This is a genomic window from Mucilaginibacter sp. JRF (genome assembly GCF_015223065.1).
Lineage (GTDB): Bacteria > Bacteroidota > Bacteroidia > Sphingobacteriales > Sphingobacteriaceae > Mucilaginibacter.
The window spans coordinates 634,385-692,055 of the sequence record NZ_JADFBY010000001.1 but is presented as its reverse complement, the minus strand read 5'-3'; the positions used below and the strand labels follow the sequence as shown (position 1 = coordinate 692,055).

51 protein-coding genes and 3 pseudogenes (2 of these 54 running past the window's edge) are annotated in these 57,671 nt (G+C 45.5%); 30 read left to right on the top strand and 24 right to left on the bottom strand.

The window, feature by feature from the left end; translation table 11 throughout:
- Positions 1 to 142, bottom strand: the 5' portion of a protein-coding gene (locus IM792_RS02735) for a hypothetical protein (protein WP_228084904.1). The gene continues 920 nt to the left of window position 1, outside the view; only the first 142 of its 1,062 coding nucleotides appear in the window; it begins with the start codon at positions 140 to 142; the stop codon falls past the left edge of the window.
- A 300-nt stretch (positions 143 to 442) separates the two neighbouring features.
- Here IM792_RS02735 and IM792_RS02730 point away from each other — a divergent pair, with 300 nt between their 5' ends.
- Together IM792_RS02730 and IM792_RS02725 are read left to right on the top strand one after the other, a co-directional pair.
- Positions 443 to 979, top strand: a complete 537-nt coding sequence (locus tag IM792_RS02730; protein WP_194100129.1) for a ferritin-like domain-containing protein — start codon at positions 443 to 445, stop codon at positions 977 to 979.
- 2 nt (positions 980 to 981) lie between these two features.
- The gene (locus IM792_RS02725) at positions 982 to 3,138 is read left to right on the top strand and encodes a catalase (protein ID WP_194100128.1); all 2,157 of its coding nucleotides are present in this window, start codon (positions 982 to 984) and stop codon (positions 3,136 to 3,138) included.
- A 25-nt stretch (positions 3,139 to 3,163) separates the two neighbouring features.
- Here the strand turns inward: IM792_RS02725 and IM792_RS02720 are convergent, their stop codons facing one another.
- Positions 3,164 to 3,646: an ankyrin repeat domain-containing protein gene (locus IM792_RS02720; protein WP_228084903.1), complete on the bottom strand. Its 483-nt coding sequence runs from the start codon at positions 3,644 to 3,646 to the stop codon at positions 3,164 to 3,166.
- A 259-nt stretch (positions 3,647 to 3,905) separates the two neighbouring features.
- On the opposite strand from IM792_RS02720, the gene IM792_RS02715 reads away from it, so the two are divergent.
- The 4 genes from IM792_RS02715 to IM792_RS02705 all read left to right on the top strand — a co-directional run bounded on the left by IM792_RS02715 (position 3,906) and on the right by IM792_RS02705 (position 5,440).
- Positions 3,906 to 4,232, top strand: a complete 327-nt coding sequence (locus IM792_RS02715) for a hypothetical protein (protein WP_194100127.1) — start codon at positions 3,906 to 3,908, stop codon at positions 4,230 to 4,232.
- A 181-nt stretch (positions 4,233 to 4,413) separates the two neighbouring features.
- Positions 4,414 to 4,797: a hypothetical protein gene (locus IM792_RS02710; protein ID WP_194100126.1), complete on the top strand. Its 384-nt coding sequence runs from the start codon at positions 4,414 to 4,416 to the stop codon at positions 4,795 to 4,797.
- 11 nt (positions 4,798 to 4,808) lie between these two features.
- A complete protein-coding gene (locus IM792_RS21370) occupies positions 4,809 to 4,940 on the top strand; it encodes a hypothetical protein (RefSeq protein WP_255521431.1) in 132 nt (43 codons plus the stop codon).
- 317 nt (positions 4,941 to 5,257) lie between these two features.
- Entirely contained in the window at positions 5,258 to 5,440 is a 183-nt protein-coding gene (locus tag IM792_RS02705; protein WP_194100125.1) for a helix-turn-helix transcriptional regulator, read from the top strand.
- Positions 5,441 to 5,456: 16 nt separating this feature from the next.
- On the opposite strand, the gene IM792_RS02700 is transcribed toward IM792_RS02705, so the two are convergent.
- On the bottom strand, positions 5,457 to 5,645 hold the full coding sequence (locus tag IM792_RS02700; protein WP_194100124.1) for a hypothetical protein: 189 nt from the start codon (positions 5,643 to 5,645) through the stop codon (positions 5,457 to 5,459).
- 187 nt (positions 5,646 to 5,832) lie between these two features.
- Between IM792_RS02700 and IM792_RS02695 the strand changes: the two genes are divergently transcribed.
- From IM792_RS02695 to IM792_RS02680, 4 genes are read left to right on the top strand one after another with little or no spacing between them, the layout of a single operon-like run.
- A complete protein-coding gene (locus IM792_RS02695; protein ID WP_194100123.1) occupies positions 5,833 to 6,087 on the top strand; it encodes a hypothetical protein in 255 nt (84 codons plus the stop codon).
- 7 nt (positions 6,088 to 6,094) lie between these two features.
- Positions 6,095 to 6,814 (top strand): Error-prone repair protein ImuA, encoded by a 720-nt coding sequence (locus IM792_RS02690; protein ID WP_194100122.1) that lies wholly within the window; start codon positions 6,095 to 6,097, stop codon positions 6,812 to 6,814.
- A gap of 3 nt (positions 6,815 to 6,817) precedes the next feature.
- Positions 6,818 to 8,314, top strand: a complete 1,497-nt coding sequence (locus IM792_RS02685; RefSeq protein ID WP_194100121.1) for a DNA polymerase Y family protein — start codon at positions 6,818 to 6,820, stop codon at positions 8,312 to 8,314.
- A 26-nt stretch (positions 8,315 to 8,340) separates the two neighbouring features.
- The gene (locus IM792_RS02680) at positions 8,341 to 11,535 is read left to right on the top strand and encodes an error-prone DNA polymerase (RefSeq protein ID WP_347343787.1); all 3,195 of its coding nucleotides are present in this window, start codon (positions 8,341 to 8,343) and stop codon (positions 11,533 to 11,535) included.
- Between the two features lie 204 nt (positions 11,536 to 11,739).
- Here the strand turns inward: IM792_RS02680 and IM792_RS02675 are convergent, their stop codons facing one another.
- The 6 genes and pseudogenes from IM792_RS02675 to IM792_RS02650 form a co-directional block, all read right to left on the bottom strand.
- A complete protein-coding gene (locus tag IM792_RS02675) occupies positions 11,740 to 11,898 on the bottom strand; it encodes a DUF2256 domain-containing protein (protein WP_194100120.1) in 159 nt (52 codons plus the stop codon).
- Complete coding sequence (locus IM792_RS02670) at positions 11,885 to 12,253, bottom strand: DUF4385 family protein (RefSeq protein ID WP_347343786.1); 369 nt, start codon at positions 12,251 to 12,253, stop codon at positions 11,885 to 11,887. Before IM792_RS02670 ends, IM792_RS02675 begins: the two co-directional genes overlap by 14 nt.
- Before the next feature lie 110 nt (positions 12,254 to 12,363).
- Positions 12,364 to 12,749: pseudogene (locus tag IM792_RS02665) on the bottom strand (TraR/DksA C4-type zinc finger protein).
- Between the two features lie 72 nt (positions 12,750 to 12,821).
- Positions 12,822 to 13,367, bottom strand: a complete 546-nt coding sequence (locus tag IM792_RS02660) for a YceI family protein (protein ID WP_194100118.1) — start codon at positions 13,365 to 13,367, stop codon at positions 12,822 to 12,824.
- Positions 13,360 to 13,962 (bottom strand): intradiol ring-cleavage dioxygenase, encoded by a 603-nt coding sequence (locus IM792_RS02655; protein ID WP_194100117.1) that lies wholly within the window; start codon positions 13,960 to 13,962, stop codon positions 13,360 to 13,362. Before IM792_RS02655 ends, IM792_RS02660 begins: the two co-directional genes overlap by 8 nt.
- A 9-nt stretch (positions 13,963 to 13,971) precedes the next feature.
- Complete coding sequence (locus IM792_RS02650; protein WP_194100116.1) at positions 13,972 to 14,817, bottom strand: LytTR family DNA-binding domain-containing protein; 846 nt, start codon at positions 14,815 to 14,817, stop codon at positions 13,972 to 13,974.
- Between the two features lie 637 nt (positions 14,818 to 15,454).
- Between IM792_RS02650 and IM792_RS02645 the strand changes: the two genes are divergently transcribed.
- The gene (locus tag IM792_RS02645) at positions 15,455 to 16,051 is read left to right on the top strand and encodes a Crp/Fnr family transcriptional regulator (RefSeq protein ID WP_194100115.1); all 597 of its coding nucleotides are present in this window, start codon (positions 15,455 to 15,457) and stop codon (positions 16,049 to 16,051) included.
- Between the two features lie 49 nt (positions 16,052 to 16,100).
- Here IM792_RS02645 and IM792_RS02640 read toward each other — a convergent pair whose 3' ends face one another.
- Complete coding sequence (locus IM792_RS02640) at positions 16,101 to 17,528, bottom strand: amidase (protein WP_194100114.1); 1,428 nt, start codon at positions 17,526 to 17,528, stop codon at positions 16,101 to 16,103.
- A 278-nt stretch (positions 17,529 to 17,806) separates the two neighbouring features.
- Between IM792_RS02640 and IM792_RS02635 the strand changes: the two genes are divergently transcribed.
- The 6 genes and pseudogenes from IM792_RS02635 to IM792_RS21230 all read left to right on the top strand — a co-directional run bounded on the left by IM792_RS02635 (position 17,807) and on the right by IM792_RS21230 (position 22,057).
- A complete protein-coding gene (locus tag IM792_RS02635) occupies positions 17,807 to 18,670 on the top strand; it encodes a helix-turn-helix domain-containing protein (RefSeq protein ID WP_194100113.1) in 864 nt (287 codons plus the stop codon).
- Between the two features lie 83 nt (positions 18,671 to 18,753).
- Positions 18,754 to 19,614 (top strand): NAD(P)-dependent oxidoreductase, encoded by an 861-nt coding sequence (locus IM792_RS02630; RefSeq protein ID WP_194100112.1) that lies wholly within the window; start codon positions 18,754 to 18,756, stop codon positions 19,612 to 19,614.
- Between the two features lie 290 nt (positions 19,615 to 19,904).
- Positions 19,905 to 20,168, top strand: coding sequence for a nuclear transport factor 2 family protein (locus IM792_RS02625; protein WP_194100784.1), 264 nt, complete (start codon positions 19,905 to 19,907; stop codon positions 20,166 to 20,168).
- A gap of 50 nt (positions 20,169 to 20,218) precedes the next feature.
- On the top strand, positions 20,219 to 20,665 hold the full coding sequence (locus IM792_RS02620) for a hypothetical protein (protein ID WP_194100111.1): 447 nt from the start codon (positions 20,219 to 20,221) through the stop codon (positions 20,663 to 20,665).
- A gap of 114 nt (positions 20,666 to 20,779) precedes the next feature.
- Positions 20,780 to 21,346: pseudogene (locus IM792_RS21235) on the top strand (RagB/SusD family nutrient uptake outer membrane protein); the annotation flags it as partial.
- A 15-nt stretch (positions 21,347 to 21,361) separates the two neighbouring features.
- Positions 21,362 to 22,057, top strand: a complete 696-nt coding sequence (locus IM792_RS21230) for a RagB/SusD family nutrient uptake outer membrane protein (protein WP_347343796.1) — start codon at positions 21,362 to 21,364, stop codon at positions 22,055 to 22,057.
- Positions 22,058 to 22,377: 320 nt separating this feature from the next.
- Here IM792_RS21230 and IM792_RS02605 read toward each other — a convergent pair whose 3' ends face one another.
- The 3 genes from IM792_RS02605 to IM792_RS02595 form a co-directional block, all read right to left on the bottom strand.
- A complete protein-coding gene (locus tag IM792_RS02605) occupies positions 22,378 to 23,118 on the bottom strand; it encodes an SDR family oxidoreductase (protein ID WP_194100108.1) in 741 nt (246 codons plus the stop codon).
- Between the two features lie 33 nt (positions 23,119 to 23,151).
- On the bottom strand, positions 23,152 to 23,901 hold the full coding sequence (locus tag IM792_RS02600; protein WP_194100107.1) for an SDR family oxidoreductase: 750 nt from the start codon (positions 23,899 to 23,901) through the stop codon (positions 23,152 to 23,154).
- 197 nt (positions 23,902 to 24,098) lie between these two features.
- Positions 24,099 to 24,992 (bottom strand): response regulator transcription factor, encoded by an 894-nt coding sequence (locus IM792_RS02595; protein ID WP_194100106.1) that lies wholly within the window; start codon positions 24,990 to 24,992, stop codon positions 24,099 to 24,101.
- A gap of 329 nt (positions 24,993 to 25,321) precedes the next feature.
- Between IM792_RS02595 and IM792_RS02590 the strand changes: the two genes are divergently transcribed.
- The 4 genes from IM792_RS02590 to IM792_RS02575 all read left to right on the top strand — a co-directional run bounded on the left by IM792_RS02590 (position 25,322) and on the right by IM792_RS02575 (position 28,260).
- Complete coding sequence (locus IM792_RS02590; protein WP_228084902.1) at positions 25,322 to 26,137, top strand: AraC family transcriptional regulator; 816 nt, start codon at positions 25,322 to 25,324, stop codon at positions 26,135 to 26,137.
- A gap of 93 nt (positions 26,138 to 26,230) precedes the next feature.
- Positions 26,231 to 26,722 carry a DinB family protein gene (locus IM792_RS02585; RefSeq protein ID WP_194100104.1) on the top strand — a complete coding sequence of 164 codons (492 nt, stop codon included), beginning with the start codon at positions 26,231 to 26,233 and terminating at the stop codon, positions 26,720 to 26,722.
- Positions 26,723 to 26,854: 132 nt separating this feature from the next.
- On the top strand, positions 26,855 to 27,754 hold the full coding sequence (locus IM792_RS02580; protein ID WP_194100103.1) for a helix-turn-helix domain-containing protein: 900 nt from the start codon (positions 26,855 to 26,857) through the stop codon (positions 27,752 to 27,754).
- 83 nt (positions 27,755 to 27,837) lie between these two features.
- On the top strand, positions 27,838 to 28,260 hold the full coding sequence (locus IM792_RS02575; RefSeq protein ID WP_194100102.1) for a nuclear transport factor 2 family protein: 423 nt from the start codon (positions 27,838 to 27,840) through the stop codon (positions 28,258 to 28,260).
- A 145-nt stretch (positions 28,261 to 28,405) separates the two neighbouring features.
- Here IM792_RS02575 and IM792_RS02570 read toward each other — a convergent pair whose 3' ends face one another.
- The 3 genes and pseudogenes from IM792_RS02570 to IM792_RS02560 form a co-directional block, all read right to left on the bottom strand.
- Positions 28,406 to 28,873: a nuclear transport factor 2 family protein gene (locus tag IM792_RS02570; protein WP_194100101.1), complete on the bottom strand. Its 468-nt coding sequence runs from the start codon at positions 28,871 to 28,873 to the stop codon at positions 28,406 to 28,408.
- A gap of 72 nt (positions 28,874 to 28,945) precedes the next feature.
- A pseudogene (locus IM792_RS02565) lies at positions 28,946 to 29,188 on the bottom strand (Atu4866 domain-containing protein).
- 45 nt (positions 29,189 to 29,233) lie between these two features.
- The gene (locus IM792_RS02560; protein WP_194100100.1) at positions 29,234 to 30,133 is read right to left on the bottom strand and encodes an SDR family NAD(P)-dependent oxidoreductase; all 900 of its coding nucleotides are present in this window, start codon (positions 30,131 to 30,133) and stop codon (positions 29,234 to 29,236) included.
- A 251-nt stretch (positions 30,134 to 30,384) separates the two neighbouring features.
- On the opposite strand from IM792_RS02560, the gene IM792_RS02555 reads away from it, so the two are divergent.
- Together IM792_RS02555 and IM792_RS02550 are read left to right on the top strand one after the other, a co-directional pair.
- On the top strand, positions 30,385 to 32,802 hold the full coding sequence (locus IM792_RS02555; RefSeq protein ID WP_194100099.1) for a TonB-dependent receptor: 2,418 nt from the start codon (positions 30,385 to 30,387) through the stop codon (positions 32,800 to 32,802).
- Positions 32,803 to 32,825: 23 nt separating this feature from the next.
- Positions 32,826 to 33,410, top strand: a complete 585-nt coding sequence (locus IM792_RS02550) for a Crp/Fnr family transcriptional regulator (protein ID WP_194100098.1) — start codon at positions 32,826 to 32,828, stop codon at positions 33,408 to 33,410.
- A 72-nt stretch (positions 33,411 to 33,482) separates the two neighbouring features.
- Here IM792_RS02550 and IM792_RS02545 read toward each other — a convergent pair whose 3' ends face one another.
- Positions 33,483 to 34,370, bottom strand: coding sequence for a helix-turn-helix transcriptional regulator (locus IM792_RS02545; RefSeq protein ID WP_194100097.1), 888 nt, complete (start codon positions 34,368 to 34,370; stop codon positions 33,483 to 33,485).
- A gap of 21 nt (positions 34,371 to 34,391) precedes the next feature.
- Positions 34,392 to 35,093, bottom strand: a complete 702-nt coding sequence (locus IM792_RS02540; protein WP_194100096.1) for an SDR family oxidoreductase — start codon at positions 35,091 to 35,093, stop codon at positions 34,392 to 34,394.
- 261 nt (positions 35,094 to 35,354) lie between these two features.
- Between IM792_RS02540 and IM792_RS02535 the strand changes: the two genes are divergently transcribed.
- The 7 genes from IM792_RS02535 (at position 35,355) to IM792_RS02505 (ending at position 46,047) form a co-directional block, all read left to right on the top strand.
- Entirely contained in the window at positions 35,355 to 36,407 is a 1,053-nt protein-coding gene (locus IM792_RS02535; RefSeq protein ID WP_194100095.1) for an aldo/keto reductase, read from the top strand.
- A gap of 163 nt (positions 36,408 to 36,570) precedes the next feature.
- On the top strand, positions 36,571 to 37,575 hold the full coding sequence (locus IM792_RS02530) for a hypothetical protein (protein WP_194100094.1): 1,005 nt from the start codon (positions 36,571 to 36,573) through the stop codon (positions 37,573 to 37,575).
- Positions 37,576 to 37,720: 145 nt separating this feature from the next.
- Positions 37,721 to 39,634: a M1 family metallopeptidase gene (locus IM792_RS02525; protein ID WP_194100093.1), complete on the top strand. Its 1,914-nt coding sequence runs from the start codon at positions 37,721 to 37,723 to the stop codon at positions 39,632 to 39,634.
- Between the two features lie 348 nt (positions 39,635 to 39,982).
- Positions 39,983 to 40,981, top strand: coding sequence for a glycoside hydrolase (locus IM792_RS02520; RefSeq protein WP_194100092.1), 999 nt, complete (start codon positions 39,983 to 39,985; stop codon positions 40,979 to 40,981).
- 27 nt (positions 40,982 to 41,008) lie between these two features.
- Positions 41,009 to 43,117: a glycoside hydrolase family 2 TIM barrel-domain containing protein gene (locus tag IM792_RS02515; protein WP_194100091.1), complete on the top strand. Its 2,109-nt coding sequence runs from the start codon at positions 41,009 to 41,011 to the stop codon at positions 43,115 to 43,117.
- Positions 43,042 to 43,731, top strand: a complete 690-nt coding sequence (locus IM792_RS02510; protein ID WP_194100090.1) for a hypothetical protein — start codon at positions 43,042 to 43,044, stop codon at positions 43,729 to 43,731. The genes IM792_RS02515 and IM792_RS02510 overlap by 76 nt, the downstream gene beginning before the upstream one ends.
- Positions 43,732 to 44,796: 1,065 nt before the next feature.
- Positions 44,797 to 46,047, top strand: coding sequence for a DUF2264 domain-containing protein (locus tag IM792_RS02505; protein ID WP_228084901.1), 1,251 nt, complete (start codon positions 44,797 to 44,799; stop codon positions 46,045 to 46,047).
- 297 nt (positions 46,048 to 46,344) lie between these two features.
- On the opposite strand, the gene galA is transcribed toward IM792_RS02505, so the two are convergent.
- The 6 genes in view from galA to IM792_RS02475 are tightly spaced (at most 11 nt apart) and all read right to left on the bottom strand, a layout consistent with a single transcriptional unit that may run on beyond the window.
- On the bottom strand, positions 46,345 to 48,759 hold the full coding sequence (gene galA / locus IM792_RS02500; RefSeq protein WP_194100089.1) for a beta-galactosidase GalA: 2,415 nt from the start codon (positions 48,757 to 48,759) through the stop codon (positions 46,345 to 46,347).
- Positions 48,760 to 48,769: 10 nt separating this feature from the next.
- Positions 48,770 to 51,313, bottom strand: coding sequence for a cellulase family glycosylhydrolase (locus IM792_RS02495; protein ID WP_194100088.1), 2,544 nt, complete (start codon positions 51,311 to 51,313; stop codon positions 48,770 to 48,772).
- A gap of 3 nt (positions 51,314 to 51,316) precedes the next feature.
- Complete coding sequence (locus tag IM792_RS02490) at positions 51,317 to 52,357, bottom strand: glycosyl hydrolase 53 family protein (protein ID WP_228084900.1); 1,041 nt, start codon at positions 52,355 to 52,357, stop codon at positions 51,317 to 51,319.
- 7 nt (positions 52,358 to 52,364) lie between these two features.
- Positions 52,365 to 53,438 (bottom strand): SusE domain-containing protein, encoded by a 1,074-nt coding sequence (locus IM792_RS02485; protein ID WP_194100087.1) that lies wholly within the window; start codon positions 53,436 to 53,438, stop codon positions 52,365 to 52,367.
- Positions 53,439 to 53,449: 11 nt separating this feature from the next.
- Positions 53,450 to 55,036 carry a RagB/SusD family nutrient uptake outer membrane protein gene (locus IM792_RS02480; protein ID WP_194100086.1) on the bottom strand — a complete coding sequence of 529 codons (1,587 nt, stop codon included), beginning with the start codon at positions 55,034 to 55,036 and terminating at the stop codon, positions 53,450 to 53,452.
- Between the two features lie 8 nt (positions 55,037 to 55,044).
- Positions 55,045 to 57,671, bottom strand: the 3' portion of a protein-coding gene (locus IM792_RS02475) for a TonB-dependent receptor (protein WP_194100085.1). It continues 340 nt past the right edge of the window; only the last 2,627 of its 2,967 coding nucleotides appear in the window; the start codon falls outside the window, past its right edge — the gene reads right to left on this strand; its stop codon occupies positions 55,045 to 55,047.

Below are 57,671 nucleotides of genomic sequence, written 5' to 3'. Positions count from 1 at the left end.
CCTGTTCAACGCTCCGCCCTAAGTGTGACGCGATGGCTTGGTTTTTCAGCAATTCCTGCATTGGGTGATGGGTGCTCAAAAAGAAATCACGCAATGCATCATCAGCAAGGTATTTAACTACAGGTTGCTTAAATAGCAGCAAGGTGTTATTCTCCCCTTCGGTAACCCATCTACACAAAAATTTATAAACATTGCGTTCAAACCTACGGTTAGCCTTTATAGCAAGTTTAAGGGCTCGAGAACAATGGTCCATTAATTAATGCATGGGGAAATAATGCACGGTAAGCTACGAAGATTATTGACATGAGCATAGTGGTTAAATAAATAAAATTCAGTTAGTATGATTATATATTGTCGTACTCCAAACATTGTATAACCCGCTGGGTTGTAAAGATATATTTAATTATATATTAAATATATAAATTAAAAATCAACAATATCTATGAAAAAAGAGACTGGAACTGAACCGAAATTCAATGCCTTGGAAACGCCCGAAGATGATAATGCCATACTGGAATTATTCAAGGACGGCATCATGGACATTTATTGGGCCGAAAATCACCTGGTAAAAAATCTCCCAAAGATGATCGCAGCTGCGACCTCCAAAGACCTAAAAAAGGCTATTGAAAATCACCTTGAAGAAACGAAAACCCATGTAGCAAGACTGGAAGATATCTTCGGTTTGCTGAATGAAAAAGTTTTGGCGAAAAAGTGTGATGCGATGGAAGGTTTAACTAAAGAAGGGGAAGGAATAATTGAAAGCACTGAGGCAGGCACTGATGCACGGGATATAGGAATAATCCTGGCCTCACAAAAAGTGGAGCATTATGAAATTGCTACCTATGGAGGATTGGCTGCGTTGGCAACTCACTTAGGCCTCGTCGACGTAGCCGGATTGCTTAACAATACCCTGACAGAGGAGAATACTGCAGACAAAAAATTGACTGATGTAACCAAAACGATAATTAAAAAAGCATAACCATGGTCAAAAAAAATATCAAACCCGCTATTGAGCCTAACAACTTAAAAAGCGAACAATTGGGCCAGTTCAGAGATGATGCCAGCGGACAATTGATGACCACAAACACCGGCACAAGGATAAATGATGATCAAAACTCACTGAAAGCGGGCGACCGGGGCCCTTCGTTGCTTGAGGATTTTATCCTGCGCGAAAAAATAACACATTTCGATCATGAGCGCATTCCGGAACGGGTGGTACATGCCCGCGGCTCGGGCGCGCATGGGGTTTTTAAGTTGTATGAAAGCCAATCTGCGGTTACCAAGGCATTGTTTTTAAATGATACGAAAACGGAAACACCCGTGTTTGTACGTTTCTCTACCGTGGCCGGTTCCAAGGGCTCAACCGATCTTGCCAGGGATGTACGTGGTTTTGCTGTACGTTTTTATACGCAGGAAGGTAATTTTGATCTTGTTGGCAATAACATGCCTGTATTTTTTATTCAGGATGCTATAAAATTCCCTGACCTGATCCACGCGGTTAAGCCGGAACCGGATAACGAAATACCGCAGGCAGCATCAGCGCATGATACTTTCTGGGACTTTATTTCATTGATGCCTGAATCCGCTCACATGATCATGTGGGCTATGAGCGACAGGGCATTACCCCGCAGCTACCGTATGATGGAAGGTTTCGGCGTGCATACTTTCCGGTTTGTAAATGCAGACGGCGTAGCCAGTTTTGTGAAGTTCCATTGGAAGCCATTACTCGGTGTACACGCCGTTGCTTGGGATGAGGCGCAAAACATATCAGGTAAAGATCCGGATTTCCACCGTCGCGATCTATGGGACGCTATCGAAAGTGGCGCTTTCCCTGAATGGGAACTGGGCGTACAGATCATACCAGAAGCTGATGAGTTCAAATTTGAATTTGACCTGTTGGATTCAACCAAGTTAGTACCTGAAGAATTGGTACCAGTACAACGTATCGGTAAAATGACGTTAAACAGAAATCCGGATAATTTCTTTGCCGAAACAGAACAGGTCGCTTTTCATTTAGGCCACATCGTACCCGGTATTGACTTTACTAATGACCCATTGCTACAGGGCCGCTTATTCTCTTACACAGATACCCAGCTATTGCGTTTAGGCGGTCCGAACTTCCAGGAAATTCCGATAAACAGACCCGTTGTACCTGTTTATAATAACCAGCGCGACGGGCATATGCGACAGGCGATCAATAGCGGCAAAACGAGTTATCACCCTAATAGTCTTAACGGAAATTCGCCGGATCAGGCTAAAGCGAGTGAAGGTGGTTTTGTAAGTTACAACGAGCGTATCGACGCCAGCAAGATAAGGGCAAGAAGCAAAAGCTTTTTGGATCATTTCAGCCAGGCCAGGTTGTTTTTCAACAGCCAGTCGGACCCTGAAAAAAATCACATTGCTGATGCATTAAGCTTTGAATTGGGTAAGGTTAAAACCATAGCCATTCGCGAGCGAATGCTAGGCATATTATCGCTGATTGATAAAAGCCTTGCTGCAGAAGTGGCCTATGCTTTGGGCTTACACATACCTATACCGGAACTCCCCATCAATAAAAGTATTCCCGCTGATGCGCTAGTTGAGGACTATGAATCGGTACAGGTTGAAAGTACCTTAACCCAATCAGATGCATTAAGCATGGCCGGTACGATAAAAGATAGCATCCGGACCCGTAAAGTGGCTATACTCGCAGCGGATGGCGTGGATGAAAAATCTTTAGGGATCATGAAGAAGGCAATAGAAGCCCAAGGCGGCACGGTTAACATTATCGCTCCGAGGCTAGGCTTTGTTACGTCGGTGAACGATCAGCAAATACAGGTTGACGAAAGCTTTTTAACGGCCGCTTCAGTGTTATTCGATGCGGTTTACGTGCCCGCAGGGGCCAACAGTGTTGCATCGATAGAAGCAGAAGCCGACGCCGTCCATTTTTTAAATGAGGCATTTAAACACTGCAAGCCTATTGCAGCAGACACGGGTGCGATGCAAGTATTGGAAAGCACCTATTTTAGCAAGAAGATAGAAAATGATGAAGGTGTTATCGTCGGCATAAGTCCGACTGAACTTGCGACTGAATTTATAGCGGCAATCAAGAAGCATCGCTTTTGGGAACGCGAAAAGCCAAGAAAGATACCAGCCTAAAGAAAAGCCCGTACGGGCTTTTCTTTTATCCTAATATCCGTAACGCTTCTTCATTATTCTGTTGGGCGGCAATGTCATAAACATTTAATCCGCGTATATCTGTAAGCGATTTATCGGCTCCGGCAAGCAGCAATAGCTGCAATATTTTATTTCTACCGAACATCGCGGCAAACATTAAGGCTGTCCCGCCATTGCCATGCATTTGATTCAGGTCAGCTCCCCTATTTATGAGTAATTGGGCAATGTCCTCATAACCCTTAAAGCAAACCCCCATCAGCGCAGTATTACCACCAAAATCTGTACCGTTCACATTTGCGCCATGGTCTAATAAAAAACTGACCGCTTCGATTTGATTGTTATAACAAGCGATGATTAGCGGCGTATAACCCTTAACATCCTGATATTCTAAATCCGCACCATGTTGCAACAACTCCTGCATCACCTCAATCTCACCCTTCCGGGCCGCGTGTATCAAAACTTCATTATAATTTACATTTCCCATTTTCATTTATTTCTAATGAATAAATAACTATTAAAATGCCGTTCAGTTTATAATATTATTATACTGATAAAATTCATTTCAAACAGAAATTATACAAAAATGCAAGTTTCTGATTTTTTAATAATTAATACTCTCATCTCTAAAACATTGAGCGTTATCAGACGTTGCATAATAAACAATTTATATCAGAATTTTCTGAATCTAAGTATCGGTTTTAAATCCCCCACCCGAATTTACCTTCCCTGAATTCATAAACTTCACAGCAATGGAAAATAATAAGGTAATTACGGGAATCTTCATCAATTCCGAAAAAAAAGAAATTTCTGTAATTAATTTAGAAAACAACATCCGGGCAGTATGCCCCTTAATTCATTGTGATAAACCATTAGAATTCAGGCTTGACGGACACGTTTTATTTCTTGATAAAGATTCGCTGGTATATAATAAAGAGAAGAAGTATCATTTTAGAATATATGAACTTCAGTTTGCCGGAAATGGCTTAATCTTAGGTAAAATAAAAGGCGGCGATTACATCAACGTGTCAAAATCTATTGATTGGGTAACAGAACGGGTTACTTTTTACCAACAATGAGTTTCATTGCTAATCACTTATGCAGCATCAGTTTTATATAGTTTGTATATTGTTAGGTAATTCGGTTATTTAGCCTATCTTTATAAAAAACCACTTCTCACCCATCTACTGTTACTTAGACTTTACCAGGTTTGCTGACTTGTAATTTTTAAGCTTTACGCTACTAATTACCAACAAGCAAATGAAAAATATTCACTGCAAATATTATCGCGTTTTTGAAAATTCTCCTGCTATTCAGGAGATATCTGTTATTGATTTAAAACCTGCTTTAAAAGTACGGTTTAATAATGGAATGCCTACAAAAATGGCAAAAGGCAATAACCGGATAATTAATAAGTACTCCCTTTTACCACTAAAAGACAGGTTTTACGAATACACAGATAAGATTAACGCGATGGAAAAAGCCAAGAAAAACGCGCTACGTTATATCAATGCATTAACAACACAAATAACTATCGGCATAAACTCTCTAAAAAAATACCGGGAAGAGTATTATACTGAACTTAACCTTACACTAATTGACAGCAACATCAGAAAGCTCGAAAGAGAAATGAACATTAAATAATTAATTTTAATATGAGTAAAGATAAAGGCAGTAAAAACGTTAAAAAAGCCCCGGCGGTTAATGGTAAAAAATCAACTTCCGACTATCAGTCCGAAAAATCAACAGTATCTAAAATTATACCCATACCTGCAAAAAAGAAATGATGATTGATTAAACTTAAATAATCCCACGAACGAAAAGATAAGTCCCTCAATTAGTATTTTACGTCGAAAACCAGAGTGATATTATGAGGTATATATTTTGTCATTGATGATAATTTCATTTATGATGGGCTATTAACCGACAACATACGTAGGAAGGTTACGGGTGACTGGATAGCTGTAAGTGAGAAAATTCATATTTTTATTACATACGTGCATAGAGCCGGGGATGAAAGAAGAACTTCAGGGAACTTGCTAAACAGGCACAAGCCTTTAAACAGCGGAAATACCTTGTAGAAGTACCGACAACACTGATCGGTATGGTAGAGATGCAGATGTTCGAGATGAAACTCAAACAACGCGACCTCGCACAAAAACTGAACATAAGCGATTCCAAACTTTCGCTGATCATGAACGGGAAACAAAAACCGGGTGTTGACTTTTTAAAGGCGGTACACGCACAGCTTCATATCGACGCCAACTTCTTGTTAGAACATGCTTAAAAACAAGTTTGTTCTATCAGGCATCGGCAAACGCATCTGCCTGATACACCGGCACTAATATGATCAGACAATTTAGCGGCTGAATACTAAAATGGTCTGTATTCTGGTTGTATGGCCTTTGGTCAAATTTAATGTCAATCATTACCTTTAACGCAGGTATTACTTGAACATATTTTTGTTTGTCTTCATTAATTTCATCGTCCATAAATCCGTTTTCACTGTTAAAAATGCTTTACTATATTCTCCAATCGATCGGAATCTAATATCCCTATCTCTAAAAATCTAACCCTAATATATAATACTAATATTTTTAGTATTATATTTGTACCTGTATTATCATGCAGGAGTTTTATATCGATGTCGAATTACACCGGGGACTGACCCGGATACAGGTGGATGAGGTACCACCCGAGGCCTGGGCTATGCCCGGCTCTCCGCAATTCATCATTGAATACCACACCGCGGCGGGTTTCCTTACACTCACTCTGCAACTGGAAAGTGGCATATGGTCTACCGATGAACTTTACTTGCTAAGCCCGGATGAGGTTAAAGCGATCGGTTCGGCGATCAGCAACCATATGATCGTGAGCCTGACGGCTTACATGGGTCTGTTCATCCCACAATTCCGTAACCCCACTTTAAATTGATGAGCGTATGGAAACCAGCAAACAGATCATCAGTGAGCTTCGGCAGGCGCTTTTAAAATGGGAAGGCTATAAGCCACCGGTCAGCGGACAGCGCGGGCAGCTGGGGCTTGGCCCGCTGGAAAGTGTTTTCCCTAATGGAGTTTTTCCCAAAGGCAGCGTACACGAACTCGTTTGCGCCAGCAGCGAACAGGCCGCGGCTTCCGGCGGCTTTGTTTCGGGGATGTTATCCCTGCTGATGCCGCCGGGAGGTGTTTGTGTATGGATCGGCCGGGACCGGCGTTTATTCGCCCCTGCCCTCTCCCCTTTTGGCGTCCTGCCACACCAGGTGATCTTTATTGATCTGCTTAATGATAAGGATATACTTTGGGTGATGGAAGAAGCGCTTAAGTGTCCGGGACTGACAGCCGTGGTCTGCGAGTTGCGTGATATGGATTTCCGCCAGTCCCGGCGTTTCCAATTAGCGGTGGAACATAGCCGGGTGACGGGCTTCGTGCTGCGTAACGCGGCAGCCAAACCAGGTTCGACAGCCTGTGCCGCGCGCTGGCAGGTCAGTTCCCTACCCAGCGCGGAGCTGGACGGCCTGCCGGGTACAGGGTTTATCCGCTGGCAGGTGGAACTGCTCAAGGTGCGTAACGGGCAGACCGGCCGCTGGATATTGGAATGGCAGGAAGGACAATTCGTTCCTGTTAGTGAGATCGTAGTACAGGAAGAAAGGCAGGTAGGTTGAGCAATGCAAAAGCGATTTATGGTGATCTGGTTCCGGCATTTGCTGACGGACGGACTGGCGAAGCGACGGCATGAACTCAGGGAACTGCCTTTTGTGCTGGCTGCGCCGCAAAAGAACCGTATGGTCATTATAGCCGCCAGTTTGTTGGCGGAGCGTGATGGCGCCTTTACCGGTATGGCGGTCGCTGATGCGCGGGCGGCGGTTGCGGACCTGCTCGTTATGGATGAGCTGCCCGGACAAGCTTTTAAACTCCTGCGTTTATTGGGTTTGGGTTGTATACGCTATACCCCTATCGTCTCGGTCGACCTGCCGGATAAGCTCATACTGGACATTACCGGCTGCGCGCACCTTTGGGGTGGTGAAAGGGAATACCTGAAAGAGATCGTACTGAAACTACGCGCGGCAGGCTTTGATGCCCGGGCGGCGATCGCCGATACCATCGGTACCGCCTGGGCTGTAACACGGTTCGGTCTAAAGCATCCTGTTGTGCCTTCCGGCGGGCAGGCGGCGGCCATCTCCACTTTATCACCCGCAGCTTTACGGCTGGAAGATGATGTATTTGATCGCTTACAAAAGCTGGGATTTAAACATACGGGGCCTTTATTGGACTTGCCCACTTCAGTGTTGCGGCGGCGTTTCGGACAGGGTTTGCTGCTACGTATCGACCAAGCGCTGGGACGTGCGGAAGAATACCGTGAGCCTTTGGTGCCGCCGGTGCCTTATGCCGAACGGCTCCCCTGCCTGGAACCGGTCCGCACGGCACAGGCGATAGAGATCGCTATAGAAAAACTACTGTCAGCCTTATGTTCCCGTTTGCAGGCTGAAGGCATGGGTCTGCGTAAAGCCTTTTTAAAATGTCATCGTATAGATGGTAAAAAGATTCAAGTAGGCATTTCTACCACCAAGGGCTCTCATAGTGTTTCACATCTGTTTAAATTATTCCAGTTACAGATCGGTAAGATAGACCCCGCCCTCGGTATCGAGCTATTCGTATTGGAAGCGCCCAGCGTTGAACCCATGGAAACGGTGCAGGAACAGCTTTGGGCGGAAGCCAAAGGTCTTGGCGATGACGCCCTGGCGGAACTGCTGGACCGTATCGCAGGACGGGTCGGCGCACAGGCCATACAACGGTTTTTGCCTGTGGAGCATCACTGGCCGGAACGGTCGATTAAGCTGGCTTCATCACTGACCGAACAGCCGGAAACGGACTGGCCACGGGCGATGCGGCCTATCCGTTTGCTTCGGAACCCGGAACCCATTGAAGTAATGGCGTTGATACCGGATCATCCGCCAAAGGTATTTGTACATAAAGGCAAAAGGCATATCGTCGCTAAAGCGGACGGCCCGGAACGCATCGGGCGGGCATGGTGGCAGGACTGCGGTGAACACCGGGATTATTATGTAATAGAAGACAACGCAGGGCAGCGTTACTGGCTGTTCCGCTCGGGGCATTATGACGGCGGGGATGCCCGCTGGTACCTGCACGGATATTTTGCATAGGCAATAGATAAAGGGGGCAATAAATAATGATGGATTACGCGGAATTACAGGTCACGTCGAACTTCAGCTTTTTGCGCGGCGGTTCGCACCCGGAGGAACTGGTTGAACAAGCCTTGGTTTTAGGATATTCCGCTATCGCCATTACGGATCGTAATTCACTGGCCGGTATCGTACGGGCGCACATGGCGGCGAAAAAAGCGGGCATCCGTTTTATCCCCGCCTGCCGCCTGGATCTAATGGATGGCAGCAGTTTACTGGCCTACCCGACCGATCATGCGGCCTATGCGCGTTTGTCCGCTTTGTTAACGCTGGGCAACTTGCGCGCCGAGAAAGGAAAGTGCATCTTATATAAGGCTGATGTCTATCAGCATGCGGAAGGCATGTTATTCATGGCCATTCCGCCGGAAAAACTGGGGGCACGGTTTGAACTGGATGCCGGTTTTTTAGCGGATCTGGCTGAATATCGAAAGCAGTTCGGGGCTTCATTGTACCTGTCCACTTCTTTTACCTATGAAGGGCAGGATGCCAAACGCCTGTTCCGCCTGGCAGAAACGGGTGTACCATTGGTGGCCACGGGTGATGTTCATTACCATATAGCGGAACGCCGGGAATTACAGGATGTCCTCACCTGTATACGTGAAAAATGCACCATCCATAACGCGGGCTTTAAGCTCCATCCTAACGCGGAGCGTTATCTTAAACCACGGGATGAAATGCACCGGCTCTTCCTGCGCTACCCTCAAGCGCTGGATAACGGGCTGATTATCGCTGACCTTTGCCGATTTTCACTTGATGAACTGAAATACCTGGAACCGGAAGAAAAACCGGTTGATGGGCTAAGTTCCCAGCAGCGCCTGGAGCGGCTGGCTTGGGCGGGCGCCAAAGAGCGCTTTGGCGACCCGGTTCCGGAAAAACAGGTACAGCAGATCAACTTCGAACTGGATTTCATCGCGCGGCGAAAGCTCGCCTGGTATTTCCTGCGGGTTTACCGGTATACCCAAAAGGCGGAAGACCTGGGCATCCTGCACCAGGGGCGTGGCTCGGCAGCTAATTCGACGGTTTGTTATTGCCTGGGTATTACGGCTGTGAACCCGGCCAAATCCCGTTTGCTCTTTTCCCGTTTCATGTCGGATGCAAGGGATGAATGGCCCGACATCGATGTCGACTTTGAGCATGAACGGCGGGAGGAGATCATCCAATTTATTTATAATGACTACGGGCGTGACCGCGCGGCGATCGTGGCCACGGTGACGCAGGAGCGGCATAAGGGCGCCATCCGGGATGTGGGTAAGGCGATGGGGCTTTCGGAGGATACGATCAAACGGATCGGCGGGACGATCTGGGATTTTTCCGAGGAGGGTTTTGATGAGCAGCGCCTGCGCGACCAGGGATTGAACCCTAAAGATCCGCTCATCTATAAAGTATTGCAGCTGACCAGCCAGCTTATTGGGTTTCCCCGGCAGTTGGGGCAACATACCGGCGGTTTTGTGATCACCGAGGGAAAACTATCGGATCTCTGCCCGGTCATGAATGCGCGGATGGCCGAGCGGACTCAGGTGGAATGGAACAAGGATGACCTGGAGGATCTGGGTATCCTGAAAGTGGATGTATTGGGTTTGGGTATGCTGACCATGATCCGTAAGGCTTTTGATTTAGTCCTGCAGCATCATGGCAGAAAACTGACGCTGGCCAATGTACCGCAGGATGACCCTTTGGTTTATGAAATGATCTGCCAGGCGGATACGATCGGGGTGTTCCAGATCGAGAGCCGGGCGCAGATGTCGATGCTGCCGCGCTTGAAACCACGTGAGTTCTATGACCTGGTGATCGAGGTGGCGATAGTAAGGCCCGGGCCGATACAGGGGGATATGGTTCACCCCTACCTGCGGCGGCGTAATAAGGAGGAAGACCCGGAATATCCTAAGCCGGAACTGGAGGAAATATTAAGCCGCACACTGGGTGTACCGTTATTCCAGGAGCAGGCCATGGAGATCGCGATCGTCGCGGCGGGGTTCACCCCGGGTGAGGCGGATCAGTTACGGAGAAGCATGGCTTCCTTTAAAGCGAACGGGAAACTGCACCTCTATGAAAAGAAGATGGTGGAAGGGATGACCGCACGGGGTTATGAAGAGGACTTCGCCCGACGGGTATTTAAGCAGTTGCAGGGGTTTGAGGGTTATGGCTTCCCGGAAAGCCACGCGGCTTCCTTCGCTTTGCTGGTCTATATATCCTCCTGGCTCAAATATCATTATCCGGATGTGTTTTGCGCCGCGCTACTGAACAGCCAGCCTATGGGTTTCTACCAGCCGGCGCAGATCGTGCAGGATGCCCAAAGGCACGGTGTACTGGTGTTGCCTGTAGATGTGAACTATTCGGAGTGGGATAACACACTGGAGCAAAAGGGCGGCAAATACCTGGCAGTTCGCTTGGGTTTCCGCGAGGTCAAGGGTTTAAAGGAGGAAGATATGCTGGCGCTGGTTACCATGCGTTATGAAGGTTATAATCATATTGACCAGTTACGTGCCGCGGGCGTACCGGAAGCGGCGCTGGAAAAGCTGGCGGACGCGGATGCTTTCCGTTCCATGGGCGCTGATCGCCGCACAGCCTTATGGGAGGTTTCCGCATTGGCCGACCGGCCCGTCGGCTTGTTTGACGGGCAGTTGTCGGAAACCGTACTGGAAGAAACCGTTCCCCTGCCGCTAATGACCCGCGGCGAACATGTTGTGCAGGATTATGTATCGACGGGATTATCTTTAAAGGATCACCCGGTGGGTCTGCTGCGTGTGCAGCTGGCGAGTTTCCGCAATATCCGGGTCAGTGACCTAAGCAATTATAAGGATGGTGATTCCGTGCGTTTGGCGGGCCTGATCACGGTACGGCAACGGCCGGGTACGGCCAAGGGCGTACTATTCATGACGCTGGAGGATGAAACAGGCTCGGCGAACCTGGTGGTCTGGCAGCAGTTGTTCGATAAATACCGCAAGGAGATCGTGCAGTCCAAATTATTGATGGTTGCCGGTAAGCTACAGGTCGCTAACGGGGTAACGCACCTGGTGGTCAAACAGTGTTTCAACCTGACGGCGTTGCTGAGCGGCCTGACGAGCGCTGATCTGCCGCAAACCCTGGCGCGCGGTGATGAGGTTACCAAACCGATTGATTATGATGGCCGGTCGACGGCTCCTGTTTCAGACGCTTTTCATAAAGGGCGGAATTTTCATTGAAGGCATGTCGTTAGATATACATCCCTCTCCTAAATCAGCCTATATATTGCAGCCTTCAAACAATTATATAACGCCAAGATTAGTAGTTCCGGACACAGCACGTGGCGGGCAAGTGATATGTAGCCGTTTACCTGTTTGATAGATACAAAAAAAGTCTATGGAAAATACTATTTACGCTGCGCGTCACAAAAGGGCTGGTTTCGCTCATCTGGTCTTCAAGGAAGATGTCCGGTTTGTTCTGCATTTAGCCGAACAGTATTTGATCTCGTGCCATACTTTTTCCCATTTTTTGCGCCAACTGAAAGGACGGCCGCAAACGGCGCAGATCTTTTGCGGAAGATCGCGTTTTTTAACCCCTTTCATTTTTCCATCGTTTTTTCATAGCGGCGTAGACCGGGTTTGCTTCGGCTGCTTTCCAGCTTCGATAGAAGATAGCTGCGCCTTCGGCTTTTTCGGTTTCGCCGGTGCCGCGTTGTAGTCGCTTATAGTCCTGCTCTTTATCATACTTTTTGCCGCCTTTGTAATTGGCGTAGCGTCTGGCGCGGGTATAACCCATTTGCAAGTATTTGCGGGCCATATCGGCACCGACGAAGTCGCCTGTTTTTAGGTAAGCTTCGAACAATTTGGAGATAGCCTTGCTGCTTTCGGTCGCAATCTCGGGAGTTCTGAAACGCCAGTGCGTGCCGATCTCGCTTTTGTAGGGTTCGCAGATCAGCACGCCCTGTTCGCCTTTGCCGACGCAGTACAGTTCCGGGTGCGCGCGGTAATCGATATCCGCTTTCCACGGGTAAGCGCTATTGTCGAAGTCCAAATAGCTGGGTTTGGGCATTAGTTCTGGCGCAGCTTGGCTTCCATACTCTGGGTAGTGTGCGGTACGGCCATCAGGCGTTCTTTCTGGATAAGCTTACCGGTCGAGCGGCAGATGCCATAGGTCTTGTTGCCGATGCGCACGAGTGCGGCTTCGAGTTGTTCGATGAATTTCTTCTGACGGGCGGCCATTTGATAAACGGTTTCTTTTTCTAAGGTCGCTGCATCGTCTTCAAGGGCTGCATAGGCTCCGCCGTTATCATCGCCGTTGCTGGCGCTGCATCTAATGTGGCCATAAGATCCTTGTATTCCTGCTGGGCGACAGCCATTTTGGATAGGATAATGGCTTTGAATTCGCTGAGTTCGGTATCTGAGTAGCGGTTAGGTTTGGTGAGTGTGTTTTCCATGCTGCTACAAACCTGAAATCGGGCAAATAGTTTTGATGATCTGTCATCGTCGTGGCATAGCCCGGCCTGTTCTTATTTGTTGAGCGTGATATACACGTTCAACTGGATGAGATCATCGACGAGTTTCTTTTCCAGCCAGCTGGCGTTCTTTCCGATACCGAAGTCTTTACGGCTAATGTTGAAAGTGGCTTCCCACTGGCCATTGGTTTGGCGATAGAAAAAGCTGATGGATTTGGTGATATTCCTTATCGTAAGGTTGCCGCTGATCTGCTGTCCTTTTACTTTGGTAATGACGAAGCTGGCCATTGGATACGTGGCGGTCTCCAATTCTTCATGCAGGTGTTTGGTCAGGGCGTTGAGGGGTACGGTCTCGTGTGCCGGGATATCGGTGACTTGCAGGCTGCGCATATCGATCACAAAGTGACTGCCTGTCAGGTGGTCTTGCCTGGTGTCGAGTTTGATAGATTTAAATTTGAGTATGCCTTCGTGTGAGCCGATACCGCGGAGTTTGGTGCCTTTCCAATAGACGACTGAGCCATTGGTCTTAGTCTGAGCGGCGATTTGCGTATTGGTACGGATCTGCAAGCACAAAGCGAGCAGGATGAATAGTTTAGTCATAGTCGGGGATATTTAAGCCTAGGATAATGTCTCGGTTGACGGTGTTGTTGGTTATGAGCAGGGTGTCCTCTCCCCCATACAGCTTACGATTTTTGAGTTTGTAGAGTAATGCATCACCTTTAAAATGCCACTCCTCGATGTAGTAATATTTGCCGTTAGGTTCGAATATTGTGGCATGGATATGAGCGGGTTCGCTCCTTGATGGATACGTACCGGGTTTGAGCGTGTAGAAAATATAGCGCCCGCTCCTGTCGGTCTTGATCCAGCCACGCAGTTCACCATGGCGTCTGGCCCAGCCGGTGGCATTGGCTGTTCTGGCGTAAAGTCCGGCCTGGTTGGTGTGGTAGATGTAGAGGATGACGTTGGTGGCGGGTGTCTTGCCGTCACTTTGGTAGATGGTACCGGTTAGTTTGAGTTTAGGGCCGGGGCGGTCGTAGTCGGGTAAGGTGTCGATGGGGTTTAGCTGTTTGTTACCGTATTCAAATACGGCTTCACAGCCTTCACAGGGTCCTCCTTTGAGTTGGTGTTGGGCTTTGAGCGTTTGGGTGGCGAGTCCGAGTGTTAGAATAATGAATATAGTTCGTAGTGATCTCATGCCGCAAACCTAAAGCGTTTCAAGGCGAGTTTGAGCCGGTATCGTGTGCGGATTGGCTGAGTGGAGGACTTTAGTGGCCCAGTCGTTGACGGAAGTTTTGCTGTAGCTGCGGCTGATGCGGAGCATGGTGCCGTTTTTCAGTTTAAGGTCGTAATCGCCGTTTAGGCGGGAGGTATAGCTTTCGACTTCTTGTAAATTAACAATAGTGGAGCGGTGTATGCGGACGAACTTTTCGGGATCAAGCTGGGTCTGGATGGCTTGCAGGGAAGAACTGATGAGGTGTTTTTTGCTTTGGTTATGTACGGCAATGTAAGGATCATCGGCTATAATGAAATTGATATCTTTTACATCTAGAGTAATATTTTGCTTGCCGGTCTGAAAGGTCATTCTTTCTGGATATTCCGTTGTCACATTAATTGTCTTCGCATTTACCGGGTAGGTCGTTTTCAAAAAGCGGAATGCCAGAGCCAGGCTTATATAGACCGCCAGGTATTTGTAAGTATCTTCAGCCAGCGCGTGTTTGATCAGTTCGATCAATCCATAGGTATGCGTAAATGTGGTATACGAGATGAGAAAGACGATGGCCGCGTAGGTGAAGACATGCATCATTGCCGCGACGAGGGGCATAAGCCACCAATGGAGTTGGATGCGTTTCGTTTGGGTGACCAGCGGGATACCGATGATAAAGGGCAGCCAAAAGGCTTTGAATAAGAGTGATTCGGATAGGTAAAAGCCCTGGTTAAGCAGGCGGGCCTGGATGTAATCCTGGATAATACCGGCCGCGATAAGGATGACAATCGACCAAATAATAATGGATCGCCAACGTGCTTTGGGTATTGGCCAGCTCAGCTGCATGCTGCAAATTAAGTTTTTTTCGATAAATTTAGAAGTAATAGCTTGCGAGAGGCTGGATTGTGCGGGACAGCTGGTTCACCTGCGCTATGCGCGCTATCGCGCACGTCGCTGCGATTCACCCGCTTTTCCCCGCAGGAGCAACCGCCGCGGTTTTGGTTGCGCTTCGCCAGCGCAGGAGGCTAGCGCCTACCTTGCGCTGACCAAAATCATGGCCGTTGCGTGCAATCTTAATTGAAACGGACTTCGTCGATGAGGTTGATTAGGAATACGATATTGCCATCAATATGGTACCCGCGATCAAAACACATTTTATAGGTACGTTGTCCCGTTGTGTATTCGCTGGTAAAATATCTCAGGTTAAGACCGTAATTGAAATGCCAAAATACCTATGATTATCTACCTATTGCATTGATTTATTGTTCGTTATACAAATAAATTATCTTTATTCGACACCTAAACGGCTACCTTAATATAAAAGCAAATTGTAGCAAACTGAAAATCAAGATGGTACAAGCTGAATTTCAAAGCTGACCAGGCGCATACGGTATGATCAACAGCATGAACCGTCAGCATTGGTAAAGAATCTAAGTTCATTAATGATTACCTGTGATGCAACCTATTGTTTATTTTTGAACATATGTTCGAGGTCTTCGAGAAATATCTGCGTGAATTTGCTGACATCTCCGACGAGGAAATAGATCAGATCAAAAAGGTTGCGCAGATAAAAAATATCCGCAAATGGCAATCAGTACTTCACGATGGTGAGGTTTGGAGATCCATGTGCTTTATTGCAAGCGGATGTTGCAGGCTCTATCGTTACGACAAAAATGGCACCGACCATACGGTACGTTTTGGTGTGGAGCACTGGTGGATGACCGATCCGGAAAGTTATAATCACGGCACACCCTCTGAATATAATATTGAAGCTTTATCAGCCAGCACGGTGATCGTATGGAATAAAGAAGACTGGGAGAAGTTATTGACCGCAATCCCGCCATTTAAACTGTTTTATGACCGCCTGAACGCGAAAGCATTTGAAACAAGTCAGCAAAGGATATTTTCGCTGATCAGCAGTCCTGCCGAAGAACGCTACCTAGAATTTCAAAAAACGTATCCAAAAGTTTTCAATAAAGTTCCGTTACACATGGTAGCATCCTATTTGGGTATTTCCAGGGAAACACTCAGCAGGATCAGAAAGGATTTTGTTAAGCGAACAAAAAATCCTTCGGTTTGACCCGAAGGGTTTTGATATTAAAAGAACACTGCGCAGCGTTATAAGCACATTATAAACTCGGATGCAGATCACGAACTGTACTGACGCTTTCCAACAATGAAGCAATGTGAAGGATCGTTGATTCTGCTAACCAGCTTCCCACGATCTGTATATTGATGGGTAATCCTGCTTTACTTGTTCCGAAACGCATGGAAATGCCGGGCAAACCAGTAACATTTAGCGGAACGGTAGCGCCTTGTAAGTAGGTTGCATCTACCGTTTGACCATCGATCACGAATTCAGACTCGCCATGTTTGTGAGCCGGTATCGGCAAAACATGGGTTATCAAAGCATCATAGCGTTGAAAATATTCTGCGTAACCATCCCTGATTCGTTCTGCCGCCTGTTCAGCATCGATATAATCATCCATGTTGGTAACTGGCAATGATAACATCGTTTTGGCCATTTTATAAATTTCACTATCGCTGCGACCGGCAGTGGCCTGGCGGAAAGCGGGTTTCATTTCCATCACGTGCAAGCGATTAAAAACGTCCAAAGCGAAGTCTTTTTCCAAAGCCGGTATACCAACGGCCTCTACAAAAATACCAAGATCTTGTAACGCTTTTGCAGCAGCCCTTACCGTGGCCGTAACTTCTGCATCTACAGGTCCAAATCCAGGCCCCACCATCCAGCCGATACGTAATGGGCGATACGGGAACTGCGCTATACCAATGTTGTAGTTCGCGTTGGTGGAAGAAAGGGCATCATGACCATCCGGCCCAGCTAATTGTGAAAAGGCTAATCCGAGATCGCGAATACTTCTTGCCATCGGACCAACGTGCCAAAAACGGCGAGGCGCCCTTGGCCAGATCCCGGTCATCGGGATACGGCCAAGGGTCGCCTTCAGCGAGACGATACCTGTTTGTGCAGCCGGGCCACGAACCGAGATCGCGAGGTCTGTTCCCAAACCTATCGGTGACATGCCTGCTGCTATTGCGGCTGACTCACCACCACTGGAGCCGCCAGGTGTACGTAACAGATCCCAGGGATTGTTTGATCTTCCCGATAAAAGGTTATCACTTTCGATCCAATAAGAAAATTCGGGCAAATTCGTTTTTGCTAATAATATACCTCCTGCCTTTTTCATACGCGCCACACTTGTGGCGTCTTCTTGAGGAATACGACCTTTAAAGATAGGTGAACCTCGCTGTGTAAGGGTGTTTGCTGTGTCAATGGAATCTTTAACGGTAAAGGGTACGCCATGCAAAGGGCCTAATTCATCTCCGCGCATTACTGCTGCTTCCGCTCTTTTGGCTTCATCAATTGCTGTATTCGCGATGGAAACGATCGCATTGATCTCCGGGTTTAGTGCTGCGATACGATCAAGGTGTGCTTTCACCACTTCAACGGGAGATATTTCTTTTTTTCGGATTAGTTCAGCCAGGGAACTTGCATCCTGGTAGAATAAAGGGGCATTATTGCCTGATGTCGTTTTCATATATTTAATTATTGATGTTAAATAATGTGCGCTTTCCTTTGAAGTGCATGACACAAAATTGCAGGTAGAGACGTAAGTAAAACGAAGTAGTTTGACGCAATTTGAGAGTGACATTTGTCAATCTTTTACTTCTGCTTGCTGATCTGTTGAATAACCGGAGACCGCATAGCATCGCGATCGAAAGATCTTATAATCGTAAGCTTAAAATCGTTTTGCACGGGTCAGTCGCATCGCCCCGAGGTTAAAAAGCAAAAGATTGATTTTGTTAACTTTGCCGGATGGCAGATCAAGATGCGATTGAAATTCCCGGACTTAACCTGGCCGACCTGAGACTTAAAGGTTTCAAAGTCCATGCTATACCTGCATCAACAGATGTTCCGGTCAGAGCAGGACGGCGTGACTTTTATAAAATGGGTTTGGTCGACGGCGACATGACCATCAATTATGGTGGCGAACTCCTGGACATCAAGGGAACCGTTCTCTTTTTCGTTAATCCAAGGGTTCCGCATGCTCTTGTTCGCCGTATCAACCGCACCAGAGGTTACGCCTGCATTTTTACCGAAAGCTTTCTCCCCGGACGTGAACTACAGGATTCCCCGCTTTTCCGGACCGGCGATAACCCTGTAGTACCATTGAATGCCGACCAAGCCGGGTTTATGACCGCGCTGTTTGAGAAAATGCTGGCTGTTTACGAGGGGGACTATTTACATAAGGGCGACCTCATCAAAAACTGCATTTCACTTATTATCCACGAGGCCCTGCGAATACAACCCGCACAGCATACTTTTGCATTTAAAAACGGAGCAAGCCGCATCGCGCATCTGTTCAGCGATCTGCTCGAAAGGCAATTCCCCATAGAGCGAAGTACCGAACCGCTTCGATTACGCAGCCCGCAGGACTATGCCAGCCACCTTACGTTACACGTTAATTACCTGAACCGGTCCGTCAGAGAAACAACAGGAAGATCCACCTCAGCGCATATAACAGCGCGGATAATTGCCGAAGCTAAAGCGCTTTTGCAGCATAGTGACTGGAGCGTTGCAGAGATCGCTTATGCCCTCGGTTTTGATTACCCGGCCTACTTTAACAATTATTTCAAGCGGCTGACCGGCAGCACGCCCAACTCCTTCAGGAAGGTTTGAAAATCATAATTATCGGTTTGATATTGATTGGTCTTACTCACATTTCCGCCGCAACTTTGCACTGTAACATTTAATCATCCATAATGAAAATTTTAGTAACAGGAGCAACAGGAAAAGTAGGCAGTCGCTTTGTGCCGCGCTTATTAGCCAAAGGCTATGACGTTTCAATATTGGTAAGGGATAGATCAAAAGCAGCTGAGCTGATCGGGCTGGGTGCTAAAGCTATTACCGGCGATCTGTTTGAACCATCCACTTTACCACCAGCTGTGGCGGGCATGGATGCCGTGATCCACCTGGCGGCACTTTTCCGGACATTTACCGACAACGAAGGCATTGTCAAAACAAATCGGGAAGGTAGTATTGCGTTAGCCCAAACCGCACGGGAAGCCGGTGTTAAGCGCTTTGTTTTTACCAGTACTTCCAACGTTTATGGTTCAGGCTACGGCAGACCTGCAAGAGAAGATGAGGAAGTAGATATTAACGATCCCCGTGCTTATGCTTCCAGCAAGATCGCGGCGGAAAGAGAACTGATCGGCATGCAGAAGAACCTTGGATTCGACGTACGTGTCCTGCGACTTGGTTTCGTGTATGGCGACAAAGATCCGCACATCGCTGAGATCATTCCCTATATCAAAAAACTTAATATGCGGGCTGGTTCACGCATGCACATGGTACATCACCTCGATGTTGCGCAGGCACTGATCCTGCTGCTTACCACTGAAGGGTTGGATGGGGAGATATTCAACGTCGCCGACGACGCCCCGATCACGCTGTATGAATTGGCTGATTCTGTCGGGAAAGCAGAAGAAACATTTGACGAAGCGGAAGATCTGCTCAATGACCCTTTCCAGGGAGTACAGGATATTTCGAAACTACGTAGTAAGACCGGTTTTCGTCCGTTGGTGCCAAGCTATCAAGTCGCCCGCGATCTTAATATTTTGTAGCTAAATACTAATCCGTTTAGGTTTGTTGAGAGTTTAGCCGCTTGCGGTGGCATGGGCAATTGGCTGTTTAGAATAAACAGTTTGCTACTTCATTTTTAACCTGTTACCATGTATTAGGATCACAGGTAAGATCAATCGCTGATCTAAAATAATCCTGAAATGAGAGCGGCAGCCGACGAATGTTGGCGGCCGCTTTTTATTAGCAGGCTCAATTTGGCAATGCAATACCGCAATACGGCAAAATAGAAAATTGATTTGATACAGACCTTTGATCCTAATAACAAATCTGAATATCATGGCAAACGAAGATAAAAGACGTCAGTCAACTAGCATTAAGAATCTACAAGGCATTTGCTCATAATGACCTGGATAAATGGGATGAATTTATCCATCCTGAAGTAAAATTGAACAGCCCGGCGGGTCGCGACATCACCGGCCTTGATGCGCTTAAATCTTTCGGTGCTGCTTTCCATGCGGCCTTCCGTCCGAACATCGACCTGATCGATCACTATGTAGCGGGAGATCGCGGTTTACTTACGGTGAACCTGCAGTGATCTATCATGGTGCTGCAAGACCGACCTGGTTCGGTGCCTAGCGTAATACAGTGCGCTGGAAACAGCTGACGCTATCGGCATCGGTAAGCTACCGGCTCGGCTATTATTTCCGCCTGAACTCGATCGTCTACGGCAACAACATGGGACTGACCAATGGTCATGGTGACTACGCGCGCAGCTGGCAAACGCCAGGTGACGAAACAGGAACAAATGTTCCTTCGACCCCGCAAAACCGCAACAACAACCGGGACCTGTTCTATACATACTCCTCTGCACTGGTCGAAAAAGCCGACCACATCCGTTTGCAGGATGCACGGTTATCCTGGCAGCCCGGCGCAAACCTGACCAAAGGCTGGGCCCGAAACGCCGAAGTATTCCTTTACGCCAACAATATCGGTCTGATCTGGAAGGAAACCAAAGTAGATATCGACCCGGACTGGGCATATCAAACACCACCGCTGACCTTGTCGGCCGGTATCAATTTAACTTTTAAATAAGGAAAAGATGAAGAATATTGTTTACTACATTCCGCCTCGTGTTGTGCTGATTCTGATGATCGCGCTTGGACTGACCTCGTGTCAAAAAGAATTTTTAGATAAAAACCTGATAAATCGCTGTTGGTACCGACCACGCTGAGTGACTATCAGGCAATACTGGATAACAGCAATACGATGAATTATGCCCCGGGCATGAATATAATTGCCTCCGATGATCTGGACAATACTGCCGATGGCCTGGAACAAGTTGAACTTCCTCTTGAAAAGAACGCTTACCTACGGGCGGCAGATGTTTATGAAGGTGTTGCAGTGACACCGGATTGGGATACGCCTTATCAGCAAATATTCTATTCAAATATTGTACTGGATGGACTAAAGGATCTGAATGACGAAAGCAATCAGGCCAGGCAGCTTCGCGGGAGCGCGTTGTTTTACCGAAGCTATGCGCTATATTAGTTGCTCCAACTATTTGCCAAATCATACAATCCGCAGACGGCAGCGAGCGACCCCGGTGTACCGATGCCATTATCTTCAAACGTGAGCAACCGCCCTGGACGTGGTACTGTCGATAAAATATACGGGCAACTCACGGAAGATCTTAGCACGGCCATTGATCTGTTGCCGATCAGCGCCGGGCTTCCGACCCGCCCGAGCCGCACGGCGGGATATGCCTTACTTGCGAAAGTTTATCTCAATATGCAGCAATATGCAGAAGCAGCAAGTATAGCTGATAAATGCCTTGAGATCAATAATAAGTTATTGGATTATAACACACTTGATCCTTCATCCGGTGCGCCGATGCCTGCAGGCATTCAGAATAAGAATCCGGAAATCATCTTTTATACGACAAGTCTTTATGGTTTTTACTACTTGCCCAGCACTGAGATCGCAACTGAACTCGTTAACGGGTATGAACCCAACGATCTTAGAAGAAATGTCTTTCTTGAATCAAATGGTACAGGTTACAATTTTAAAGGAAGTTATACCGGAGACCTTTTCTCTTACGGCCTTTTTGCCGGAATCGCGACGGATGAGATCTATCTGATACGCGCGGAAGCGAATATTCGTTCGCAAAAAATCCCTGAGGCACTAAGAGATCTTAATTTGTTACTATTCAATCGTTACAAATCCGGAACCTTTGTACCTATATCAGGCACTAACCCAGAACCTGTTCTCAGGAAAATCTTAACGGAGCGACGAAAAGAGCTTGTGGCGCGCGGCATACGATGGTCTGATCTCCGGCGATTAAATCAGGATAGCAGGTTCGCGGTGACACTCAAGAGGAATATTGGCGGGACTGAGTATACGCTCGCACCTAATTCTCTGCGGTATCTTTTTCCAATACCCGACAACGAGATCAATTCAAGCGGCATCGCACAAAATCCGAGATAAACAAAGAAGGCCTCATTTAAAAGTGAGGCGTTCCTGATTCAGTTATTAATATCAATTTTTTTGTGCTTAAAACCGATGTATCATTGCTGATCAGATCATTAAAAGAGTCACCTACGAGCAAAAGGCATCAGACCAGGGCACACCCAGCATTGTCTTACATAATATTTATACTTCGCAACAGTGAATGATCCACTTTTTAAACTATTGCGGTGCAGCACCATTTACCGGAAAATGCTGATTATCAGCTAAACAAGAAAGATCACTAAGTAAATTGATCGACGTTAGCTAAAACCGTTACATTAAAAGTGTACTCATTTCTGCTAAGCCATGCCACCATTAACACCAATGTTTTGCGCGTTGATCCACTTTGCCTGATCACTTGCCAGGAATAATACCATCTCGGCAATATCATCGGGCTCACCTATACGGTTGAACGGTGACAAAGAAGCCAAACGGTTTATCACCTCCTGCGGCTTTCCATTGGTAAACAATTCGGTATTGGTTGGGCCGGGGGATACCGAATTGACATTGATCCCACGGCCGCCCACTTCCTTAGAAAATACCCGGGTCAATTGTTCCACAGCCGCTTTAGTGGCTACATAGGTTGCATAACCTGGCAGCATGATGCGATTGACCGATGTGGAAAAATTGATGATACTGCCATTGTCTGCCAATTTTGTAGCGGCCTCTCTTAATGTATTGAAAACACCCTTCACGTTAATATTGAATTGTCGATCAAAATCTTCATCCGTGGTATCCCTGATCGATTTGGTGATCATGATCCCCGCGTTGTTTACCAATACGTCAACACGCCCGTAATGTGCGATGGCCTGATCGAAAAGATTTTTAACATCTTCGGCTTTACTTACATCAGCCTGTATTGCGACAGCCTCACCGCCGGCCGTTAATATCTCGCTGACAACTCCGTCTGCTGCTGCTTTACCACCAGCATAGTTAACAATTACTCTGGCCCCGGCATTGGCTAATTTACCAGCAATGGCAGCGCCAATCCCTCTTGAGGCACCTGTTATCAGGATCACTTTATGACTTAAATTCCCCATTTTATTTCCCTTTGATAAGACACAATAATTGATTTAATAAGCCTTTTGAGCCGTCGGCCTGACAACGATCTCATTAACGTCTACATCTGAAGGTTGCTCGATAGCAAAAGCAACAGCCCTTGCAATAGCAGCAGCTGGCAAGAGGTTAATTCGGAAGCGTTCGACCGCCTCTTTTTTAAGGCCGGGATCGGAAATAGTGTTAGCCAGCTCTGACTCCGTGGCGCCGGGTGCAACCAGTGTAACGCGAATATTATTGCTTACTTCCTGACGCAGGCCATCAGAAATGGCACGTACCGCAAACTTAGTTGCACTGTACACCGTGGAAGTTGGGCCAACCCATCTGTCACCTACCGAGGTAATGTTCACAAACTGGCCGCTGTCTTTCGCCTCAAATATGGGCAACGCGGCAGCAATACCGTGCAGTACACCTTTAATATTAACGTCGATCATTTGGTGCCATTCCTTCACCTTGTAACTATTGATCATGGATAATGGCATCAGGCCTGCATTATTGACAAAAACATCAAGGGTGCCAAATTGTGCTACAGCGAATTTGGCAAGCTCCGTTACGTCTTCCGGTTTAGTAACATCAACGGCCATGTAAACGGCCTGCCCGCCATTAGACGTAATAGATTCAACAATTGCTTTTAAATTATCCTCCCGTCTTGCGCCTAAAACAACCTTTACACCCAATTCGGCCAGGTGTTTGGCAATGGCCTCGCCTATACCGCTGCTTGCACCGGTTATGGCAACTACTTTTCCTTCGATCTTGATCTGTTCCATAGATATTGGTTTTTGATGATATTCAAAATTAGTTCGTTTTTCGAGGTTCAGTACTGCGAATAAAAAACCAAAAACTGCAAAAATCAAACAGTTACCGATTTTGTTTCACCCAAAAGGTCACATCCGCCCCATAAGGTCATAGTGGATCTGACCTGTAAAATAACTGGCGATAGCTATCAGAATATTGCTGAAAGTGATTAGCAGTGCTTGCTCCTGAAATTTTTGGGCGTTAGCTCCTCATTCTTCTTAAAAAAATTAATAAAATGCGGAAGCTCTTCAAAGCCGAGGCACCAACTTATCTCTGAAATGTTCCAGTCCGTATGTTGCAACAAAATTCGTGCTTCCTGCATTACCCTGGCTGCGATCATTTGTGAAGTTGTTTTACCGGTTACCTTCTTTACTGACCTGTTCAGGTGATTGATGTGCACAGATAAATGATCTGCATATGCTGCCGGAAACTTTAAACGGATTCGCTGACCACGTGATTCGATCGGGAATTGTCTTTCAAGTAATTCGGTGAACAAAGTAGTTACGCGGATGGCCCCGTTAGATTCCGGGTATGGCTGGCTTTCCGAGGGCTGCATTTTTAATGCTTTGTAAACCAGTTCTAATATCAGGTTGCGGAGCATGTTACTCCTGTAGGCGAAATCTGTTTCCAGTTCCTCTAACATCCTTTGAAAGATAAGGCTTACTTCGTTAGTTTCAGAAACTGATAATTCAAACAGAGTATTATTGCCGGGCTGAAATACAGGATATTCCCTGATCTGGTGGTGATCATCAAAAAAGGCCTCTGTAAATACACAATAAAACCCTGATTGCTCTTTACCCACATGCTCCCAGGAATATGGTACAAAGGGATTTGAAAATAACAAAGCACTTCTCTTTATTTCCAAGTCTTTATCTGCGTAATACAAACGGGTATTTCCGTTAAGTAAACTTACTTTATAGAAACCTTTTCTGTTGTAGGGCTTGCAGTTGACAAAACTGCCCGGCGTGTGGTTAATAGGAAAAACGTTGAACTGTCCCATTGCTCGTTGATCGTAGGTGGGCATCCATAAATCCTTCTTGATAGGTTCGGCTAAAACTTCCATAGTTATCTTGTTTTATGATGATCTTAATAGGATGTTCTAACCGGAGCAACCTATTTTGTGTGTTTACAATTCATGCACATCCCCCCAAGCCTTTTCCATTTCGCTTCTTTATAATTTTTCGTTATTACCTTGTCGATAAGTCCGGCTTTTACATGATACCTGCAAAATGGCATCACTTCACCTTGTAAGAAGTCCGTTTAAGAACAGTTAAGAATATTAAGTGTTTTAATTGAAGAGATTATAATTCCGATTCTGTTTTTTCGGCCTGCGCTTGACTATCTTAAACATCCTAAATTAGCCGTGGATTAAAATGCGTTCAACTTATGAATATGACGAATAAAGTCTCGATCATTAGGTACGATTCAGATAAAAGCAGCAGGAACTCCCAGATCACTTTACAACAAAACCTTTTCAGTTTTTTGCTTGAAGGTGAAAAAGGTATTCAATATGCGGGTACCGGCACAATAATCAAGCCCGACCAATTTTACCTGCTTTCTTGCGGCAACTGCCTGATGAGCGAGAAGATCGCAGCAGCAGGCGATCGTTACAGGAGCATGCTTTTGTTTTTTGACAATGAACTGCTGGCAGATTTTTTCAGCCGTCATCAGATCGTTGCTGCCGTTTCAACTAAAAAAGGGCAAAATGAGCCTTTCCTGGTATTTGGTAAAGATGCGTTCCTGACGAACTTCATAGATTCACTCGGTTTACTGCTGGATTCCGGCAAACCACTGTCTGCGGATATTCAAAAAGTAAAACTGGAGGAACTGTTGCTTTACCTAAGCGCGCGTTATCCCGAAACCATTCAGCAATTGCGCACTTACAGCTATCAAGCTAACAATGATTTGTTGATCCGTGAAATTGTTACGGCCAACATCGACAATACCGTCACCGTAGAGCAGTTAGCATTTCTTTGTCATATGAGCGTTTCTACCTTTAAGCGGCGCTTTGCCGGGATCTATAACAGTTCTCCCAATAAATGGCTGCTTGAAAAGCGAATGCAAAAAGCCGCCGATCTGTTGAAGAACGGAAAGCACCAGGCCAGCGAGATCAATTATGAACTGGGTTACGAAAACTTATCCGGTTTTATCCAGTCTTTTAAGAAGATACATGGTATCACTCCAAAACAATATCAACTTTTAAATTGAACGTTCGCCGATACTTTCTGAACGGAAAGCGATCAACTGCTTAGTTCGCCCGCTCTACCTTTGAATTGTTTAAAAAACATAAAAGTGAAAGACATGAAAGCATATTTTTTAAAGCTGGCAGAATACAATAGCTGGGCAAACGACAGGGCGATAAGCTGGTTAAAACAAATTGATGAGGAGCAGTGGGAACGAAAAACCACCAGTAGCTTCGCCAGCATCAGGGAAACGGCTATACATATTACCAGTGCAGAAAAGATCTGGGCAGACTTTTGGACAAAGGTTCCTGAGCATGTATACTTGTCAGCAGGATTTAACGGCACAAAAGATGAGTTGATCGAGATATGGCAAAAGGCTTCAAAAGATGTTAAAACTCACCTGGAAAATTACCCGGAGGATGAATTTGAGCGTAAGGTAACCTTTGTTTATCCGCGCGGCGGCGAAGGACAGATGGAGTTTTGGCAAACCTTCTCCCATATGATCAATCACTCTACTTACCATCGCGGACAACTGGTTACCTTATTGCGTTCATCGGGCTTCACTGATCTTTCAAACACCGATCTTGCCACATATTACCTTACGATGTAGGCTGCCATATCATGATCAATTCAGACTTAATATTAAGCTGTTGCTTTGGCTACTCTTCATCATACAAGTATTCAAAACAAACAAATATGAGTGCGAACTGATTATTATGATCTATCAAATACTTTAAACCGCATGCCGAAAACAACAGAATCATTAGCGGAATTTTATAAGCAAAAGTTCAACGTTACGGAGGAAAGACTTGTCATGAACGTTGGTCATTTTGACGTTTTTCGTATCGAGGATTGGATAAACAAAGGCTCTTCTACACCCACATACATCCGCCGAGATTTTTATAAAATCATGTTGTTCGAAGGAGAGAATGTATTTCATTATAGTGATAGAAGCATCGCGGTAAGCGGTAAAACGTTATTGTTTTTTAATCCGAAAGTGCCTTACACTTCTGATCCGCTCAGGCCACAAACCAAAGGCTATTTCTGTGTATTTAAAGATGATCTTTTTCAAGACAGCCTCCGTATCGACCTTAACGGTCTTCCTGTTTTTAGTGCAGGAGCGCAGCCTGTATTTCCATTAAATGATAAAGTGTATCTGATCGTCAAAACAGCGTTTGAGAAAATGTTCAGCGAGATCGATTCTGAATACATTTATAAACATGAACTGATCAAAAACTACGTAAGTGAACTGATCTATACGGCAATGAAACTTCAGCCGATGAATGCAACTTTCCAGCATCCCGACGCGTCATCCCGTATTGCCGCAGTGTTCTCTGAACTGCTTGAACGGCAATTTCCGATCGTGAATACAACTCATCGCTTCGAGCTTCGCTCGCCCAATGCAGTCGCAGAACAATTATCAGTACACGTAAATTATCTGAACCGTGCTATCAAGAAAACCACAGGACGAACCACGACCGATCTTATCGCTGAACGGCTGATAACCGAAGCAAAAGCATTACTCAGGCATACCAACTGGAACATATCAGAAATAAGCTATGTGCTGGGTTTTGAAGACCAGGCCCAGTTTAACAACTTCTTTAAAAAAAATACCGGGCTCAATCCATCATCATTCCGGTAGGTTTGAATTTGACAAATTTTGGTTTCATAACCACAAATGGATAAATTAAAGCGATTCTAATTTTGTAATAAATAACTATTATTATGGAAAGGAATATAGCACAGGAAGAATTAAATAAACAAATAGTAAAGGACACATTGGCAAGATCAGCGCAAGACTTTACCATCTTTTTTAAAGATCTTTTTATTGAAGATGTTGAATGGACCATTGCCGGCCATGGGCCTGTTGCAGGAACTTACTACGGAATGCAACAACTGTTTGAAAAAGCGGAAGATGCCTTGTATCAGCGATTAGCAAAACCATTAGCTGTTACAACCATAGGCGTATGGGCAGAAGGAAACGAGGTATTTGCCAGGATAAAGAGCACGAGTGAGGCCATTGATGGCAGACCTTACGGGAATGAATACATGTATATCATGACCATTAAGGACGGCAAGGTCGTCTCCGGGATAGAATGGCTCGACCTTGATGCCTATTACGACATTGTGAACCGCATTCAATTGTAATAATGGTTCACTTGTAATGTAAAAAACTGAGCGGTCGCATTGGTATATATCAACCAAACTGCATTGGATAATTAAGCCTGTCTGGGAATCAACCCGGACAGGCTTATAGTTTGTGATAAAGATCCATAGGATCGTGTGAGCCATTTCATTTTCCTAACAATTGGGACAAGAGATAAGTATCGAGAAAAGCCGTCACACGGATGATCTTATCATCTTTAAAAGTCATCACCCACGAATAGGTATTACTGTAAACTTTGCCATCCTTTGCAGGTGCTTTTCCCTGCCATACCGCAACAACCACATTGTCCTGAGCAATGACCTGCTTTACTTCAGGTACGATCGGGCCGGAAAGTTTAGCGTTGATCTGCTTGACTACTTTTAACAGCTCTTTCTTATTACGGTATGTGCCTGATACCGGGCTTGCCCCGGCAACTATCCAGGTCACATTTTCGTCCAGCAGATCAAATACAGTTCCCTTACCTTTTTTCCAGTTGTCAAACGCGCTTTCTATCTGCTTCTTATTCGATGCAACTAACTTTTCTTCCCGGCATTGGCATCCGGTAATTAACGCCATAAGCATAATGGCAGATAATAGGCCTATGATATTTTTCATCGTAATTGTTTTAAAAGCATAGCATGATGTGGATAGCTAAGGATGTTTGTCCGCTAATTCGGTGTTTATCGGTTATTTTTCGCGATAAAAGATATATCCACCGTGCGACAGTGTGTTATCGTCAGTAAAATCACCGTCAGCGGTAAAATTGGTATCATCCCAGTATTCTATATGGGTACCACTGATCTCATACCTTCATGTATAAGCACTCTGCCTGTTACCGCGGGCTTCATCGTACCGGCCATTAGGCAACAGTTCCTGCCGGATGTAGCCGTCAGCGGTTACCCACATCCCTATATATTTATGATTTTCCATAAGTTGATCTTATAGCTCCGGGACCTGTCACATCCCGGAAAGTAATTATTTCTTAATTTTTAAAAGGTGACTGTACCCTAATATCTTAAAAGCTCTTTCGGTAAGTGCTTCCCTTACGCCGTTACCGGGTTCTGCCACCCAGTCCGAATAATCTACCGTGGTTCTTAAAGGTCTTTCACCGGCAGGCAGTGCCAATATCTCTGCGATCTTTTCGGCAACGCTTTGTATTGGTGCATCACCAAAACGGAACAGATTCCGCAGGCCGTCTTCGTAATGATCGTAGTCTTTCTGAAGGCGGTCATACGCTTTCAGAACTGTTTCGTCTGCCGGGAACTCTGCAGTGTCAAAATGCGAAGTGTCATCCATATACACACCAGGCATTAATATGGTAGACTCTACCCCAAACTGGCCGATCTCATAAGCTGTGTTCTCGGCCAGTGCATCAAGGGCAGCCTTTCCAAGTACATAAGGAGCCATGAAAGGCGCTGTCACATTGGTAATGCCGCTACCCACGTACAGAATAAGCCCATTTCCTTCCTTACGCATGTAGGGCAAAACAGCCCGGTTCAAACGGTGCGCACCTAATACATTAGTATTGAATGAACTGGCGATCTGTTCCGGTTTAAAAGCTTCTGAGTAACCGATAAAAAGATGAGCGGCATTGTGAATGACAACATCGATGGAGCCCTCCTTATCAATGATGGTTTTTGCTGCCTGTTCACACGAGTCTTCCAAAAGTATGTCCAGATCCACGATCTCCATGCTTTTACCCTGGCTTTCTACAGGCTCAAGGAGCCGTGTGGATTTGTGCGCGTTACGGCCTTGCGGATCTCTGACACCCGCAAATACTTTATAACCCAGTAAGGCTAATGTTTGGGCGGTGTGCAAACCCATTCCTGACCCTGCGCCTGTGATCAGTACAGTTAAATTTTTGTCGTTTTCCATTTTTGTGTTTTTAGGTATTATGAAATCAAAATTAACTGACTTTCAATCCTATAGGCTGCGAATACAAAACCAAAAACTGTAAAAATCAAACATTTTAGCGTGTAGTAACCGGGGGCAAACTGGTGTTATTGGCCTGATTCTACCGGTTATTCAACATCTGCCTGCAACACAAACCATTTCTTGACCAAAGTCAACGTTGCGTTTTTTCTCGTCAGGATACTTTTGCTGCATCACTTTTTAAAACACATAAAATGAAATGTTTTACAACGACCAACACCCTGAACAAGAAAAATTTGACCCTTTTTATTTCAGTTTTTGGTGTCTTTATTTTTTTGGCCTCGCATGCCTTTGCTCAAACTGGTAACATACGTGGCCGCATTGCCGATGCCGGTATTGATAACCCGCTGAAAAATGCAACGGTAACGATCGCAGAAGATAGTACACTTAAAGCCACTACAGGGCCAGACGGTACCTACCGGTTAAGCAATGTGCCCGTAGGCCGCAAAACACTCATCATCACTTTTATAGGCTATGAAAGAACTACAATACCCAATGTTGACGTAAGCAGCGGTAAGGATGTGGTTGCTGATGTTAAGCTAACAGAAAAATTTAACAGCCTGGCCGAAGTGGTGATCAGTGCGGGCCCGCCAAAAGACAGGCCATTGAATAAATTGGCTGCGGTAAGCGCCAGGCAGGTAAGCCCTGAAGAGATCTCAAAATTTGCCGGCGGGCGCAGCGACGTGGCCCGTTTGGCAACGAATTTTGCCGGTGTATCTGCCCCTGATGACAGCCGCAACGACATCATCGTACGCGGCAACTCACCTACAGGTGTATTATGGCGCATTGAGGGCATACCCGTGCCCAGCCCCAATCACTTCTCAAGTCTGGGTACCACCGGTAGCCCGGTATCAGCACTTAACGTAAATGTGATGGGGAACTCCGATTTTATCACCTCGGCCTTTCCGGGCGAATATGGCAATGCCTTAGGTGGTGTTTTTGATATTGCATTCCGAAAAGGAAATAAGGATGCTTACGAATACACCCTCTCTGCCGGTGCATTTACAGGTGCCGAGGCCATGGCCGAAGGGCCATTGGGCAAGAAGGGCTCTTTCCTGGTTGCCGGGCGTTATGGCTTAGCCGGACTATTTGGCGCCGGCGGTACCACCGCCCAGCCAAACTATATGGATCTGTCCTTCAACTTCGATCTGGGAAAAACTAAGATCGGTAATTTCTCTTTGTTTGGCATAGCAGCCAGTTCCAACATAGATTTCAGGGGCGATGGTATTGACGAGTCCGATCTGTTTGCTGCAAAAGATGAGAATACGGATGTAAAATCCCAGTTTGGCGTGCTTGGTTTAAAGCACCAGATATCTATCAATGATCATTCCTCCATCAAAACCACCATCGGCGGTTCATCCAGTACCGAAAAAGTAGATCGTGAACGCATTTTTAATTACAACACGGCGCAGCACAATACGTTGCCTTTTACCAACATTGATAATAACGAAAGGCGCATTACCCTTTCGTCGGTTTATAATGCCCGTTATAATAACCGCTTTACGTTGCGGGGTGGTATCTTGTTAGAGCAGTACCGGTTGCGCGCTGAGCTCACTACCCGCGAACGGCAGGGGGACGCTAATGGTGACAGCTATCCTGATTATATTAACCTGATTAATAGCGATAACAACTATACTGTTTTTCAACCTTATGTGCAGGGACATTACCGGCTGCTGGAAAGCCTGACACTAAATGCCGGTTTGCATGGGCAGTACTTTTCATTAAACAAGGCTTTTGTGGCCGAGCCGCGTGCCTCACTCAGCTGGAAAGTGGCTCCCGCACACAGTATTTCATTTGGTTACGGCCTGCACCATCAAAATGTTCCCGCACCTATATTATTCCTTAACCAGTACGTAAACGGAAGCCCGGTGCAAAGCAACAAAAACCTCGATCTGGCACAGAGCAACCACTATGTGCTTGGATATGATGTGCGCCCGGCCAGCGGCTGGCGTACCAAAATTGAAGCCTACTACCAAAGCATCAGCAAGGCAGCGGTTGAAGCCACCCCAAGCAGTTATTCTTCGCTTACCGAAGGTGCAACCTTTGGCTTCAGTATAGATAAGTTTGGTTTGGTTAGCAAAGGCACTGGCCGCAACACAGGCGTTGAGCTAACCATAGAGAAGTTTTTATCGAACGGCTGGTACGGCCTTACAACGGCTTCGGTATTTGAAGCGAAATATAAAGGAAGTGACGGCATCGAACGTAACTCTCCTTTTAATAATGGGTACGTAGTGAACGTACTTTCCGGAAAAGAGTTTAAGGTAGGTAGCGGCCGGAATGTATTTTTTGCCGATACACGACTTAGCACGGCTGGTGGCCGCTATTATACACCGGTAGACCTGGCAGCCAGCCGCACGGCCGGTTATGAGATATTGCAGGATAATAATGCCTTCAGCAGACAATACGACGCTTACTTTCGTATGGATATAAAACTGGGGATGAAACTGAACAGCAGCCGTAAAAAAATATCGCACCAGTTTTATATTGATCTGCAAAACGTAACCAATAAAAAGAATGTATTTGTACGTCGATATAATCGCCTTACCAATAATGTGGATCAGGCAGATCAGATAGGCTTGTTCCCCGACTTTGGTTACAAATTGCAGTTTTAAACCTTAATCATAATTTTGAGCTTATGGAAGATCAGGAAATAAGAGAATCTTTAAGGGCATTCACAAACTTCATGTCGCCCGTAAGTGAAGAAGAATTTAATGAATATGCTAATTTATTCCGCGTAGTAAAGGTGAAAAAATGGGATCACCTTTACCGGGAGGGAGAGCCCATAAAAAGTTTATATTTCCTGCACTCGGGTGCGCTGCGTTGCTACTATATGAATGATGGAGAGGAACATACGTCTAACTTTTTCTTCAATCCATACATGCTCGCCGATCTGGATTCTGTAAGAGATAGTTCGCCCGGACTTTCGAATGCCCAGGCAATGAAAGATTCGGTATGTTTCGAGGCTGATTTTTTCGAGGTAGAAAAATTGGCATTTAAATACCCTAACCTGCTAAAGGGCTTTTTTCTTATTTACGAAGCTTCATTGCGCGCAAGTATTAAACGGCAGGTTTCATTTATTTATGATACGCCTAAGCAACGCTACCTCAACCTTTTTACCGAGCATCCTAATATTATCGCGGAGATACCCCAGCATCACATTGCTTCTTACCTGGGCATTAAGCCCGAAACTTTAAGCCGGATAAGGAAAAAGATATTTTAGAATTGTTAAGGTATACCATGAAAATAAAGGTTTTAATGAACTCCTTTATTCTCATGGTAATTTTGAAGTTAGTCAATGGTAATTACGAAAATGCTTCGGCGTTAAAACCTCATTCTTTTTGAAAAAGTTAATGAAGTGAGGCAACTCTTCAAATCCCAGGCACCAGCTTATTTCCGAGATATTCCAATCGGTATGTTGCAAAAGTATTCGTGCTTCCTGCATTAATCTTGCTGCGATGAGTTGCGATGTGGTTTGCCCTGTCACTTTTTTCAAGGAATGGTTAAGGTGATTGATGTGTACAGAAAGATGGTCGGCATATTTTGCAGGAAACCTTAGCCGTATACGCTGACCCGGCGATTCAATAGGGAATTGCCGTTCCAGCAGTTCGGTAAACAGAGCCGCAACCCTTAACGATCCATTCGATTCAGAGTTTGGCCGGCTCTCTGCAGGTTGCATTTTAAGTCCCTTATAGATCAGGTCAAGCGTAAGGTTGCGTAGAATATCATATTTGTATACGAAGTCCGTATCAATTTCTTCCTGCATACGCTGAAATATGCTGCTGATCTCACTCACCTGCGCGGCAGATAGCTCAAATAAGGCATTGGCGCCAGGTTTAAAGACCGGGTATTGCTTCACCTGATGGTGCTCGTCAAAAAAAGCTTCTGTGAATATGCAGAAAAACCCCGTTTGTTCATTACCTAAATGCTCCCATGAATACGGCACATATGGGTTTGAAAAAAGCAAGGCGCTCTGTTTAAATTCCAGGTCCTTATCGGCGTAAAATAAACGCGTATGCCCGTTAAGCAGGCTGATCTTATAAAACCCTTTCCGGTTATATGGCTGGCAATTAATATAATTGCCGGGTGTATTACGTATTGTAAAAACATTGAAATGGCCCATCTCCCTCTGCAAATGATCGGGCATCCAGGCATGTTTTTCAAGTTCTGCTAAAGCTCCCATAATCCTTTATTTAATTTTTACTCACCATGGATTGGTGGCCCACACCGACGCATCCGGTATAAAGCCAACATCATTCATGCCCAGCATGGTTACCACTACATGTGCCACATCTGAGGCCTTCAATTTCCGTTCTTCATTCTGAACCTCCATTCCCGCTTTGGCAATAAAATCAGTAATTACTTCGCTTGGGTTAATTTGCATCACCCTGATGTTATGCGGACGTAACTCGGCGCGCCAACATTCTGTAAGTCCGGATACTGCAAATTTGCTGGCCACATAGGCAGAGCCATTTGCATAACCCCTAAGAGAGGCCGTTGACCCTATATTAATGATGTTGCCATGCTTTTGCGCGATAAAATGTTTTGCAGCTTCTTTACCTGCCAAAAACAGGCCTTTTACATTTGTTTCCCAAGCCTGTTGAAAGTCTTCTTCGGTAGTATCTGTCAGGGAAGCAAACCGGCCGATCCCGGCGTTATTAATGAGTACACTGACAGCGCCCATTTTCTGCATGGCAAAACTGAACAGATTTGCTATTTCTGTTTCGTTACTTACATCCGCTACAATGCCATAAACATTAAGTTCATCAGCGGCTTTAATTACCTTTTCGGTATCTCTGCCGCAAATAACTACTTCGGCTCCTAAGCTGCGAAGTGCTTTTGCTGTTTCATAACCTATTCCACCGGTTGCTCCGGTTACAATTACTTTAGCTTCGTTTATATTCATGTTCTTAATTTATATACTATATAGTTGAACAACCTTTACATCAGGATTTGAACCTATGCATGTCACCTACAAAAGTAAAAACGCCATAACTGTCATCACCTGCACAAATCAAACCGAAAGTTGCGAATACGAAACACCTTAGACTTTTTGTCTGTATTCTCACAGGGTTTGATTTTTGCAGTTTATGGTTTGATTACCGCAGCTTGAGTTTTTTTCACCCACCTTAACTTTGAGTTATTATTTATTACTCAAAAAAATAAAATGGAATACAAAACATTAGGGAACACAGGGCTGCTGGTATCGCGGCTTTGTTTGGGCACCATGACCATGGGACCGGGTACGGGTATTTATGAACATATTGGCAACGTTGGCCAAACCGATGCCGACCAGCTGATCAAAAATTCATTTGATGCAGGCATTAACTTTTTTGACACCGCGGATGTGTACTCTGCAGGTGAAAGCGAGCGGACACTCGGTCAGGCTTTCAAAAATCTGAATATAGCCAGAAAAGACGTCGTTATTGCTACAAAGGTTTATTCCCGTATGGGGCCCGGCCGGAATGATGTAGGTGCATCACGAAAGCATATCATGGATGGTATTGAAGCCAGCTTAAAAAACCTGCAAACAGATCACATAGACCTATACCAGATCCACGCGAACGATATCCTTACGCCGACCGAGGAGATCCTGCGTTCATTGGATGACCTGGTTCGTTCCGGTAAAGTACGTTATATAGGCTGCTCAAACTGGCAGGCCTGGAAAATTGCAAAAGCACTGGGGATATCTTCCGCAAAAAACCTGGCCCGGTTTGATTCGCTGCAAGCCTATTATTCCATCGCCGGCAGAGATCTGGAGCGCGAGATCGTTCCATTGCTGGAAGATGAAAAAATGGGTCTGATGGTTTGGAGTCCGCTGGCAGGTGGCTTACTTTCAGGCAAGTTCAGCAGGGAGAACCAAAATCCCGAAAACTCCAGAAGGTCGGGCTTTGATTTTCCTATCGTTGATAAGGAAAGAGCCTGGAATATATTAGATGTTATTGCTCCAATCGCAAAAGCACATAATTGCAGCGCTGCCCGTGTCGCGCTGGCGTGGTTGTTATCAAAAAAGGTGGTTACAGCTATAGTTATAGGTGCAAAACGTAACGAGCAACTGCAGGATAATCTTGCGGCTATTGAATTACAGTTATCTGAAGCTGAGATCAGACAACTGGATGAGGTGAGCACCTTGCCGCCTGAATATCCGGGATGGATGATAGATACCCAGGGTGCTGACCGTCTTGGTGAGGTAAACTTATGGGAAGGACGTTCGTCTTAAAATTTTGTAGCAGTATGCTTCAACAGCTAAGCAAACATTTTTTAAGTAAGATGTTTCTGATGCTTCTTGTATCTGTTCATCTTTAAAAAAACAATAAGCGAACAATGCTCATTCGGCCGGTGTTGAGGTCGGATGAGCTTTTATCTATGATCAATCTAACGATATGGAAATTAAGAAAAAACGCATTTTAATTGCCGGCGGTTACGGATTAGTAGGAAGTAACGCCGCCCGCCTCATCAGAAAGCATTATAAGGATGTTGAACTTATCCTGGCGGGCAGAACTCCGCAGCATGGAGAACAGTTAGCCCGGGAGCTGGGAAATGCAAAAACCGCCCATCTTGATCTAAAAGCAAGGTTTAAAAAGGAACAATATGGCGCTATCGATCTGGTCATTGCAGCAACAGAGGATCGTAGCAACGTATTGCAGGAGGCAGCCATTTTAAATGGATTTGCCTGCATCACGATAACTGAGATGGCTGAAGATATTTCACCGATATTATGTCGATCACTACATAAAGCTTTCCCGGCACCTATCGTATTAGCGAGCCATTGGCAGGCAGGAATAATAACATTGGTAGCCAAACAGGTTTCGACAAAGTTTAGCGAGATAACCCGAATAGAAACTGCAGGCTTGTATGACGAGCGGGATCCCATCGGACCAATGGTGGCAAAGCAGGTCAAAAATTTTGTTGGTAACGCCTTATTATGTGATCAGGGAAAGTGGTTGTTTGTTGATGCTAAAGAAAACCCGAGGCTTTTTCTTTTAAAGGACGGCACGCAAGTTACCGGTTACCCAATGGGTACTCTGGATGTACCGAGTTTAGCTGCCATCACCAATTCTCCGAATGTGCGTTTCGATTTTGCCACAGGTGAATCTATAGGTAGTCATAACGGTCTTGCCGCATCGCATGATCTGTATATAGATATAGAAGGCGTTTTGTTATCCGGAGAGAAAGGCAAATTACGTACGATCATTTCCGACCCCAAGGGTTACGGCCACCTCACCGCCGTCGGTATTTTTCTGATAACTGAAAGAATACTCGGTTTAGGTGATCGTCTCGGCATCCCGGCAGGCGGTCTTTATCTTCCCGAAACCATCTTGCCTTCGGATAATATAATAACCCGCATGGAAGAATTTGGGATCACCGCTATAATAGAGGTGTTGTAACGACGCGGTTACTATTGCCAGTTTATAATACCATATACTTAATCCAAACCTAAATCTTTGATCAAATTGCATTATAGAATAATAACGGGTTACAATACATTTGCACGCGGAACTGTCAATAATCCATGGCCCCTAACTATATCTCATGAACTCAGAATCGTCTTCATTCAAAGCATCTAATATTTACTTCAAATCATTTTCTATACTGCTCTTATTCATTACTTTTTACGGCCACGTTTGTCTCGGGCAAATGTTGCCTTTAGACCGAAATACGCAAAAGGGGGTAAAAAAGGGAACACGGACCACAACAGGTGTCCCGGGTAAAAACTATTGGCAAAACTCGGCTGATTATAAGCTTGATATTCATTTCGATCCTAAAACCCTCGAACTGACCGGGGAAGCGGAGATTGTATACATCAATAATAGTCCAGATACGCTTTCCATGATGCTGTTTAAGCTATACCCTAATTTATATAAAACTAATGCTATGAGGAATACGGTAGTAGCAGGTTCAGACTTGGGTCCCGGCGTTAAGATAAGCGCTATGACCATTGATGACTCATTGATCGATAGCGCTCGCCGGCGTGTCAATGGTACCAATATGTACATCCGCGGCTTAAAGATAGCACCGGGCAAACACACCTCTATCAAGATATCCTACACTTACCGGCTCAATGCAACATCGTTTAACCGCACAGGCCAGGTAGAAAAAGGAGCCTGCTTTGTGGCTTACTGTTTTCCAAGGGTGGCTGTGTATGATGATATTGACGGCTGGAATGAATACCCTTACATGGGCAAGGAAGAGTTTTATAATGATTATGGCAGCTTTAACGTAAGCATTACTGTACCCGGCAATTACCAGGTATGGGCAACCGGTGATCTGAAAAACACGACAGAGGTATATGAACCGGCGTTTGCTGCTCGTATTGCAAAGGCAGAGTTGCAGGACAGTATTATAGATATTATCAGCAGTGCTGATATTGAACGCGGGCATATCACTAAAGACCGTAAACTCAATACCTGGAAATTTAAAGTAACCAATGTAACCGATTTTGCCTTTGCGGTTAGCGATCATTACGTTTGGAAATCATCAAGCCTAAAGGTTGATGCAAGCACCGGGCGGCGAGCCCGTGTTGACGCCGTATTCAACCCAAAACACCATACCTATCTTCCGGTAACTAGGTATATCAGGCAAACCGTGCAGCAAATGAGTTATCATTTTCCGGGCGTACCTTTTCCATATGCGCACATGACCATTTTTGATGGTTTAGATGCGATGGAGTATCCGATGATGGTTAATAACATGCCTTTTGAAGACCCAAAGGATGTGGTGGAATTTACCGCGCACGAAGTTTTTCATACACTCTTTCCATTTTACGTAGGCACAAACGAAACCAAGTATTCTTTTATGGACGAAGGCTGGGCAACGATGACGGAATTTCTGTTCCACCCTTTGTTGGATCCTGATGTTGAATTAAAATATGATCTGAGTTCAGTAAATGACTATGCAGGCCTTGCAGAGGATGTAGCTGTAATGACACCCACTGCCCAACTTTACGGCAAAGCGCGTTTTGCTGATAAGGACCTTAAACCTGCGCTTGCCCTTTTCTACCTCAGAGAAATGTTGGGCGAACGGAAGTTTTCGGAAGCTACACGTCACTTCATACGCTCATGGGCGGGAAAACATCCATCCCCTTTCGATTTTTTTAACAGCATGAACGCAGGGGCTGGTGTAAATCTGAATTGGTTTTGGAAGGCATGGTACTTTGAAAAGGCCATTCCCGATCTCGCTATCAGCAACGTTCAACGTTATGGTCTAAGCTATCGGATCACAGTCACTAATGTCGGCACCGCTCCTGTGCCAGTTCATTTAACAGTGCTTTTAAAAAGTGGCCGAAAGCTCAATATAACAAGAACGGCGGAGATATGGTCACAGAACCGTGTTAAGTTCGTCGTACCATTCAAAGCCACCGAGGAGGTGGAAAGGATATCCCTTGGTAATGATTTCGATGCGGATGTCAATCCGCAAAACAACAACTGGAGCAATCTCGGCCGATAACCGGCAAAAAAGCAACCAGACTAAAAGTTTGATGACACTTTTCTCTAAACATCAGTCACTCGGCCAGGACTTCTTCTAAATTTAGTCACTATATTCCAAATCATTGATCCGCTGGTTGAAATACTTATAAATGGGCAGGTATATCTCAAAAAAATGCAAAGGCCATCTTTTACTTAAGATGGCCTTACAAAACTTAATTGCTAAAACCATTCGCTACATCAATGGAAACAGCGTGGCTGATCGCATCGTTGTAGCTGCTTGCCGTATTCGGATCGTAAGTGGAATCGAAAGTTGCTTTACATACCCTGGTAGAAGCGGTACAAGGCGCAGACAAATTTCCTGGTCAGTGTGGCTAAACATTTTGCGTCCTCCGGAACCCCTTTCAATTACCTCAGCCCATTCAACGAGCCGCAATGGAACTGGGGCGAAAAGCCGAGCCAGGAAGGTACCGGTGCAACCAATGCAGAGATCGCTGCATTCATCCGGCTGTTAGGCCCAAAAATAAAAGCAGCAGGTTTAGCAACAACGATTGCCCTGGGCGAAGCGAACCAGTGGAACTCACTTGATGGCAATAACAGCGACGGCCGGGGTGATCAGATCAACCAATTCTTCAACGCTAATTCGGCCAATTACGTCGGCAGCGTTCCGTCGATGGAGTATTTGATCTCGGCGCATAGCTATTTCACCACCTGTCCTAATAATGACCTGATCACCTATCGCACCAACGCCTTTAACAAAAAAAACGCGGTAGATCCATCGTTACAAATGTGGCAATCGGAGTTTGGCATCCTGGGAGACATTTGCGGGCAACTCAGTGGGTATCCCAAAAACACAGGCATAGATTATGGCTTATACGTAGCCAAGGTTATCCATCATGACCTGACCATCGCCAATGTGACCTCCTGGCAGTGGTGGTTGGCGGTAGATACCTACAACTACAGTGACGGGCTGGTATATATTAACGATCCTGCAGGCGGCTATGATTTGGCCGCGATGAAGACAGATGGTATTGTCAGCGATTCTAAGCAACTATGGTGCCTCGGAAATTATTCGCGCTTTATCAGACCCGGTATGATGCGAGTAAATGCATCGCTAAGTGATGTTAACGATCCGGCTGCCGCTGCCGATTCATTTATGGTATCTGCCTATAAGGACGCCGGTAAAAAGCAGTTTGCGGTCGTGCTGATCAACATGACGGGCAACAGCAAAACCTATCAATTTGATATAACTAATTTCAAACCCGGTCAGGATATGATATCTTACACAACCAGCGCTTCGAAGAGCCTGCAAAAGAAGGTAAGCAACACTATGATATCGTTTTGGAAGGCAAGTCAGTTACGACGATAACGGGTAGCTATCAATAAAATATAACTCATGAAAAAAGCACTTTTGCTGGCTATGCTATTGTCAGCCTGTTTTTATACCCATGCGCAGCGTGCTCCCGTTTCCCTGGCCGGTAGCTGGACGAGCAAGTTGGACTCTACAGACCGGGGGGTCGCCGGCAAGTGGTTCAATCAGCGATTCACCCGGGTGATCAAGCTTCCGGGAACACTGGATGACGTGCATATTGGTGAACCGGTAAATACGGATACGAGTGTGTTGTCCAAAGACATCATGCTCCGCCTTTCGCGCCGGGTCAGGTATACAGGTCCGGTCTGGTATCAAAGATCGATAACTATCGGCAAAGGAATGGCAAATGCGCAGCTACTGCTCGAACGGGTGATATGGAAAACAAACTGCTGGATTGACGGCAAGCCAGCCGGTTCGGCCGAAAGCCTGATCGCCCCGCAGCATTTCTCCTTGGGCAAACTATCGCCGGGAAAACATGTGATCACGCTAAGGATTGATAACAGAAAACAGCACGATATCAGTTTTAATGATTTTGCGCATGCATATACCGACGGTACGCAGATCATCTGGAACGGTGTCATCGGCCGCATGGAAATCAGCGATAAAGGTTATGCAACCTTCGCACAGATCGACGTTACAGCTTCACTTACTGGCAAAACAGCTACGGCGGCCATACAACTGGCCTCCCGTCCGCCCGGTGATCTTTATTTACAGCACAGGATCTTTCTGGCAGGTAAAACGGTTAAATCATCTCCAAGAGTTCCGTTAAGATCCGGAACCGTACAGCAGGCCAAGGTTAATCTGCCCCAGGTAAAGGAATGGGATGAGTTTAACCCCAATGTTTATACGTGGACGTTCGAGGTGACCGACCGTGACGGCAAAGTATTGGATAGCAGGACAGAGCAATTTGGCTTCAGAACACTTGCCGCGCAAGGTAGCAACCTGAATATCAACGGACGTCCGCTATTTTTGCGAGGAACGCTGGAATGCAACATTTTCCCAATACAAGGCCATCCGCCCATGGAACGTGCAGGTTGGCTAAAAGTCTTCATCGCAGCAAAACAATACGGTCTAAATCACTTACGCTTCCACTCTTGGTGCCCACCGGAGGCCGCCTTCAGGGTTGCAGATTCATTGGGCATTTACCTGCATGTGGAGCTTCCGCTTTGGTCGTTTAAGGTGGGTGAAGATACCGCTACCCTTCGGTATCTGGAGGATGAGGCACAGCAGATGATCAAGAATTATGGTAATCACCCGTCTTTCTGTTTTTGGAGCATGGGAAACGAACTGGAAGGCGATTTTGCTTGGTTAGGGAATCTGGTTAAAAAACTAAAGCAACAAGATAATCGCCACCTTTATACAACCACCACCTTCAGCTTTCAGAAAGGTCATGGCAAATTGCCGGAACCTGCGGATGACTTTTTTATCACCCAGTATACCGATAAGGGCTGGGTACGCGGACAAGGTATCTTCAATACGAACCCGCCCGACTTTAAGACAGACTATGGTAAAGCAGTTTCTGGCACTACCGTCCCGCTGGTAATCCATGAGGTCGGTCAATATTCCGTATACCCTGATCTGAAGGAGATCGAAAAATATACCGGAGTGCTGGTACCAGCCAATTTTTCAGCGGTCCGTCATGATCTGCGCAAAAAGGGAATGCTTGGATTAGCTGCCCCCTATCTGAAAGCCAGCGGTAAGTTGTCGGCTAATTTATATAAGGAGGAGATCGAGCGAGCACTGAAAACACCAGGTGTTGGCGGGTTTCAATTGTTGGACCTGCATGACTTTCCGGGACAGGGCACTGCATTAGTAGGTATACTGAACGCTTTTTGGGAGAGTAAAGGCATCATCCAACCAGAAGCCTTCCGTCAGTTTTGCGGACCGGTCGTTCCGCTGCTCCGCTTTGACAAAGCCAGTTATACTAATACTGAACCCTTTGAAGCGACCGCTGAGATCGCTAACTACCTGAACAAGGCACTAAAGGATGAACTATTATGGACGATTCCACTCAGGACAACAAAACGCTTTTTAAGGGAACCCTTGGTACTAAAGAATTGCCCGGAGGAAATGGCCGCTCGCTTGGCAAATTTATCGTACCACTGCGTAGCATACACCGTGCACAAGAACTAACCGTAACTTTAAAGTTGGCCAAATCGGGGTACCGCAACCAGCGGAAGATATGGGTTTACCCTGTTCAACCGGAAACGAATGTAGCTGACGTAGAATTTACCACTGCCGTTGATTCAGCGGTGCAATTACTCAGGGCCGGTAAGACCGTTGTGTTAAACCCCGATACCGCTCATATAAAAGGCATCGACGGCTGGTTCGCGCCGGTGTTCTGGAGCTCAGTACACTTTCCGGATCAGCCCGGCAGTATTGGTCTGCTAATCAACGATCAGCATCCGGCGCTGACGGACTTTCCGACCAGTACTTACAGCGACTGGCAGTGGTGGGATCTTGTAACCCGATCACGCTCCGTACAGTTCGACGGATCTGTTACCCGGCAGGACCCTATTGTGCGGGTGATAGATAACTTTTTTCGAAACCGGCACCTTGGTTTACTGATGGAGTTCAGAACGGGTAATGGCAAGCTATTACTTTGCACTATGGACATTCAGCATGATTTGGATAACCGTCCGGCAGCAAGACAGTTGAAACGCAGCCTCATCCAATACGCAGGTTCCGAAAAATTCCGGCCGTCCCAGGAAATTACTATGGAAGAGTTAATAAAGTTTTTTAAATAGCCTGGTTGTTTTATTCATAAGTTACCTGTAAAAGATTTAGCCGATTACCGGGCATGCAGTCCGGTAACATTTTGAACTCAGTTTACATAAAGCTAATTTGCATTATTGTATCGATTACAACCTGCACTTGCCGGCGTACATTGGTATGTCGGCAAGTGCCATAAAGTGTCCACCAGGCTCATCGAGGCTATGACCATTCGATTCACGCGTCAAATGTCGCAAACACAATTGCTCACATACAGCGATCCGCGCCACAGCCAAGGCAGTTCTTTTCAGAAGGCAGACACTGCATTATGTCAATTACAAAGGTGGCAGTAAGCAGTACCCGATTCTATATATGCAGGGCCTATGAAGAACTGGAAACATAAAAAGGGCCAAACTCTTTATATATCCTGCTCATTTAAGTTTTTATTACGTAATACTTCAATTGCAGAACCCGCTATCAAGCCGCCAATCACATACGAGGCTACGGTAAATATTTAGTTTACAGGTGCAGGTTACAGTGCGCCATTTTAAAGCTTGCAGTTTGTTCAGTGTTAAAGCCGCTACCCCGCCAGTAATCTGTTCGCCGTGCCAATTAATGGCAGATACTCCATTTTGTGTAGCCAGTCAGGCTATAGTAAAAAGCATTACTCAATAAGTCTGCGGCAAGCATCGTAAAGAATAAGTCTTGGCGAAACGGTGATTAAAACCATATTTTTTTTGACAAAGCTTCTTTATTAGCCAGAGTAAGACAGGGCGCCCCATGATCCGGTTCTTTTACTAAACGGTTGGTGTTATTTGAGAGCAACGGAGCTGGTAATGCCACCAATGATATTATTGCCGCGTTTCATCATATAGTATCAGCCTTTTTAACAATTTATCGTAACGATCATTCTAAGAAATCATTAGTCATACCATGTCAATCTCTCAAATTTGTCGCTATGTACCCAAGCTTACCTTTTGCCTTTATTTGTTTATGGATCTTTACATAGAAGTCATAGTAAGCCGTGTGTGTTACTTGTTCAACGAACTGTCTGACGTGCTAACAAAAAATAAACTATTTTTAAGCCTTAACAACTAATAATGATTAAGCGTTTATCAGGTATCGGTTTGCTATTGAGTTTGGTTTTTCAATGTTTGCCCATTATGGCGGTGCGTGGAGCGACTGTATCAGCTACAGACACGGGAGGCATAGCCCAGCGTAAGTTTTTAGTGCAAACACTAACCAAAATAGCCAACCCGGTACTTAACGCGCTTAGTAAAAATAAACTGCACGCCCTGATGCCGGTTGAGGCTAAAAGCACAGGGCGTGCGGAGTTTTCGCACCTGGAAGCTTTTGCCCGTTTGATGGCCGGTATGGCACCCTGGTTGGAGCTGGGACCCGATGACACACCGGAGGGGCGCTTGCGTGAGAAATATATTAAACTATCATTAGCCGGTATCCACAATGCTACCAACCCGCAGGCGGCAGACTTTATGAATTTTAATAAAGGCGGTCAGGCGCTGGTTGATGCTGCCTTTTTGGCCCAGGCATTATTGCGCTCGCCAAACCAACTTTGGGGTAGGCTGGATACCCGTACCAAAACCAATGTAATTACAGCCCTTAAATCAACCCGCGTTATAACACCGGGTTATAGCAATTGGCTGTTGTTTAGTGCCGAGATTGAGGCTGCATTATTAAAGTTTACTGGTGAGTGCGATGGTATGCGAATTGATTACGCGCTCAGATCACACGAGTTGTGGTACAAAGGCGATGGTGCTTATGGCGATGGCCCGGCCTTTCATTGGGATTATTACAACAGTTTTGTGATACAACCCATGTTGCTTGAAGTAACTCAGGTTTTGGCAGATAATGACAAAACCAATGCCCGCCACGCTAACTACCAACATATATTAAAACGGGCGCAGCGATATTCCGCTATTCAGGAACGATTGATATCACCGGAGGGAACTTACCCGCCCATAGGCAGATCGCTGGCTTATCGCTTTGGTGCATTTCAATTATTGGCTAAGGTTGCACAGCTTGGTGCGTTACCCGCTGATATAAAACCTGCACAGGTAAGATCGGCCTTATACACCGTTATCAGGCGACAAATAGAAGCCCCGGGCACTTTTGATAATAAGGGATGGTTGCAAATAGGCTTATATGGCCATCAGGCTGATATTGGTGAGGGATACATTTCAACAGGGAGTTTATACCTGTGTTCAGAAGCATTCCTGATATTGGGTTTGCCCGCTAACAATGCTTTTTGGATAGATAAGGATGCTGATTGGACAGCTAAAAAAATATGGAATGGCGAGGCTGTTCCGGCAGATCATGCTATAGAGGATTAGATCGAGATAGTACACCATTATTCGATTAATTTTGCTCTGACTTATTTAACTTAAGGTAATTACAAGTTCCAACAAATAGGCCGTTATAGCAATATGTAGATGGTGCTTTTTCTCCTACAAATAAACAATGCAATAAATAGATCGCTCACTGTAATACATATCGGATGAAAAGACTATTTACCAAATCTAACAGGATAACTTACAAATACTTTCATAATGTGAACAACCTGTAAACTCAATCGTTGCCTGAACTGTTTAGTTTTGAGATGATAAACCTTTTATATTTAACCTCCTGTTTCACTTAAGTTCAAAAACTTGTTCGCTGCTAATGAGGCGATCAGATACAGCTTTCAAAGCTGCAATTCCGGCTTGTTTGCCTGCTTGAAGTATTACCTGACAACGGCCGTTGAAGAGTCTTCGTCTCCAGACCCCATTATGTATTTTGTCATTTTCATGGCTGCTCGGGTCGCCGTTACCAACGCCAATTATGCCTACATCTCCGGTACAATTAAAATTGATCTCGTTGAAAGCGTCGGGCACCTCTGTTCCATACCTGTCTACCACAGATACATTGACAACAACCGCGTCCCGCCCATCAGCCAACAATAATTTTTTGGAAGGAGTAAGCTTTAATTTATAAGACTTACCGGTAGTTTTAATTTCGGTCAGCAACTTTTTACCATTACGATAACCCACTGCTTTGAGCGTACCTGTGCTATATGCGACGCTCCATAGTAAATGTTTGTTGCGTGGCATGTCCTTTTTTCCGAGGCTTTTACCGTTCAAAAACAATTCGACATTATCAGCATTAGAGTTTACCCAAACATCAATGTTCTGCCCTTCTTTACCATGCCAATTCCAGTGTGGAGAAATGTGAAGAACGTCCTCATCTTTCCACCAAGATTTGTAGTAATAATAAATATTTTTAGGAAATCCGCAAACGTCCATTACACCAAAATGTGAGCTGATATTGGGCCACTTATATGGCGTCGGCTCTCCTCTATAGTCAAAACCTGTCCATATAAACCCACCCAGCCAAAAATCATTTTCTGCAGCAAGAGGCCACCATTGTTCAGCCGTACTGGCCCACCATGGCGCGGTGATATCCTGATCCGGGAGATAAGCACTGACGGTATCTTTTACGTAAATGCCACGTGTGGTTACCGTACTACCCATTTCTGTACCTATTATAGGCTGCTGCGGATGGTCTTTATGATAATCGGCCACTGCAAACTGCCGATAGTTAAAGCCGCGCACCGGTATAACTTCATTAACACCTATAAATACATTAGCAAGATCAGCCGCGTAAGTGCTTGTACGTGTTGGGTCAAGTTGCTTTTGCTTTGCCAGCAGAGTTTGCGCAATACGTTTACCAAAACCGTTTATCTGCGCATACCCTTCCTCATTACCAATCGACCAGAGGAAAACACTCGGATGGTTACGGTCGCGCTTTATTAATCGCTCAAACTGATCCATATATTCCGGGCTGCTGTTCAGTAAACGTTGTTCGTCGAGCACCAACATACCCAGGCTATCACAAGCCTCAAGCAGCTCCGGCGTGGGCGCATGGTGACTTGCTCTGTACGCGTTAGATCCCATTTCCTTTAACAAGCTAATGCGATAATATTGCAAATAATCAGGCAAAGCACTGCCCAAGCCGGCGTGATCCTGATGATTATTGGTGCCTTTTATCTTTATATGCTTACCATTAAGGTAAACACCATCGGCTCTTACATCAATACTGCGGATGCCGAATCGTACATCGCGTTTATCAACCACGGTATCACCTTGCTTAACCACGGTTTCTACGTTATAAAGGTACGGCTGCTCAATTGACCACAAGACGGGCTTATTAATCAAAACTTCCTGTTTAACCGGCGCTATGTCGTTGTTATTTACGTTTAAGCGTTGCCCCGCAGTTTTAGCAACAACTTTACCCGAACGGTCTTTAACTAATGCGTAAAACGTTGCTTCGGTAGCTCGCAAACCAACATTTTCGATATTGGCCGCAATAGTTATCATCGCCGTGCCATCTGCCTGGGTAATGCTATGCACAAATGTGTCATCTGTCACATGCAAATTATCGTATGTATTCAGCCAAACTTTGCGGTACATACCTGCACCCTCGTAAAACCACCCCTCAGACTGTGTGGCATCAGCGCGAACAACCAGTATGTTATCCTTTTTAAAGTCGATGTAGTCTGTAACATCAACGGTGAAACCAACATAACCACTTTGGTTAGCGGCAATATAAAACCCGTTAAGCCAAACTTTAGCATCTCTGAAAATCCCATCAAAGGTAATACTGAAACGCTTACCTGAATCAGTTGAGGTTACACGAAATTTTTTTCGGTACCAGCCAATGCTGTTTTCAGGGAATAAACCACCAAGGGTCTTGTACCCATGGTCTTTCAAATCATCGTTATCCTTGTAAGCAAAGGGCAATTCTACAGCCCAATCATGTGGTATTTGTACTGTTCGCCATTCATCATCATTAAAATCAACCGCTATGGCTGTTTTTTCGGCCCTGCCGGTTTTTGCAAAGATGTTTGATAAACCATAGTTAAAATCTTTCTCAGCATTGGAAGCATGCCCAAGGTGAAATTTCCAACCCTCATTAAATAATTGCCGCTTGCGTGGAGATTGCGCAAAAAGTTGTATGGATACAAGAAGCAAAAACAGGCAGCCCAAGCCGCGGTACACGATATTCATTAGTTTAATATTATTTGGTTTCGAGGCTTATGCCTTCTATTATTGTATTATATGCCTTAGCGTTATCGCCAGTGAGCAAAAGCTGGATCTGTTCTACATTCAACAAAGAAAAGTCTGATATCGCTGCCGATTTAAACCGCAGGCTTTGGAAGCCTGGATACGGACGGGGCAACAATACCAAGGAATCGGGTTTGAAAGCACTAAGCGGCACCTTGACTATCCCATTCCCAATATTAATAGCGGCACTCCAAGCATTTGCCTCAGCATCAATTAATACAATTTTTGCCGACATGTTACCTTCTGCTTTTACGGTTATAAAACTAAATTGACCCAGATTAGCGGCATTTGTTAAAATTTCATCTTTAACAAAAAGTTCTAATCCGCCCAACTCATTATTGCTTGGTTTGTGGTTTAGGCTAATGGCCAGATTACCATCTTTATTCGTTACATACTCATAGCTGTCGGTTTTCCACTCGGGCGAATAAACGATCACGTTGTCTACGTCTCGCTCGGCATTGTAAAGTTTAACTATGCTGCCCGGAGCGGATATAATGGTTTGATAATACTTTTGGTTGATATAATCCCAGGCAAATGGATCTCCGGATTGACAACCCGGAAATATAACCGGTCTCTTACCTTTCTGTGTGACCACTATTCGGTATTGCAGTAAACCCGGCCTCAATAAATCGGCAGGCAGCATAGCTTCAAAAATATAAGAGCCGGTTTGCTGCATATGGATAACGCGGTAGGCACCGGTTAATAGGTTTGCCAGTATCTGAACACTGTCACCTTCAGATACTCCGGCTACAACAGCTTTTATTTTATATGGTATATTACCTGCAACACTGCAGTAAGCCTGATGATCTACCTCAACTTTTAGGCTATCATCCGGAGGTGCTACAAACTCATTAAGCTTAATATTGCCGTTAACAAGTGTGTTGCTGCTTTTGTAAGATTTACCGGATGCTGTAACAACGTAAGTGCCCGGCTTGATACTGAAAGCCGCCGCTGTAATCTTTGGAATGTATGAATTACCCGCATTGATCGGTGTAACGCTTATGCCCTTGCTCAAACCGGGAAGCTTAATTGTCATTTGCCTTTCGTTGCTAAAAATGCGGGTAACATGCTTGGATAGTGATGCCTTAGCGAACGGATCGCTCACCGGAACAGCATCTGGCATCACCTCCAGGCGCCAGCTTCCATCGGGCAGCCTGTCTAAAAAATAAGCACCCGTACCATTATATTTAACTACTGCCGATGAACCAATACCCGCAATATGCGCCAAAGCTGATGGCTTTACAGGTTTCGTGTCAGTTGAGTTGGAGTAGTAAAACTCAGTATCGCTGTTCATCTCGCTTAGTTGATTTTTATAGCTAAGCCTGAACGTCCCAAACAAGGTATCAGTAGGAAATTTACCGTATGATTTAAACACAGGCACCGAGCGGAATACCCTACCGGCTATGAGAAGACTAATGGCTTTTGAGGGCGTATAAGCCAGGTTAAGGTAATGTGTTTGATATTCGGTATTGGCGAATGCGTTGCCCAATGGATCATATGCGAATTGTGTTGCCCATTGAAAACCGGCTTTTTTAAAACTCCGCGCCATAGCTGGATACATATACGGCTGCATTACATCGCCCGCATCAAACTCGTATACCATCCGGGCTTTATTCTTAAACTCCGGGATGGTATCAAACGGAATAATATAATGATCAACATGCGGCAGTAAATTTCCTCTATGCTGATGCCCGGCAACTAAGCCCGTAGGGTACCACTGAAAACTAAAACCATCAGCAACCGACTTGGCTACCGCATCAGCATACCATGGCGATTCGCTGATGTTGTAGAATACGGGCTTTGTCCAGCCGGTACTCTTTATAGCAGCTGCCATACGGTTTACATATTCGGTAGTCCGGGCCTTTGGCCCACTATGATGCGGCTCGTTATTTACTTCAGTGGCAACTATAAACGCATCCTTAGTATAGGTTTTTCCGGTATAAGAATTTACATGACTGAAAAACTGCTTCAGGTAACGCTCCTGGGCCACGTAGGCTTTTTCCTGTACAAGCGCTCCGTCTTTTCCATATACATCGCTAAAGCTACCGGTACGTTCGTCCCGTTCAGGATAACCATTACCCCAAAAGGCTATCGGGGTAATAATAATGCGTATGCCCCGCTCCTCTAACCTGGCCAGCAAATAATCAAACAGGCGTAAATGCTCGTTTTGCTTCAGGTTACCTAACGAGTCGCTGATCTCGGTGTCCCATACATGCACACGGAATGCGTTAACACCCAGCCGCGCTAAGTGATATACATCTCTATCAATAGCCTGCTCCATATTGATGCTTTGTATTTTGTGCGAGCGGTACCCGTAAGCAAACGGCAAAGTATAGTTAACACCAAAAAAAGCGGCTTCTTTATCGTTTACGGAGTGCCGTATGATACCTTTGCCGTCAATATAAATTTCATTGCCCCTTTTACCGTCAGCATTCCGCTGGGTAAATCCAGGCAAGGCAAAAAGCAGCATGAAGCCTGTTAGCAAGAGTAGTTTCATCAATTAAAATTTTTCGGTCAAAAATGCATCTAATGCGATAGTTGGCTTCCCGCTGGTATCGAAAGCACCAAGCTTATAGCCTTCCCAATCGTTATATGACTGGGGCTCCCAATAAAACACGCCAAGACCCTTTTTACCATCAACACTGTTAGTTTTCAAAATAATGTCGGTTAAAAACGCTTTTGATGCAGCGGCTTCGGTAGCGGGCATACCTACTTCGCACAGCATAACTTCGCTTCCGTAACGGGCAACCATATCGTTCATATTAGCAAGACACTGTTTATTTAGACTTTGCCATGTTGACGCTGTTGGATAAAGCGACATGCCTATCACGTCCCACTTGGCGCCATTGGCTTTAAGGCCGTCAAACATCCAACGATATAAACCATTATCATAACCGTTTGACAGATGGACGATAACCTTACTGCTGCTGCTAATAGATTTTACCGCGTCGTACCCGGCGTTTACCAGCTCTGCAAAATTCTTCATGTTTACTGACGCTTTGCCATCATTCCACAGCATGCCGTCGTTAGTTTCATTGCCTACCTGTACCCATTCAGGTGTAATGCCCTTATCCTTTAGTGCATTCATTACGCCAACGGTATAAGTATTAACGGTGGTTTTAAGAGCCACAAAGTTCAGGTTAGTCCAGGCGGCAGGTTTGTTTTGATTACTCGGATCAGCCCATATATCGCTGTAGTGCAGATCGAGCATAACGCGGTAACCCGCGTTTTTAGCACGTACTGCTTTTTCTACCATATCGGCTGTGTTATTGTAACCATTGGTTGGGTTTACCCACGCACGCAAACGGATTGAGTTCATGCCTTTGCCTTTCAAAATGGTAAACAAATCCTGCGCGGCACCGGCATTATTATAAAACTTGATACCGTCATCCTCCATTTCACTTACCCAACTTACATCAGCACCTTTGGCAAAACCTGCGTTTATGGGCTCATCCGGAAACTGCGGCGCGCTTATATCCTTAGAGCAACCAGCCATTAAACAGGCACATACCAGTACGGTCAGTATATAATTCTTTTTCATTTTAATTTTAAAGTTTGGTGATAGAATACGTGTAGTTGCCAGCTATGCTCAGGTTTAAAACTATGGCATATCTGCCTGCCGAAGTAATTGGGATATCTCCGCCGTTTAATTTAAGAAAACCATTTGCAGGATTGTTATCGCCATAATTAATGGTCCAGTTCCCGTTAGCCCTGAATTTAAGCTTACCTACCGATAAGTTCGCCGTTACCGTCCACTCTTTGGTGGTTGCATTAAAGCTCATGTTGGTGTCGTTATCCCATCCGCCCGGAGTAGCATCACCTACAATACCGAAGGTGGTTTTTTGCGCTTCCCAAGTATTATTTTTGGTATTGGCTTTTAATATATAATATCCTGTTGAAGGTACGAAAAGGTTACCACTCGCGCCGGACGCAAAGGTACCTTCGGATTTACTATCGGTGTTAGTACTGCTCGCCCATCCATAAGTTGTTGTCCAGTTTACATCGTTAGTAAATTTAAATATCAGGTTAGATGGATCAGTAAAATTCACATAGCCTTCATACTCTTTGTTATCAAATATCGATGCAACCTTTTCGGCAGTCGCAGGAGACCAACCTTGGTAGGCGGCCGGTACGTATAACGATGGATAGTTCACAATAACCGCGTAAGGCGTAGCTTTAATTTCAATCACATTCGAAAACAAGGTATCCACATTGGGACGTAATTCTGATTTCACCCTCACTTCCAGCTCTGCAGCTGCTCCTGGTGTAAAACCCATTAATACGAGTGAATTGTTAAAATCACCAACGGTGAATTTTTGCTCGAACGCGGCAGTACCATCAAGCGCGTACTCGCGGGCAGCGGCAAACTTGTTGCCTTTTTTGTCTATTTGCAAAGTGTACTGCACTGCAGCATTGTAGCCATAATCGGCTTTATCCCAGGTAAAGGTTACGGCGTTATTGTCAGCTTTTTCGCTGCTTAATTGCACATCGGTAGCACTGGCTTTAAGGGTTGATGCAGTGCCCTCGGCAGCTGACCTTACTGTCACCGTATCCTTTTTGCAGGCCTGCATTACCAGCAAGGTCATAGCTATAAATAAGCTTTTAATTATATAAGTTTTCATTTAAATAAGGTTTAATAGCCTTGGTTTTGCACAAGGTTAGGGTTAGCATTTACATCAGATGAAGGTAGCGGGAAAAGATTACGGAACGCCTCAACTGCACGCCCGTTACGTGCGCCGCCTTTCCATGGCCACAGGTAGCTGCTGCCGGTAAATCTGCCGTAACGAATCAGATCGCTCCGGCGGAAGCCTTCCCAGTAAAGCTCGCGGGTACGCTCGTTAAGCACATCGTTAAGTGTGTAGCTGCTTATGTTACCGCTGTTATTACCGTAGGCCCGCTGGCGCAGCAAATTAATATAGCCGATTGCTGTGGCCTCAGAGCCGGAGCCGCCGCGTTTAACCGCTTCAGCATATACCAAGTACATTTCGGCAAGGCGAAACAATGGGAAATCGGTAGAAGCATATACACCATTAGGTGATGGCGGCGTAGTGCCGGTTGATGTAATGTTACTAAACTTAGCTACCGCTAAACCATCAGTAAAAATGGTAATGTCATCCATTTCTATTTTGTTACCTGCAAACATGGCGCGCTTGTCGGTATTGCCGCTGTAGTCGCCAAAAGTTTCAGGCAGGTTACGTGTACTGCGCATACCGCTCCAGCCGCCATTAGGTACACCAAAAGTAGCAGGACCCATCGCGCCGCTTACCGCAGCGTTAATCAGATAAGTAGTACCACCGTAGGTTTGTGAATTTACCCCATCGTAGGCAATAGCAAAAATGGTTTCGGTATTAGATACGTTATTATCGCCCAAAAATAAGCTACGGTATGATGCGTTAAGCGAATAGGCTGAGTTAATTACCTTATCAGCATAAGTTATCGCCTCGTTATACTTATTGTTGCCTGATCCAAGATATACCTCGGCATTCAAGTAAATACGTGCCAACAGGGCTTGCGCAGCCGCTTGGTCCACACGGCCGTACTCGTTTTGCTTAGCCGCTACCAGTTCCGCTTCAATTGCTTTTAATTCGCTTTCGATATAGTTAAACAGGTTAGCACGGGTAGTTTGTGATGGGGTAAATTTACCAATCGGGTCATTCTCGGTTACAAACGGCGGGTTGCCAAACAAATCCATCAGCACCCAATACTCAAAGGCACGTAAAAAACGTGCTTCGGCACGGTAGCGGCGTATATTATCAGCCTCGGCACCGCTGATGTTACGCGATTCGATCTTATCGTCGGTCGATTCGCGGATAAACTCGTTACACGCCGTGATATGATATAAACAACGGCTGTATAATCCACGGATCATCACGTTGGTTGATGTCCAGTTCATCACATGGAAATCCTGTAATCCCGGGTCGTTCCATACGATCGCGGCTTCATCGGTAGTAAGCTCCTGCAGGTTCCAGAACAATCGTAAAAAGTCTGACGTGCCCTGGTCAATACCGGCTATATCTCCTTCACCGGCGTCAGGGCCTCCGTTGCCGGTAAGCGCAAATGCTCCGTAAATTTTCGCAAGCGATTGCTTGTAGCCTTCGGGTGTGCTGTACACCTTATCAGCTGTGAGTGCGTTTGTTGGCACACGGTCCAGGTCTTTCTGGCAACTGCTCACCGTTGCTGCCAGCATTATTATACCTGCTATATATTTAAATGCTTTCATGTTTGTAATTAAAAATCAAGGTTAACACCTAAAACGAATGTGCGCGGGCGCGGATAAAAGTTATTATCAATGCCATTGGCGATCTCTGGGTCGAGGCCTGTATAGTTGGTTATCACAAAAACATTCTGGCAATTGGCATTAACGCGTAAACCAACTTTATCGCCAAATATTTTACCGGCGTTGTACCCCAAACCGAGGTTATCCATTCTCAGGAACGAAGCATTCTCCAGGTAATAATCGCTCAGGTACTGGTTATTATCAAAACCCGATTTGAATATCTCGGTGCTTGCGTTGCCCAAATAACCTGCAGGGTTAAGTATACTGCGTGTTACACCAACGTTGGCCTTGGTATTATTATACACATAGTTACCCAGGTTTGAGCGCAATACGGTTGAAAGCGACCATTTTTTGTAATTAAGCTGTGTACTGAAGCCAAGAATAAAATTCGGCATGGCGGCTTTTACACGATACAGATCCTTCTCGTTAATGATGTTATCTCCGTTGATATCTTCGTAAATACCTTCTTTTGGTTTGCCGTTGGCATCATACACCTGGCGATACAGGTAAAAGGTTTGCGGCCTGTAACTAACCGAGTTGATCTGCACGGTATTGCCCGTTCCGCCTGAAATACCGCCCACCTGGTCGCCCGGGTAGGTTGGATTATTAACCGCGGTAAGGTTAGTAATGCGGGTATTATTATAGGTAAAGTTGAAACCCATATCCCAGCTAAACACCTTGTTTTTTATTGGTGACGCATTGATACTGAACTCAACACCTTTGTTTTCGATATTACCAACGTTGGTGGTAATAAAGTTACTGAAGTTTGAACCCAGCGGAGACGGTATCCTATTTAAAAGATCTTTGGTCTTTTTAAAATACACGTCAACCGCACCACTGATACGCCCGTTTAGGAAACCGAAATCCACACCGGCATTATAGGTTGCGGTTTGCTCCCATTTTAATGACCTGTCATAAGCGGCGGGTGCATACATGTTATAAAATGTATCGCCTAACTGATATTTGGCCGATGCAACGCTAAGCGCGTAAGTTGGCAGATATGAATAATATGGAATGCCATCCTGCTGTCCGGTAATACCATAGCTCAGACGTAACTTCAGGTCGCTTAATGTGCTTGACTCTTTCAGGAACGACTCCTCGTTGATACGCCAGGTTAAAGCAACCGAAGGGAAAACACCCCAGCGGTTCTCGGGCGCGAATTTAGATGATCCATCCGTACGCACCGACGCCGCTAAAATATATCTATCGGCAAGGGTATAAATTAAACGGCCGTAGTATGATATCAACGTATTCTGCGGCTTGTCAAACGGGAAAAGCGGTTGCGAACCGGCTACTACCTGCCCGTTTGCATTAAAGCTCGGATAATAGTATATCTTAGTTAAAAAATCATAGTATCCAAAACCTGCAGTAGCGTTAATGTTACTATTTATTGATTTCAGATCCCTGGTATAGTTCAGGTAAAACTCCGCAACCTTATTAGTTACATCCTGCTGATAGCGGTTGTCTACACCACCCACAGCAAAGCTTTGCGCCGCGTTGGCAGGCACATAAGTAGTCCCTTTGCCGTTTGAAATATCATAACCCAAGTTTAGGTTGGCGTGCAGTTCAGGCAGAAAATGCATACTGTAATCAAACTGCGCGTTACCATAGCTCCTTTTTACCTGGCTTTTACCCGTATTTTGTGCCAGCAAGGCTACAGGATTGCGGGGCGCGTTAGGGTTTGGAATTGCGTTGCCTACATTGTCAAAATTCGTCCATTCAAAGTAATTGCCGAATGTATTTTTAGCGAATACCGATTGGGTCGGATCAAAAAAGACTGCCGAACCAATTGCGCCCTGGTTAGCAAAGCGGGTATCCATCAAAGCGCCTTTTATGTTGATATCAATCTTTAAATGGTTATCCAAAAACTTAGGGTTAAGGGTTATGGCACCGGTTGTACGCTGCAAATTATCGGTAACCAATATGCCTACTTGCTTAAGGTATCCCGCAGATACGCGGTACGGTATATTTTTGTATGAACCTGCTACGCTGATATTGTTATCAGTACCCAATGAGGTTTGGTAAATTTCATCCTGCCAGTTCGTATTAGCCTTACCCAGCAACGCTTTCTGATCGGCATTGCCTTTTTCGTTTACATAAGCCCTGAACTGGTCGGCAGTAAGTACATCAACCTTTTTGCCCACTTTGTAAGCTGATAACTGCGAGCTGAAGTTTACTTTAAGCGCACCCGATGCACCTTTTTTGGTGGTGATCAGGATTACCCCGTTTGATGCGCGCGAGCCATAAATAGCGGTGGCTGATGCATCTTTCAATACCGTAAATGATTCGATGTCATTCGGATTGATCAAACTAAGTGGATTTGAAGCTCCGGATATAGCGTTGTTGCTCAACGGCACCCCGTCAATAACAATCAACGGATCATTACTCGCGGTAAGCGAAGCACCACCCCTTATGCGGATTGTACTACCCGCGCCAGGCGCGCCACCATTTGGCGTTATGGTAACCCCCGGTACCTTGCCCGCAATTAACTGCTCGGGTGTGGTAATGCTGCCCTTCTGAAAATCTTTTGATGAAACGGTAGAAATAGCACCTGTTACACTCTTTTTTTGCTGGCTGC

Excerpts from the sequence above, each read along its gene's own strand:
- IM792_RS02730 (WP_194100129.1), top strand. The coding sequence starts at position 443 with ATGAAAAAAGAGACTGGAACTGAACCGAAATTCAATGCCTTGGAAACG.
- IM792_RS02725 (WP_194100128.1), top strand. The coding sequence starts at position 982 with ATGGTCAAAAAAAATATCAAACCCGCTATTGAGCCTAACAACTTAAAA.
- IM792_RS02720 (WP_228084903.1), bottom strand. The coding sequence starts at position 3,646 with ATGAAAATGGGAAATGTAAATTATAATGAAGTTTTGATACACGCGGCC.
- IM792_RS02715 (WP_194100127.1), top strand. The coding sequence starts at position 3,906 with ATGGAAAATAATAAGGTAATTACGGGAATCTTCATCAATTCCGAAAAA.
- IM792_RS02710 (WP_194100126.1), top strand. The coding sequence starts at position 4,414 with ATGAAAAATATTCACTGCAAATATTATCGCGTTTTTGAAAATTCTCCT.
- IM792_RS21370 (WP_255521431.1), top strand. The coding sequence starts at position 4,809 with ATGAGTAAAGATAAAGGCAGTAAAAACGTTAAAAAAGCCCCGGCGGTT.
- IM792_RS02705 (WP_194100125.1), top strand. The coding sequence starts at position 5,258 with ATGGTAGAGATGCAGATGTTCGAGATGAAACTCAAACAACGCGACCTC.
- IM792_RS02700 (WP_194100124.1), bottom strand. The coding sequence starts at position 5,645 with ATGGACGATGAAATTAATGAAGACAAACAAAAATATGTTCAAGTAATA.
- IM792_RS02690 (WP_194100122.1), top strand. The coding sequence starts at position 6,095 with ATGGAAACCAGCAAACAGATCATCAGTGAGCTTCGGCAGGCGCTTTTA.
- IM792_RS02685 (WP_194100121.1), top strand. The coding sequence starts at position 6,818 with ATGCAAAAGCGATTTATGGTGATCTGGTTCCGGCATTTGCTGACGGAC.
- IM792_RS02680 (WP_347343787.1), top strand. The coding sequence starts at position 8,341 with ATGATGGATTACGCGGAATTACAGGTCACGTCGAACTTCAGCTTTTTG.
- IM792_RS02675 (WP_194100120.1), bottom strand. The coding sequence starts at position 11,898 with ATGAAAGGGGTTAAAAAACGCGATCTTCCGCAAAAGATCTGCGCCGTT.
- IM792_RS02660 (WP_194100118.1), bottom strand. The coding sequence starts at position 13,367 with ATGACTAAACTATTCATCCTGCTCGCTTTGTGCTTGCAGATCCGTACC.
- IM792_RS02655 (WP_194100117.1), bottom strand. The coding sequence starts at position 13,962 with ATGAGATCACTACGAACTATATTCATTATTCTAACACTCGGACTCGCC.
- IM792_RS02650 (WP_194100116.1), bottom strand. The coding sequence starts at position 14,817 with ATGCAGCTGAGCTGGCCAATACCCAAAGCACGTTGGCGATCCATTATT.
- IM792_RS02645 (WP_194100115.1), top strand. The coding sequence starts at position 15,455 with ATGTTCGAGGTCTTCGAGAAATATCTGCGTGAATTTGCTGACATCTCC.
- IM792_RS02640 (WP_194100114.1), bottom strand. The coding sequence starts at position 17,528 with ATGAAAACGACATCAGGCAATAATGCCCCTTTATTCTACCAGGATGCA.
- IM792_RS02635 (WP_194100113.1), top strand. The coding sequence starts at position 17,807 with ATGGCAGATCAAGATGCGATTGAAATTCCCGGACTTAACCTGGCCGAC.
- IM792_RS02630 (WP_194100112.1), top strand. The coding sequence starts at position 18,754 with ATGAAAATTTTAGTAACAGGAGCAACAGGAAAAGTAGGCAGTCGCTTT.
- IM792_RS21230 (WP_347343796.1), top strand. The coding sequence starts at position 21,362 with ATGCAGCAATATGCAGAAGCAGCAAGTATAGCTGATAAATGCCTTGAG.
- IM792_RS02605 (WP_194100108.1), bottom strand. The coding sequence starts at position 23,118 with ATGGGGAATTTAAGTCATAAAGTGATCCTGATAACAGGTGCCTCAAGA.
- IM792_RS02600 (WP_194100107.1), bottom strand. The coding sequence starts at position 23,901 with ATGGAACAGATCAAGATCGAAGGAAAAGTAGTTGCCATAACCGGTGCA.
- IM792_RS02595 (WP_194100106.1), bottom strand. The coding sequence starts at position 24,992 with ATGGAAGTTTTAGCCGAACCTATCAAGAAGGATTTATGGATGCCCACC.
- IM792_RS02590 (WP_228084902.1), top strand. The coding sequence starts at position 25,322 with ATGACGAATAAAGTCTCGATCATTAGGTACGATTCAGATAAAAGCAGC.
- IM792_RS02585 (WP_194100104.1), top strand. The coding sequence starts at position 26,231 with ATGAAAGCATATTTTTTAAAGCTGGCAGAATACAATAGCTGGGCAAAC.
- IM792_RS02580 (WP_194100103.1), top strand. The coding sequence starts at position 26,855 with ATGCCGAAAACAACAGAATCATTAGCGGAATTTTATAAGCAAAAGTTC.
- IM792_RS02575 (WP_194100102.1), top strand. The coding sequence starts at position 27,838 with ATGGAAAGGAATATAGCACAGGAAGAATTAAATAAACAAATAGTAAAG.
- IM792_RS02570 (WP_194100101.1), bottom strand. The coding sequence starts at position 28,873 with ATGAAAAATATCATAGGCCTATTATCTGCCATTATGCTTATGGCGTTA.
- IM792_RS02560 (WP_194100100.1), bottom strand. The coding sequence starts at position 30,133 with ATGGAAAACGACAAAAATTTAACTGTACTGATCACAGGCGCAGGGTCA.
- IM792_RS02555 (WP_194100099.1), top strand. The coding sequence starts at position 30,385 with ATGAAATGTTTTACAACGACCAACACCCTGAACAAGAAAAATTTGACC.
- IM792_RS02550 (WP_194100098.1), top strand. The coding sequence starts at position 32,826 with ATGGAAGATCAGGAAATAAGAGAATCTTTAAGGGCATTCACAAACTTC.
- IM792_RS02545 (WP_194100097.1), bottom strand. The coding sequence starts at position 34,370 with ATGGGAGCTTTAGCAGAACTTGAAAAACATGCCTGGATGCCCGATCAT.
- IM792_RS02540 (WP_194100096.1), bottom strand. The coding sequence starts at position 35,093 with ATGAATATAAACGAAGCTAAAGTAATTGTAACCGGAGCAACCGGTGGA.
- IM792_RS02535 (WP_194100095.1), top strand. The coding sequence starts at position 35,355 with ATGGAATACAAAACATTAGGGAACACAGGGCTGCTGGTATCGCGGCTT.
- IM792_RS02530 (WP_194100094.1), top strand. The coding sequence starts at position 36,571 with ATGGAAATTAAGAAAAAACGCATTTTAATTGCCGGCGGTTACGGATTA.
- IM792_RS02525 (WP_194100093.1), top strand. The coding sequence starts at position 37,721 with ATGAACTCAGAATCGTCTTCATTCAAAGCATCTAATATTTACTTCAAA.
- IM792_RS02515 (WP_194100091.1), top strand. The coding sequence starts at position 41,009 with ATGAAAAAAGCACTTTTGCTGGCTATGCTATTGTCAGCCTGTTTTTAT.
- IM792_RS02505 (WP_228084901.1), top strand. The coding sequence starts at position 44,797 with ATGATTAAGCGTTTATCAGGTATCGGTTTGCTATTGAGTTTGGTTTTT.
- galA (WP_194100089.1), bottom strand. The coding sequence starts at position 48,759 with ATGAATATCGTGTACCGCGGCTTGGGCTGCCTGTTTTTGCTTCTTGTA.
- IM792_RS02495 (WP_194100088.1), bottom strand. The coding sequence starts at position 51,313 with ATGAAACTACTCTTGCTAACAGGCTTCATGCTGCTTTTTGCCTTGCCT.
- IM792_RS02490 (WP_228084900.1), bottom strand. The coding sequence starts at position 52,357 with ATGAAAAAGAATTATATACTGACCGTACTGGTATGTGCCTGTTTAATG.
- IM792_RS02485 (WP_194100087.1), bottom strand. The coding sequence starts at position 53,438 with ATGAAAACTTATATAATTAAAAGCTTATTTATAGCTATGACCTTGCTG.
- IM792_RS02480 (WP_194100086.1), bottom strand. The coding sequence starts at position 55,036 with ATGAAAGCATTTAAATATATAGCAGGTATAATAATGCTGGCAGCAACG.